Origin of the sequence: Paucimonas lemoignei, from assembly GCF_004342585.1 — a bacterium.
Taxonomy (GTDB): domain Bacteria; phylum Pseudomonadota; class Gammaproteobacteria; order Burkholderiales; family Burkholderiaceae_D; genus Paucimonas; species Paucimonas lemoignei.
Window position 1 is genome coordinate 286,606 of sequence record NZ_SLZQ01000005.1, and the last position, 40,670, is coordinate 327,275.

General features: G+C 58.1%; 42 protein-coding genes and 1 pseudogene (1 of these 43 running past the window's edge). 18 read left to right on the top strand and 25 right to left on the bottom strand.

What is annotated here, in order from left to right; translation table 11 throughout:
* Positions 1-423 carry the 5' portion of a response regulator gene (locus tag EDC30_RS10390; RefSeq protein WP_132258752.1) on the bottom strand. Its footprint begins 237 nt before the window's first position, so 423 of the gene's 660 nt are visible here — the first part of the coding sequence; the start codon lies at positions 421-423; its stop codon lies off the left edge, out of view.
* Positions 424-734: 311 nt separating this feature from the next.
* Here EDC30_RS10390 and EDC30_RS10395 point away from each other — a divergent pair, with 311 nt between their 5' ends.
* The 4 genes from EDC30_RS10395 to EDC30_RS10410 all read left to right on the top strand — a co-directional run bounded on the left by EDC30_RS10395 (position 735) and on the right by EDC30_RS10410 (position 3,643).
* Positions 735-1,478 (top strand): acyl-CoA desaturase, encoded by a 744-nt coding sequence (locus EDC30_RS10395; RefSeq protein WP_243656720.1) that lies wholly within the window; start codon positions 735-737, stop codon positions 1,476-1,478.
* 92 nt (positions 1,479-1,570) lie between these two features.
* Complete coding sequence (locus EDC30_RS10400) at positions 1,571-2,512, top strand: DnaJ C-terminal domain-containing protein (protein WP_132258753.1); 942 nt, start codon at positions 1,571-1,573, stop codon at positions 2,510-2,512.
* Positions 2,509-2,847 carry a chaperone modulator CbpM gene (locus EDC30_RS10405; protein ID WP_243656721.1) on the top strand — a complete coding sequence of 113 codons (339 nt, stop codon included), beginning with the start codon at positions 2,509-2,511 and terminating at the stop codon, positions 2,845-2,847. The genes EDC30_RS10400 and EDC30_RS10405 overlap by 4 nt, the downstream gene beginning before the upstream one ends.
* Positions 2,848-3,043: 196 nt before the next feature.
* Complete coding sequence (locus tag EDC30_RS10410) at positions 3,044-3,643, top strand: HdeD family acid-resistance protein (protein WP_132258755.1); 600 nt, start codon at positions 3,044-3,046, stop codon at positions 3,641-3,643.
* 106 nt (positions 3,644-3,749) lie between these two features.
* Here the strand turns inward: EDC30_RS10410 and EDC30_RS10415 are convergent, their stop codons facing one another.
* Positions 3,750-4,274: a hypothetical protein gene (locus EDC30_RS10415; protein ID WP_132258756.1), complete on the bottom strand. Its 525-nt coding sequence runs from the start codon at positions 4,272-4,274 to the stop codon at positions 3,750-3,752.
* 282 nt (positions 4,275-4,556) lie between these two features.
* Between EDC30_RS10415 and EDC30_RS10420 the strand changes: the two genes are divergently transcribed.
* A complete protein-coding gene (locus EDC30_RS10420) occupies positions 4,557-5,180 on the top strand; it encodes a class I SAM-dependent methyltransferase (RefSeq protein ID WP_132258757.1) in 624 nt (207 codons plus the stop codon).
* 26 nt (positions 5,181-5,206) lie between these two features.
* Positions 5,207-5,428, top strand: coding sequence for a DUF3820 family protein (locus EDC30_RS10425; RefSeq protein ID WP_132258758.1), 222 nt, complete (start codon positions 5,207-5,209; stop codon positions 5,426-5,428).
* A gap of 5 nt (positions 5,429-5,433) precedes the next feature.
* Here EDC30_RS10425 and EDC30_RS10430 read toward each other — a convergent pair whose 3' ends face one another.
* A complete protein-coding gene (locus tag EDC30_RS10430) occupies positions 5,434-5,766 on the bottom strand; it encodes a thioredoxin family protein (protein ID WP_132258759.1) in 333 nt (110 codons plus the stop codon).
* 335 nt (positions 5,767-6,101) lie between these two features.
* Between EDC30_RS10430 and sstT the strand changes: the two genes are divergently transcribed.
* Complete coding sequence (gene sstT / locus EDC30_RS10435; RefSeq protein ID WP_243656722.1) at positions 6,102-7,331, top strand: serine/threonine transporter SstT; 1,230 nt, start codon at positions 6,102-6,104, stop codon at positions 7,329-7,331.
* 22 nt (positions 7,332-7,353) lie between these two features.
* Positions 7,354-7,797 carry a DMT family transporter gene (locus EDC30_RS10440; RefSeq protein ID WP_132258761.1) on the top strand — a complete coding sequence of 148 codons (444 nt, stop codon included), beginning with the start codon at positions 7,354-7,356 and terminating at the stop codon, positions 7,795-7,797.
* Here EDC30_RS10440 and EDC30_RS10445 read toward each other — a convergent pair whose 3' ends face one another.
* The 10 genes from EDC30_RS10445 to EDC30_RS10490 form a co-directional block, all read right to left on the bottom strand.
* Positions 7,798-8,541, bottom strand: coding sequence for a 2OG-Fe dioxygenase family protein (locus EDC30_RS10445; protein ID WP_132258762.1), 744 nt, complete (start codon positions 8,539-8,541; stop codon positions 7,798-7,800). It abuts the gene before it with no gap.
* Positions 8,542-8,574: 33 nt separating this feature from the next.
* Positions 8,575-9,648 (bottom strand): histidinol-phosphate transaminase, encoded by a 1,074-nt coding sequence (hisC, locus tag EDC30_RS10450; RefSeq protein ID WP_132258763.1) that lies wholly within the window; start codon positions 9,646-9,648, stop codon positions 8,575-8,577.
* A 198-nt stretch (positions 9,649-9,846) separates the two neighbouring features.
* Positions 9,847-11,301 (bottom strand): NAD-dependent succinate-semialdehyde dehydrogenase, encoded by a 1,455-nt coding sequence (locus tag EDC30_RS10455; RefSeq protein ID WP_132258764.1) that lies wholly within the window; start codon positions 11,299-11,301, stop codon positions 9,847-9,849.
* Positions 11,302-11,323: 22 nt separating this feature from the next.
* Positions 11,324-12,478: an iron-containing alcohol dehydrogenase gene (locus EDC30_RS10460; protein ID WP_132258765.1), complete on the bottom strand. Its 1,155-nt coding sequence runs from the start codon at positions 12,476-12,478 to the stop codon at positions 11,324-11,326.
* Positions 12,479-12,496: 18 nt separating this feature from the next.
* Complete coding sequence (locus EDC30_RS10465; protein ID WP_132258766.1) at positions 12,497-13,153, bottom strand: ATP-binding cassette domain-containing protein; 657 nt, start codon at positions 13,151-13,153, stop codon at positions 12,497-12,499.
* On the bottom strand, positions 13,150-13,932 hold the full coding sequence (locus tag EDC30_RS10470) for an ABC transporter ATP-binding protein (RefSeq protein WP_132258767.1): 783 nt from the start codon (positions 13,930-13,932) through the stop codon (positions 13,150-13,152). Before EDC30_RS10470 ends, EDC30_RS10465 begins: the two co-directional genes overlap by 4 nt.
* Complete coding sequence (locus tag EDC30_RS10475) at positions 13,929-14,897, bottom strand: branched-chain amino acid ABC transporter permease (protein ID WP_132258768.1); 969 nt, start codon at positions 14,895-14,897, stop codon at positions 13,929-13,931. Before EDC30_RS10475 ends, EDC30_RS10470 begins: the two co-directional genes overlap by 4 nt.
* A 4-nt stretch (positions 14,898-14,901) precedes the next feature.
* Positions 14,902-15,807 (bottom strand): branched-chain amino acid ABC transporter permease, encoded by a 906-nt coding sequence (locus tag EDC30_RS10480; protein ID WP_132258769.1) that lies wholly within the window; start codon positions 15,805-15,807, stop codon positions 14,902-14,904.
* A gap of 103 nt (positions 15,808-15,910) precedes the next feature.
* Positions 15,911-17,230 (bottom strand): ABC transporter substrate-binding protein, encoded by a 1,320-nt coding sequence (locus tag EDC30_RS10485; protein WP_132258770.1) that lies wholly within the window; start codon positions 17,228-17,230, stop codon positions 15,911-15,913.
* A gap of 3 nt (positions 17,231-17,233) precedes the next feature.
* Positions 17,234-18,595, bottom strand: a complete 1,362-nt coding sequence (locus EDC30_RS10490) for an ABC transporter substrate-binding protein (protein WP_132258771.1) — start codon at positions 18,593-18,595, stop codon at positions 17,234-17,236.
* A 423-nt stretch (positions 18,596-19,018) separates the two neighbouring features.
* On the opposite strand from EDC30_RS10490, the gene EDC30_RS10495 reads away from it, so the two are divergent.
* Together EDC30_RS10495 and EDC30_RS10500 are read left to right on the top strand one after the other, a co-directional pair.
* Entirely contained in the window at positions 19,019-20,719 is a 1,701-nt protein-coding gene (locus tag EDC30_RS10495; RefSeq protein ID WP_132258772.1) for a sensor histidine kinase, read from the top strand.
* Complete coding sequence (locus EDC30_RS10500) at positions 20,697-22,097, top strand: sigma-54-dependent transcriptional regulator (RefSeq protein WP_132258773.1); 1,401 nt, start codon at positions 20,697-20,699, stop codon at positions 22,095-22,097. The genes EDC30_RS10495 and EDC30_RS10500 overlap by 23 nt, the downstream gene beginning before the upstream one ends.
* An 80-nt stretch (positions 22,098-22,177) precedes the next feature.
* Here the strand turns inward: EDC30_RS10500 and EDC30_RS10505 are convergent, their stop codons facing one another.
* From EDC30_RS10505 to EDC30_RS10515, 3 genes are read right to left on the bottom strand one after another with little or no spacing between them, the layout of a single operon-like run.
* Positions 22,178-22,762, bottom strand: coding sequence for a putative pterin-binding protein (locus EDC30_RS10505; RefSeq protein ID WP_132258774.1), 585 nt, complete (start codon positions 22,760-22,762; stop codon positions 22,178-22,180).
* A 17-nt stretch (positions 22,763-22,779) separates the two neighbouring features.
* Positions 22,780-23,241, bottom strand: a complete 462-nt coding sequence (locus EDC30_RS10510; RefSeq protein ID WP_132258775.1) for a methyltransferase family protein — start codon at positions 23,239-23,241, stop codon at positions 22,780-22,782.
* Between the two features lie 58 nt (positions 23,242-23,299).
* The gene (locus EDC30_RS10515; RefSeq protein ID WP_132258776.1) at positions 23,300-23,845 is read right to left on the bottom strand and encodes a hypothetical protein; all 546 of its coding nucleotides are present in this window, start codon (positions 23,843-23,845) and stop codon (positions 23,300-23,302) included.
* Positions 23,846-24,172: 327 nt separating this feature from the next.
* Between EDC30_RS10515 and ada the strand changes: the two genes are divergently transcribed.
* Together ada and EDC30_RS10525 are read left to right on the top strand one after the other, a co-directional pair.
* Positions 24,173-25,267, top strand: a complete 1,095-nt coding sequence (ada, locus tag EDC30_RS10520; protein ID WP_132258777.1) for a bifunctional DNA-binding transcriptional regulator/O6-methylguanine-DNA methyltransferase Ada — start codon at positions 24,173-24,175, stop codon at positions 25,265-25,267.
* A 117-nt stretch (positions 25,268-25,384) separates the two neighbouring features.
* Positions 25,385-25,591: a heavy-metal-associated domain-containing protein gene (locus EDC30_RS10525; protein ID WP_132258778.1), complete on the top strand. Its 207-nt coding sequence runs from the start codon at positions 25,385-25,387 to the stop codon at positions 25,589-25,591.
* Positions 25,592-25,668: 77 nt separating this feature from the next.
* Here EDC30_RS10525 and cueR read toward each other — a convergent pair whose 3' ends face one another.
* Together cueR and EDC30_RS10535 are read right to left on the bottom strand one after the other, a co-directional pair.
* A complete protein-coding gene (cueR, locus tag EDC30_RS10530; RefSeq protein ID WP_132258779.1) occupies positions 25,669-26,079 on the bottom strand; it encodes a Cu(I)-responsive transcriptional regulator in 411 nt (136 codons plus the stop codon).
* The gene (locus EDC30_RS10535) at positions 26,076-28,550 is read right to left on the bottom strand and encodes a heavy metal translocating P-type ATPase (protein WP_132258780.1); all 2,475 of its coding nucleotides are present in this window, start codon (positions 28,548-28,550) and stop codon (positions 26,076-26,078) included. Before EDC30_RS10535 ends, cueR begins: the two co-directional genes overlap by 4 nt.
* 175 nt (positions 28,551-28,725) lie before the next feature.
* On the opposite strand from EDC30_RS10535, the gene EDC30_RS10540 reads away from it, so the two are divergent.
* Positions 28,726-31,470 (top strand): calcium-translocating P-type ATPase, PMCA-type, encoded by a 2,745-nt coding sequence (locus tag EDC30_RS10540; protein ID WP_132258781.1) that lies wholly within the window; start codon positions 28,726-28,728, stop codon positions 31,468-31,470.
* Between the two features lie 21 nt (positions 31,471-31,491).
* On the opposite strand, the gene EDC30_RS10545 is transcribed toward EDC30_RS10540, so the two are convergent.
* The 3 genes from EDC30_RS10545 to fdx all read right to left on the bottom strand — a co-directional run bounded on the left by EDC30_RS10545 (position 31,492) and on the right by fdx (position 33,426).
* Positions 31,492-32,451, bottom strand: a complete 960-nt coding sequence (locus EDC30_RS10545; protein ID WP_132258782.1) for a cation diffusion facilitator family transporter — start codon at positions 32,449-32,451, stop codon at positions 31,492-31,494.
* Between the two features lie 70 nt (positions 32,452-32,521).
* Entirely contained in the window at positions 32,522-33,028 is a 507-nt protein-coding gene (locus EDC30_RS10550) for a protein-disulfide reductase DsbD N-terminal domain-containing protein (RefSeq protein ID WP_132258783.1), read from the bottom strand.
* Between the two features lie 59 nt (positions 33,029-33,087).
* Positions 33,088-33,426 (bottom strand): ISC system 2Fe-2S type ferredoxin, encoded by a 339-nt coding sequence (gene fdx, locus EDC30_RS10555; RefSeq protein ID WP_132258784.1) that lies wholly within the window; start codon positions 33,424-33,426, stop codon positions 33,088-33,090.
* A 303-nt stretch (positions 33,427-33,729) separates the two neighbouring features.
* Between fdx and EDC30_RS19995 the strand changes: the two genes are divergently transcribed.
* Complete coding sequence (locus tag EDC30_RS19995) at positions 33,730-34,107, top strand: four-helix bundle copper-binding protein (RefSeq protein ID WP_132258785.1); 378 nt, start codon at positions 33,730-33,732, stop codon at positions 34,105-34,107.
* A gap of 62 nt (positions 34,108-34,169) precedes the next feature.
* On the opposite strand, the gene EDC30_RS10565 is transcribed toward EDC30_RS19995, so the two are convergent.
* A complete protein-coding gene (locus EDC30_RS10565; RefSeq protein WP_132258786.1) occupies positions 34,170-35,579 on the bottom strand; it encodes a multicopper oxidase family protein in 1,410 nt (469 codons plus the stop codon).
* 203 nt (positions 35,580-35,782) lie between these two features.
* Positions 35,783-36,025 carry a helix-turn-helix domain-containing protein gene (locus EDC30_RS10570; protein ID WP_243656723.1) on the bottom strand — a complete coding sequence of 81 codons (243 nt, stop codon included), beginning with the start codon at positions 36,023-36,025 and terminating at the stop codon, positions 35,783-35,785.
* Positions 36,026-36,154: 129 nt separating this feature from the next.
* Between EDC30_RS10570 and EDC30_RS10575 the strand changes: the two genes are divergently transcribed.
* Positions 36,155-36,538, top strand: a complete 384-nt coding sequence (locus tag EDC30_RS10575; RefSeq protein WP_132258787.1) for a hypothetical protein — start codon at positions 36,155-36,157, stop codon at positions 36,536-36,538.
* A gap of 184 nt (positions 36,539-36,722) precedes the next feature.
* Here the strand turns inward: EDC30_RS10575 and EDC30_RS10580 are convergent, their stop codons facing one another.
* Positions 36,723-37,175 carry a 3'-5' exoribonuclease gene (locus tag EDC30_RS10580; RefSeq protein ID WP_132258788.1) on the bottom strand — a complete coding sequence of 151 codons (453 nt, stop codon included), beginning with the start codon at positions 37,173-37,175 and terminating at the stop codon, positions 36,723-36,725.
* Positions 37,172-37,573 carry a hypothetical protein gene (locus EDC30_RS10585; RefSeq protein ID WP_132258789.1) on the bottom strand — a complete coding sequence of 134 codons (402 nt, stop codon included), beginning with the start codon at positions 37,571-37,573 and terminating at the stop codon, positions 37,172-37,174. The genes EDC30_RS10580 and EDC30_RS10585 overlap by 4 nt, the downstream gene beginning before the upstream one ends.
* A gap of 294 nt (positions 37,574-37,867) precedes the next feature.
* Here EDC30_RS10585 and EDC30_RS10590 point away from each other — a divergent pair, with 294 nt between their 5' ends.
* The 3 genes and pseudogenes from EDC30_RS10590 to EDC30_RS10600 all read left to right on the top strand — a co-directional run.
* A complete protein-coding gene (locus EDC30_RS10590) occupies positions 37,868-38,251 on the top strand; it encodes a hypothetical protein (RefSeq protein WP_132258790.1) in 384 nt (127 codons plus the stop codon).
* 71 nt (positions 38,252-38,322) lie between these two features.
* On the top strand, positions 38,323-39,636 hold the full coding sequence (locus tag EDC30_RS10595) for a TolC family protein (protein ID WP_132258791.1): 1,314 nt from the start codon (positions 38,323-38,325) through the stop codon (positions 39,634-39,636).
* Positions 39,637-39,644: 8 nt separating this feature from the next.
* Positions 39,645-40,574: pseudogene (locus EDC30_RS10600) on the top strand (heavy metal-binding domain-containing protein); the annotation flags it as partial.
* Between the last annotated feature and the right edge of the window lie 96 nt (positions 40,575-40,670).

Consider the following 40,670-nt stretch of genomic DNA (forward strand, 5'->3'; position numbering starts at 1 on the left):
TACCTGGCGCGTTTCGCAATTGACGGTGACATCGCCCTTGCGGTACAGCGCTTCGACGCCGCCGCGCGCGCGCCGCACCAGCGCATGCAGGCGTGCCAGCAATTCTTCCAGGTCGAAGGGCTTGAGCATGTAATCGTCGGCGCCGCTATTCAAGCCCAGCACCCGCTGCGCCACCGTATCGCGCGCGGTCAGCACCAGCACCGGCAAATTGTTTTTCCGCGCACGCAAGCCGCGCAGCACATCGATGCCATCCTTTTGCGGCAAGCCCAGGTCGAGCAACATGGCGTCGTAACTGCCGGCTGCCAGTGCCGCTTCGGCGTCGGCGCCGCCGCGCACCCACTCCGCGCTGACACCCTCTCCTTCCAGTGCGATCTGAATATTTTCGCCGATCATGAGATCGTCTTCGACCAGCAATACCTTCATGTGAATCCTTTACAAACTGCCCTTGGCGGGCCATGCATCAGTCGTAGATTGTAGGCGTGTAGGTGCCACGCTGCAAATTTCAAGGAAAGGCGAACTGGAGACACTGGCGCCTGTTAAATAGATGACTTTATCAAAAATAAATTTCTCGTGAGAAATAACATCCTGTTGATTTCGTAATAAGGGGATAAAAGCCATTCTGTTTCTCATATTAAGCAGACAACTCAACGCTTACAGTAGCGCCTGTAAATCAATCCGGGCTGGCCATGGGCCACGCCGGCATTCGCAATAACTACACTACAGGGAGCAATTACATGTACAGCGGATTCATCCAGCTCACGCCGATGGCCAAGTTCCTGATCATTATGGTATCGATGCAGATCAGCTTTATGGCAGTCAGCCTGTATCTGCATCGCGGCCTGACGCATGGCGCAATCAGCTTTCACCCGGTGCTGAGCCATTTCTTCCGCCTGTGGCTGTGGTTGACCACCGCAGGCCTGGTACGGAAGCAATGGGTTGCCGTGCATCGCAAGCACCACGCCAAGTGCGACACCGTCGACGATCCGCACAGCCCGCAAATCCATGGCATCGGCAAGCTGCTGACCCAGGGCACGCTGCTCTATCGCAAAGCCGCACGCTGCAAGGAAGTGGTGCAGATGTATGGCCTGGGCGTGAAGGAAGACTGGATGGACCGCGTGATCTACGCCAAGCATCCGTTCATCGGCGCACCGCTGTTTCTGATCATTGAAATGATGCTGTTCGGCGTATCGACCGGCGCCATGATTTGGATTTTCCAGGTCATCACGGTGCCCTTCTGGGCATCCGGCTTCGTGAATGGCCTGGCCCACTATCTCGGCTATCGCAATAACGTGACCCGCGACGCATCGCGCAACCTCATCCCGCTCGGCATCTTCCTCTGCGGCGAAGAACTGCATAACAATCACCATGCCCGTCCGGGTTCGGCCAAGCTGTCGCAGAAGTGGTGGGAGTTTGATATGGGTTGGGTCGCGATCCGCCTGTTCTCGCTGGTCGGTCTTATCAAAGTCAATCGGATTTGATCAATTAATGAACATGTGACTAGGCGCATTGCCTAAGCGGTCGGTGGTCTTTACTGTAATAGTATTTTCTTTCGCGATGACACAGGGTCTCGATGAAATACAAAGACTATTACCAGGCATTGGGCGTCGACCGCAACGCTTCTACGGACGATATCAAAAAGGCATATCGCAAGCTTGCGCATAAGTATCATCCCGACGTTTCCAAAGAGCCCGAGGCGGAACAGCGATTCAAGGAAGTCGCTGAAGCCTACGCTACGCTGAAAGACCCGGAAAAGCGCCAGGAATACGATCAACTCGGCAAGCGCCCGGCCGGCACGGACTTTTCCCCGCCGCCGCAATGGCAACAGTACTACGGCGCCGGCGCTTCTGCATTCGATGACGTCGACATGTCGGACTTCTTTGGCGCATTCCATTCCGGCGGACGTAGCAGCCCTGGGCGTGGTCGCAGCGCCTCGCCTTTTCCGGGGCAAGACTTTGAAGTCGCCGTCGCCGTTCCCGTTGAAGCCATTTATAGCGGTGGCGAAACGGAAATTTCCGTGGACATACCCGAATATGACGCACACGGTTTGCCCCATCGCGTCCCTCGCACTTTTCGCGTCAAGATTCCCAAGGGCGCAACCGAAGGGCAGCGCCTGCGTCTTGCCGGCAAAGGCGGCCCGGGGCGACATGGCGGCAAACCCGGCGATCTGTATATCGTGCTGGGAATTGCCCAGCATCCCTGGTACCGCGTCAGCGGACGCGACCTTTATCTCGACTTGCCGTTGGCGCCATGGGAAGCGGTCCTCGGCGCCAAGGTAGAGATCCCTACGCCCGGCGGCAAGATAGAACTCAACATCAAGCCCGGCACCACTGCCGGCCAGCGCTTGCGCATCCCCGGCCGCGGCTTGCCATCTTCCTCGGGCAATGGGGATTTCTTTGCCGTTGTACGTATCGAAGTGCCTAAACAGGCTGGGAAACGCGAGCAGGAATTGTATGAAGCACTCGCAGCCGCTTCCAGCTTCAACCCTCGTAGGCACTTCGACGGCGGAGGATGATGATGGTCAACGTTGCAGATTGGCTATGGCTGAACGACGAAGGTTTCTGTTCAGCCCAGCACCTGCTGGAATATTCAGGCCTGGCAGCAGACGAACTCGATGACTTGGTGGAAAACGGCGTCATTACGCCGATTGATAAAACTTCGCGCCCCCAGTCATTCCAATTACATTACATTTCCGTCGCAAGACTCGCGCGCCGCTTGCGCGACGATTTCGAATTGGACCGGCGCGGCATCACCCTGGCCATGACGCTGATTAACCGCATTAACGAACTCGAATCTGAGCGCAACAGATTGCGCGCTCGCCTTATCCACAACAGAGCGAATTACGGCTAAGAAGTTTTCCAGAATACACAAGGGACTTGCCTGGCAGCTGCCCCTTGTTTTATTTCTGCCCTTCATTAAAACGATCCGCTACCACTCTTACTGCTCCTGAAATTTCGTCTTTCTTGACGACAGACAGGGCGCATTGCTTTGACAGTCCGACACTATCAAATTTCAAGTGCAATTCTCGCGATAAGGAAATAGGCAAATGAATGACACACTATTGCGATCCTGGTGGGTGGCTGCCCTGCGTGGCGTCATTGCGATTCTGTTTGGCGCCGTTACCTTGTACTGGCCTCAATTAACCTTGCTGGTGCTTGTGTCGCTGTTTGCCGGCTTTGCCATATTCAGCGGCGTAGTTTCCGTGGCGGGCGCCATCAAGAATCATACGCACGATGATCACTGGTGGCTTTTCCTGATTATTGGCCTGGTCGGCATCGGCGCAGGCGCCATCGCCATCATCCATCCCGCCATCACCGCCGTGGTATTGACCATGCTAATCGGCGCCAATGCCTTGGTGACCGGCATCCTCGACATTGTCGCGGCCATTCGCTTGCGCCGTGAAATTCGCGGCGAATGGCTGCTGGTCTTGAGCGGCATGGCTGCCGTCGTCTTTGGCATCCTCGTGTTTCTTTATCCTGTCAGCGGCATCGTGGCGATCATCGGCCTGGTCAGTGCCTATGCATTTATTACTGGAATCCTGTTGATCGCGGCGGCATTCCGCTTGCGTGCGCTCAGCAAATCGACTCGTCGCGAACGCCGCACCACGCCGGACCGGCGCTTGTCGGTAAGGCAGGCTCATCCATGACGTATACGTTTAGCACCTGAAGCAGAATTCCTGAGCAAAAAATAGCGGCGCCTCAACAGTCATATTGAGGCGCCGCTTGTTTCATGTGGCTTCAATGCACGATCAATTAAGCGCGGAAGTAAACGCGTGCCCTGCCCTTGCCTTCATCCTGCACCTTGCCTGCCTTGAGCATCTGGTTGACAGCCGCAACCAGGCGCGAGCGCAACTGACGATTTTCTTCCGCCGTTGGCTTGAATGGCAGTTGTGAAGCGGCGGCGTTCAGCAAATCCGTCATGGATTGCCTTTGTTCGGTAATCAAGTTCGGGAAGAAATCGCCACCGGTCGACGGCATGCGGGTCTCGCCGCGGCCTTTGCGGCCTGCGCGCTTGCCAGTCTTTTTGGCAGCGCCGGCGCTGGTAGCGGCACTGGCGCGGCTAGCGGCCGCTTTTCCGGGTTTGCGGCCACGACGGGATTTTTTCTGTTGGGTGACTTCTTCCAGGTCCAGATCGGCATCGTCTTCATCACCGATCGCATCCAGCTGATCGATCGCCGCAGTCAGCGCTTCGACACGCGCCTGATAATAAGCGAGCCCGGATTGCACGTGCGCAAGCTCCGCGCTCAGGGAAGATTTAGCAGTACTGATGTTTGACATTGCGCCTCCTGGAATACAGTTAATATGAATGTGTAGCCAACTCATTCTATTGGCGTCAGTAATTTGTGGATTTGCTTTGACTCATAAATGCAATATAAATTCATACAAATAACAGCACTCATACTGAGCTTGAGTACTGTGATGCGGACTTTTTGAATCAATTCATGCAATGCAGCGCCAATACAATTGGCATGCACGCTGTATTAGCAAATTAAAATATTCCTCAACCCGTGTATTAAGTCGCACACATATCAAAGCGACAATGATAGAGGCGTCGACCGCATGAATCAGGATTCATACAACAGTATTGCTACTCAATGGGATGCCGCAAGGACTGCATTCTTCGGCAGAGAGCGCGAATATCTCGATACGTTCTTGGCAGACCTTCCCGAGACTTTCCTCATTCTTGACGCCGGCTGCGGCACAGGAAGACCGATGGCGGAATATGTCATTTCACGCGGATATAAACTGGAAGGAATCGACCAGTCGTCAGAGTTGCTTGCAGTAGCCAGGAAAAGATTTCCGACATGCGCCTGGTCACTTGCGAAGCTGGAAGATTATCCTTTTACCGGCCAATACGGCGGCATCATTTGCTGGGATGCCTTGTTTCATATCGAACGCGGCTATCATGAAAGTATTTTGCAGCGCATGGCGACAAGCCTTGTTCCGGGCGGCAGGCTGATGTTAACGGTTGGCGGATCAGACCATCCGCCGTTTATTGATTGTATGTTTGGCCGCGAGTTTTTCTATGATTCATTCCCACCTCATACAGTCGAGCAAATGATCACGACACTCGGCCTGGAGATACTGCTTGCCGAATTCATGAATTTGCCGACCGATGGACGAGACAAGGGACGCTACGCCATCGTCGCCGCGAAACCATCACTGTCATGTAGCCAGTCTTAACTACCCAGACCTATACCGACTTCACCATGCAGCAAGAGGATCTACAACACCTGGTCAGCTGGACTATGCCATTCGGGAAATACAAAGGCCGCTTGCTGGCGGATTTGCCCGGACATTATTTAGGCTGGTTTGCAAGAGAAGGTTTTCCGCCGGGGCAGATCGGCGCTTTGCTCGCGCTGATGTATGAACTCGATCACAATAACTTGCGGCACTTGCTCGATCCATTGCGCCAGCCACGACGTTCCTGACAATGTTAAGCAGGCTTATCTATCTGCGACAGCGCCTGGCGAATGGAGTCGGCATCGTCAGGACGAACCAGGCGCGCGACTTCTCGGCCGCCATCAAGAAAAATCAGCGTCGGCCATAACTTGACGGCATAGGAGCGGCCCAGCCTGCGGCCCTTGCCATCTTCGATCTTGATATGACGGACTTGCGGGTGCTGCGCCATCGCCGCGGCCAACGGCCCTTGCGCCGCCTGGCAGAAACCGCACCAAGGGGCGCCGAATTCAACCAGCGTCGGGCCCGCAAGTCCATCGACTTCTTCGCGTGTCGGCTCGATGGCCGCAAATGTTGTATTCATTGCCATGGTGGAGGCTCCTCGCTTGGATAATGAAGTGGCATGTCAATTGCGCATCATCATTCGGATATCTACATTTCATTGAGACGGCAAGGCATGGCTTGCCGTTATCGCTATGATATTCTCGTTTATGCCATCGCGTATGCCGCAGCAGTTCGCTGACAAGAGGAAATGCAGAGGCGCAGGGAATTGAGGTAGCATGCTGCCTGCATAGCGATCCGGTCGTACGCTCTTCATCCTTTCGACAAGGAGACGCGACGCGCCAAAGCCGCACATTGACAGGCGCTTGCATTGTTCACCTCTCAGAATTCACTCATTCATATTTTCTTACCATGCCAGCCACAATGAATTCCCTCCTGCGCAAGATCCGCGACACCAGCCTGGTTGCGCAAATCATGATTGGCTTGCTTGCCGGGATATTGATGGCCTTGCTTGCTCCCGACGCGGCTCCGGTGGCCAATTTTTTCGGCAAGGTATTTGTACAGGCTTTGAAATCCGCCGCGCCGATTTTGGTGTTTGTATTAGTCCTGGCGTCAATCGCCAGTCACAAGCCGGGGCAGCAAACACATGTCCGGCCTATCTTGCTGCTGTATGCGCTCGGCACGCTGGCTGCCGCGCTTGTCGCCGTGGTGGCAAGTTTCATGTTTCCCTCCGAGCTGGTGCTGACAGCGACTAGCCAGGATGTCTCGCCCCCGCAAAATATCATTGAAGTGTTGCAAGGGCTGGCGCTGAGTGCCGTCGATAACCCTGTCAATGCAATCGGCAATGCCAATTACATCGGCATTCTTGCCTGGGCTATCGCGATCGGCTATGCCATGCGACATGTAAATACGCACACCAAGGTCATGCTGGAGGAATTTGCCAACGCCGTTTCCAATGTCGTCGCCACCCTGATCCGCTTTGCTCCCCTGGGCATTTTCGGGCTGGTGGGCTCGACGCTGGTAAGTTCAGGTTTCGGCGCACTGCAAGGTTACCTGCATTTACTGATGGTGCTGGTGGGATGCATGCTGCTGGTGGCGCTGGTACTCAACCCGCTCATCGTTTACTGGAAGATTCGCCGCAATCCCTATCCTTTGGTATTGACCTGCCTGCGCGAGAGTGCCATTACTGCATTTTTCACACGCAGTTCCGCTGCCAATATTCCTGTCAACATGCGCTTGGCCGAGCGTCTTGGCTTGCATGAAGATACTTACTCGATTTCCATTCCGCTGGGCGCCACCGTTAACATGGCAGGCGCGGCGATCACGATTACCGTACTGACCCTCGCTGCAGTCCATACACTGGGCATCCCAGTGGATATTCCGACGGCCTTGCTATTAAGCGTGGTCGCCTCCGTTGCGGCCGCCGGCGTGTCAGGCGTGGCTGGAGGATCGCTCTTGCTGATACCGCTGGCGTGCAGCCTGTTCGGCATATCGGGCGAATTGTCGATACAGGTCGTGGGAGTGGGCTTTATTATCGGCGTGGTGCAGGATTCGGTTGAAACCGCCCTCAATTCCTCCACCGATGTCTTGTTTACCGCCGCAGCCTGCATTGCCGAGGGCGATGTGGAACCATCGGCAGAAATTCAAGTGTAAGTTTCAATTCCGGAGACAATCAATGACGTATCTGTATGCCTTGCTCGCGCTTGTCGCGGGCGCTTGCCTGCCGGTTCAGGTCGGCGTCAACAATACCCTGCGCGCCGGCATCGGTACGCCGATTCTGGCGGCGCTGATTTCCTTCCTGGTGGGTTCCATCGCCCTGTTCGTGTATGCGCTGGTGATGCGCAGCCCGGTGCCCGCTGCCGGCACGTTGGCTGCCTTGCCTTCGTGGAGCTGGCTGGGTGGTTTGTTCGGCGCCTTCTATGTGGCGGTGTCGATTATCGCCGCCCCGAAACTGGGTGCCGCCAACCTAGTGGGGATCACGGTTGCCGCACAACTGGTGACGTCGCTAGCGCTGGACCATTACGGCGCCGTCGGCTTTGCCCAGCACAGCATCAACCTGTGGCGCATTGTCGGCGCGCTGATGCTGGCGGGCGGCGCGATACTTATCCTGAAAAACTGACTAGGCTTTTTCCTGGAAGCCCTTGGCGCGGAAAGTCAGCACCAGGGTATCGCGGTAGCCCGGCGCATCGCCGGTTGGCTGCACCGGCGTCGTCTCGTGCACGACACGTTCGTCATCCAGCAGCAGTAACGTCCAGGGTTCGCTCAAGGTAAAGCGCTGGCCGAAAGGGCCGGCAGCATCGAATACCCGGCTCTCGCCACCTTTGATATTGGCACGGCCGACAAACAGGATCGCCACGAAATCGACGCCATCGCGGTGCGCCCCTTCCGGGGTGGGCCGGCCGATACCATCGGTGGTATCGATACGGAATTGATGCGACTCGACGTACCAGGGTTGCGCGCCTTTGATTGAAGAAAAAAGACTGCCCAGGGCCGACAACAGCCTGGGCCAGACCGGCAAGGCCACGGTAGCAGGCTCCATCGGTTCAAACATGCGCAGCATGCCGCCATGCAGGGCGTTGTACTCGACCGGTTGCCAATGCCCGCGGTGCGGCACCTGTTTGACTTCATCCTCTTGCACGATGAAACTGGAATGCCGCCGGCGCCGGTAGCGCCCGTTATCCTTCAGAAAACGGTCAGGCGGCAAGTTATCCCAGTCCGCCCGCATCGCCTGCAGTTCGTCCGGCGAAGTATGGGCTAAGGCCGCCAGCGATTCAGGACTTAACACCGCATACCCCTGCGTTCGCAATGCGTCGGCGAGCTGCGAGGGAGGAGTAAACGGTGGAGCAAGTTCGGATGCTGGCATGGTATCGACTCTAATTCATTACGACGCGGCTTATCAGGCGGCCGGCGCCGCCGCCAAAATTTCACGCAGCGCCGTCACCAGCGTGGCGCATTCGGCATCGGTGCCGACCGTGATGCGCAGGTACTGGTCGATACGCGGCTGCTTGAAATGACGCACGATGACAGCGCGCTCGCGCAAGCCTTGCGCGAGTTTCAACGCATCCTGCTGCAGATGACGGGCAAAGATGAAATTCGCCTGCGATGGCAAGACTTCGAATCCCAATTCACCCAATTGCGCCGCCAGCTTGTCGCGGCTGGCCATGATGGCCTGGCGGGTTTGCTGAAAATAAGCCTCATCCCGGAAAGCCGCAATCGCGCCGACTTGCGCCAGGCGGTCCAGCGGATAGGAATTGAAACTGTTCTTGACGCGGTCGAGCGCTTCGATCAGATCCGGATGGCCGATGGCAAAGCCGACCCGCAAGCCAGCCAGCGAGCGCGATTTCGACAGCGTTTGCACCACCAGCAGGTTCGGATAGCGCTTGGTGAGCGGAATCGCCGATTCGCCGCCAAAGTCGATATAGGCTTCATCCACCACCACCACGGCATCGGGATGATCGATCAGCAGTTGTTCCACGGTCGCGGCCGGCATGCCGATGCCGGTAGGCGCGTTCGGATTGGGGAAGATAATGCCGCCGCATGGCTGGCGATAATCTTCGGGCCGGATTTCCATCGTAGCCGAGAGCGGCACCTTGACGAAATCGACGCCATACAAGCCGCAATAGACGGGATAAAAGCTATACGTCACATCCGGAAACAGCACCGGCGCCTCATGCTGGAGCAAGGCCTGGAACACGAACGCCAGGACTTCGTCGGAACCATTGCCGACGAAGATTTCATTGCGCGCCACGCCGTGGTATTCGGCCAGCGTATCTTTCAATGCATCGGCATTTGGATCCGGGTACAGGCGCAGGCTGTCGCCGACGGCGTCGCGCACCGCAGTCAGCACAGCCGGCGATGGCCCGTACGGGTTTTCATTGGTATTCAGCTTGACCAGGTTTTGCAGCTTGGGCTGCTCGCCCGGCACGTAAGGCGTCAATCCCTGTACGACAGGGCTCCAGAATCGGCTCATTCTTGTCAATCGGCTATTGGATGATTTGTCATGGGGTCGGCAACAACGTCCACCATTATAAGCCTTATGCCGCCAGACACGACTGCGCGCCCCCTTCATTCGCTGGCGTGGAATCGCCGAAATAAAACCCCGGGCCAGCCGCAAGGGCCGGACCGGGGTTTCATCAAAGACGCTTGCTATTGTCTTGCTAACGCAGGCTTAGATACCGCCCATGCACATGTATTTGATCGACAGGTATTCGTCGATACCGTAGTGCGAACCTTCGCGGCCGATACCCGATTCCTTGACGCCGCCAAACGGCGCGACCTCATTGGAAATCAAGCCTTCGTTGATGCCGACCATGCCGTATTCGAGCTGTTCCGCTACGCGCCAGACGCGGCCGATATCGCGCGAATAGAAATAGGCAGCCAGGCCATAACGGGTATTGTTTGCCAATGCCACGGCTTCCTCGTCGGTCTTGAAGCGGAACAGCGGCGCGACCGGGCCGAAGATTTCTTCCTGGGCGACTGCCATCTCCGACGTCACACCGGTCAGCACGGTCGGCGCATAGAAATTGCCGCCAAGCGCATGCTGCGCACCGCCGATCACGGCCTTGGCGCCCTTGCCAACGGCGTCGGCAACCAGACCGTCGACCTTGGTCACTGCCGCCTGGTTGATCAGCGGGCCGATCACCGTGCCGTTTTCGAGGCCATCGCCCACTGTCATTTCGGCGACCGCTATTGCCAGCTTTTCGGCGAACTCGTCATACACGCCGTCCTGCACGATGAAGCGGTTGACGCAGACGCAAGTCTGACCGGCGTTGCGGTATTTCGAGGCGATCGCGCCCTTCACTGCTGCATCGATATCGGCATCGTTGAAGACGATGAACGGCGCATTGCCGCCCAGCTCCAGCGACACGCGCTTGACGGTATCGGCGCACTGCGCCATCAGGCGCTTGCCGACCGGGGTCGAACCGGTGAAGCTCAGCTTGCGCACGGTCGGGTTGGCGGTCAGTTCGCCGCCGACAGCAGCCGGACGGGCGGTGGTGACGATGTTCAGCACGCCCGCGGGAATACCGGCGCGGGCACCGAGCTCGGCTACGGCCAGTGCCGACAGCGGCGTGGCTTCGGCCGGCTTGACCACCATGGTGCAACCGGCAGCTAGGGCAGGCGCGGCCTTGCGAGTGATCATCGCGATCGGGAAGTTCCAAGGAGTGATGGCCGCGCACACGCCGACCGGCTGCTTGACCGCGATGATGCGCTTGTCGCCGGCAGGCGACGGGATCACGTCGCCATAGGTGCGCTTGCCTTCTTCACCAAACCATTCGATGAAGGAAGCGCCATAGGCAACTTCGCCGCGCGCTTCCGCCAGCGGCTTGCCCTGCTCGATCGTCATGATGCGCGCCAGGTCTTCCTGGTTGGCCATGAGCAGTTCGAACCACTTGCGCAGGATGACGGCGCGCTCCTTGGCGGTCTTGGCACGCCAGGCCGGCAATGCCGCGTCGGCAGCGGCGATGGCACGCTTGGTTTCCGCCGCGCCCATGTCGGGCACATGGGCGATGACTTCACCGTTGGCGGGATTGCGGATGGCATTCTTGCCGCCTTCGTCGGCATCGACCCAGCTGCCGTCGATATAGGCCTGTTGTTTCAACAGGCTGGAATCCTTGAGTTGCATGATTTTGCTGATCCTCAGGTTATTAATAGACCGAACGGTAAATGGCCAGCGCATCGTCGTAGGTGACTTCGCGCGGGTTATTGACCAGCAGGCGCTGCACGTTCATGGCATCTTTCGCCAGCATTTCCAGGTCGCTTTCCGGCACGCCGTTGCCCTTCAGATCCTGCTTGAACGGCATGTCGGCCACCATGGCGCTGATCGCTTCGATGAAGGCATCGGTCGCTTCCAGGTCGTTGGCGAAATTTTGCCCTGGCAGGATGGCGCGGGCCAGTTCGGCATACGCCGGCGCCGCGGCTTCCCGGTTGAACTTCAGCACGGGCACCAGCACCAGCGCATTGGTCAAGCCATGCGGCAGGTGATAGTGGCCGCCAAGCGGGTAAGCCAGCGCGTGCACGGCCGCCACCGGGGAATTGGCGAAGGCCATGCCGGCAAACAGCGAACCCAGCAGCATCGCTTCACGCGCATCGGCATTCTTGCCGTCCTTGATCACGGTGCGGATATTGTTGAACAACAGGGTCAGCGCGCGCACCGCCAGAGAATCCGACAGCGGGTTCTTCTTGTGACGGCTGGTGTACGACTCGATGGCGTGCACCATCGCATCCACGCCGGTCATGGCGGTGATGTGCGGCGGCAGGCCCAGCGTCAACAGGCTGTCGAGCAGCGCCACGTCCGGGTACAGATAGGACGACACGACGCCCTTCTTCTCATTGGTCGGCGTAGTCAGGATCGAGATCGCCGTGACTTCCGAACCGGTGCCGGCGGTGGTCGGCACCTGGATCAGCGGCAGGCGCGGACCCTTGGCCAGGTTGACGCCATAGATTTCGGGCAGCGGTTGCGGCGACTTCACCAGCAAGGCGACCAGCTTGGCGGTGTCCATCGAGCTGCCGCCGCCGAAGCCGACCACGCCATCGACGCCGGCGTTACGCGCCAGCTCCACGGCTGCCAGCACGCTGGCTTCCGGCGGATCGGCCTGGACGTCGGAAAACACGGTGGCCTTGATGCCGGCGGCTTGCAGGCTTTCCAGCGCGCCTTTCAGCATGCCGGAGTCGTGCAGGAACTTGTCCGTGACGAAGAACATGTTGGTGACGCCCAACTGCTTGGCCAGTTCGCCGATGCGGTTGGCGGCGCCCTGTTCACAAAAGATTTTCGGCGCGGTTTCAAAAACAAACTGAGACATGGTATTACTCCTCTTGGCTTAGCCGGCGGTGACCACGCCGCGTTCAATGCGGAACACGCGGTCCACCAGGTCGGCGGAATGAGTATCGTCGGACTCGGACAAAATAATCGACATGCCGGTGCTGCGCAAGGTGGCGATCACTTCCGTCAGGCGGCGCGACAACACCGGCGCCACGCCTTCGAACGGTTCGTCCAGCAGCAGCAAGGTGCGGCCCGGCATCAGCGCACGCGCCAGCGCCACCAGCTTCTGCTGGCCGCCCGACAATTGCAGGGCGCGGCGGTCGCGGAACTCCTTAACCTCGGGCATCAGGCTATAGATCCATTGCAGGCGTTCGGCAGAATCCTTGATGCCGTTGGCCCAGGATGGCAGCAGCACGTTTTCCTCCACGGTCAGCGACGGAATCAGGCGACGGTCTTCCGGCAGATAGCTGATGCCGCGCGTGGCACGACCATGCGAGGCGACATTGACGAGGTTCTCGCCATTGACTTCAAGCTTTTTTGCGTCGACCGGCATCAGTCCCATGATAGAACGAATCAGCGTGGTCTTGCCGGCGCCGTTACGGCCGATCAAACCAACCATCGCACCCTTGGGCACTTCCATGTTGACATTGCGCAGAATAGGAATGCGGTCGATGGCGACGTTCAGGTCTTGAATCGAGAGCAGGGACTGGCTCATGCTTTTTTTCCTTCCAGGATTTCAGAGGGAGCGATGTGGTGACCGATCACCAGCTCCTGCACCTTTTCATTGCCCAGCACAGCCGCCGGCACGCCGTCGGCGATGATTTCGCCGCTGTAGAATGCCAGGATGCGCGAGACGTAACGGGCGACGATATCCATGTCGTGCTCGACGAAAAGCACGGTGGTGCCGTGATGCTTCACCGCCGCCATCACGGTATCCATCAGCGGGAATTTTTCCTCGACGCTGACGCCGGAAGTCGGCTCGTCCAGCAATAGCATACGCGGATTGCTGACCAGCGCCATGGCGATATCGATCAGCTTGCGCGCGCCTTGTGGAATGGCGCTGACCAGCGAATGGGCCAGATGGGCGACGCCGAACTCGTCGAGAATTTCCAGCGCGCGCTTGCGGCGTGCCGGCGTATCGTAAGCCTTCATGAAAGACGGGCGCGGGCTTTCCGCCGACACCAGCGCCACCAGCACATTGTCCAGCACGGTCAGCTGCGGAAACAGCTGCGCCACCTGGAACGAGCGGGCCATGCCCATGCGGGTGATTTCGCGCGAGGCGCGGCCGACGATGGGCTGGCCTTCGAACAGGATCTTGCCGTCCGAAGGCGGCAGGTAGCCGGTCACCATGTTGATGAAAGTGGTCTTGCCGGCGCCGTTGGAGCCGATCACGCCGACCACTTCGCCCTTGTTGATGCGCACATTGATGTTGCGCGCGGCGACCACGGCGCCGAAGGTGCGCTGCAGGTCGATGGTTTCGAGAATGGCACTCATGCGTTCACCTTGGCAGTATTGCTAACGGGAGTTTCCGTGGTTTGCTTGCGGCGCTTGCTGACCAGGCTCCACAAGCCTTTTGGCAGGAAGATGATCAGGATCAGCAGCACGGCGCCCAGCGTCAATTGCCAGGTATGCGGGGATTCCTGGATGGCGAAGGTGCGCACGGCGGCAAACACGATGGCGGCGACGAACGGCGCCGCGACATGGCCGGTGCCGCCGAGGATCGCGATGAACACGAATTCGCCGGAAGTCGTCCACACTGCCATGTCCGGGTCGATGTGACCGGTCGCCAATGCCGTCAAACCGCCGCCCAGCGCGGAAATACCTGCGGCGAAGATGTAGTTGGCGTAGATGGCGCTGCGCGGCGAAATGCCGAGATATTCAACACGCACTTCGTTTTCGCGGACCGCTTCGGCGATCAGGCCCAGGCCCGATTTCAGCAGACGATGGAAGGCGATTGCCGCCACCGCGCTGACTGCCACGGTCAGCAGGAAGATCACGCCCTTGGCGGATTCCGGCGACGGCTCCCAGCCGAGGTAGGTTGGCAGCGAAACGTTGAAGCCATCGGTCGAACCGAGCGCCGACGACTTGACCAGCACGCCGAACAGCACCATCGACAGCGCCATGGTCAGCATGGCGAAGAAGATGTCGCGGTAACGCGCCAGCAGCAAGCCGCAGATGGCGGCAAAGCCTGCCGAGACTACCACGCCGATTCCCAGCAAGACAAAGGCATCGCGCACGCCGAGGTGTTGCATCGCCATGCCGGCTGCGTAGCCGCCGAGAGCGTAAAACAGCGCCTGGCCGAAGGTGACCAGGCCCATGCGCATCTGCACCACGACGCCCAGCACCACCAATGCCTTGGCAAAGGCCAGCGTGAGCAAAAAGCTCAGCCAGTCCGGCGCCACAAAGCCGCCGACCGCGATAACGACGGCTGCGGCCAATAATGAAAGTTCAGTACGCATGATGTTAGATTTTCCTTGCAAGAATCTGTCCGAACAGGCCTTGCGGACGCACCGCCAGAACCAGGAACATGACGCCGTAGATCACGAACAGCTCGATTTCCGGCGCGAGATGGACGGCGAACGAGCGGGTCAGGCCGACCAGCAAGGCGCCGACCGCGGCGCCGCCGATGCTGCCCAGGCCGCCGACCACGACCACCGCAAAAGCCAGCACGATGACTTCGATGCCGATACCCGGCGTGACCGAAATCGCCGGCGCGGTCAATGCGCCAGCCAGCGCGCCCAGGATCGAGCCGATGACGAAGGTGACGGCGAACATGACGTTGACATTGACGCCCATGGCCATGGCGACTTCGCGATCGTGGATCACGGCGCGCAACAGGCGGCCCTTGTTGGTGCGATTGAGCGCATACCAGGCGATCAGACCGACGATGATCGACACGACCACCAGCGACAGATCATAGTTGGCGAAGCTCAGCGCATCGCCGATCTCACTCTGTCCGAGCAGGCGGTATGGCTGATAGGCGAAATACGGATCGACACCCCACAGCAGTTTGGTGACATCTTCGAGAATGAGCAGCAAGGCATAGGTGACGATGACCATCAGGGTTTCATCGCGGCCGCGCATGAAGCGCAACAAGCCCTGCTCCAGGACCACGCCGACCACCAGGCCGGCAACGAGCGCGCAGCCGAGCAGCAGCGCATAGCTCCAGTAAGGTGACGAATCGCCGTCGCCATTGAAGTACCAGCCCACCAGCGAGGCGGCGCTGTAGGCGCCGATGGCATAGAAGCTGCCGTGCGCCATGTTCAGGATGCGCATCACGCCGTAGATGACGGTCAGGCCCGCGGCGACGAGAAACAGCCAGGATGCATAGATCATCCCGTCTATGAGGATTGCGAATAGGGTATTCATAGTAGTCCGTAGATAAGCGGGCGCGCCCGCCGGAATCCGCGTTGGGCGGATGAACCGGCGGGCGCGCTAGCGCCGCCAAAAAACTAGCGGCTAGGGTGCTGCATTACTTGCACTTGGCGCCAGGCATGCCAGCCTTGATCCAGTCTGCGGCGGTGGTGCCGTCAGGCGGCATCAGGCATTCAGCGGCATAGGTCTTGACGTTGGTGATGGTGCCCTTCTTGGCCTTCTTGTCGTACAGGTATTCACCGTACGACACGCCCTGGACAGCCTGGTGGCCGCCGGCGGCGGACATCTTCACGGTGCCGCTCGGCGCTTCGAAGGTCAGGCCCTTCAGACCCTGGATCACGTTATCCGAAGTCGGCATGGCGTTTGCCTTGGCAGTCTTCTCGGCGGCAGCCTTCACAGCCAGGATGGCTTGCGTCATCTTGTAGGCCGGATAGGATGGCAATTCCTTGAACTGCGTTGTGAAGTTCGGGCGGAACCAGTCGTTCAGCGCATTCTTCGGAGCGAACTGGCCGTACGGGCCGCGCGCGCCGATGATCATGCCGTTGGGGATCTTGTCCTTGAAGTCTTCCACGCCGGTGTCGCCGCAGGTCAAGGCAACCGGGCTCTTGTCGAACAGGCCGCGTGCGGAACCTTGCAGCATGAAGGCTTCCATGTCGCCGCCCCAGAAGCTGGAGTGGATCAGGTCGGCTTTGGCGACGGACAGCGCGGATATTTCAGCGCCGTACTGGCCTTGCATCACTTTCGGCCACTGCTCGGAGACGACCTTGATTTCAGGCTTGAGTGCCTTCATCGTCAGGATGAAGTCGTTCCAGGAATCCTGACCGAAGGAATAGTTTTGCTGGATGCTGGCGACGGTCTTGATGTTCGGACGGGTTTCGGTGATGTAGCGAGCCAGCGCGACATTGTCGACCACGGCGTCAAGGCCGGCGCGGAAGGAGTACTTCGGCGACTTGACGGTTTCGAACAGACGCGAGGTGCCGCAATCGAAGAACACGGTCGGCATCTTCAGTTCTTCAGCAACCGGAGCGATCGCCAGGCAGTCGCCGGACGAGATGTAACCGATCACGGCGTCGACTTTCTGACGCTGCACCAGGTTACGGAATTCTTCGACTTGCTTGGTGGCGCCACCGTTTTCATCGATGATGACGGTTTCGATTTCCATGCCGTTGATACCCTTCTTGTTGTAAGGGGCCGGCAGTTTGCCAGCGTTCAAGGCTTCGATGGTCATCTTGGCAGCATTGGCGGCCGGCACGCCGAACGGGCCAGCGGCGCTGCCCGACAGGAACGTGACGATACCGATACGGAACTTGCCGTTTTCAGCTGCGTGGGCTGCCGGCGCGAATGCGGTCGAAATGGCGACGGACAATGCGGCGACGGCCAGACCGGCCTTGCGTACGGATGGGCGCTGAACGCTCATGAACTACTCCTCTTTTCTTGGTGGTTGAACTACGGGTGATGCTTGCCGGGCGCGAGCCCGGCGTTCTTGAATCAGTTCGGCCGGCGGACGCAATGCCTCGGCCGGATAAACGGTCCAGTTGGACAGCATGACTTGCGCCGGCGGGAAGGCGCCGCTCGGCACCACTTCACCGATCGCTTGCGCCTGCATGACCTGGTGTGTCAGAGGATCGATATACGAACTGAAACCATCCGGATCTTCCGGCAAGCTCAGGCGCAGGTTTTCGAATGTGGAGATCAACTTGTCGGTGCTGGCATGCTTGCCAGCCTTGGCCAGCGCGTGGCCGATCGCCATGATGCCGCTGTAGGCGCCTTCCGCCGTATAGGTCGGATAACGGCCTTCGAGCTTGTGGAAGTCGGCAACGAATTTACGGTTGCGCGCCGTGTCGGGCCAGTTGTTATGGTGACGCGAGGAGAGGATGAGGCCGCTGGGCGCATGCCGGCCGAGCGACTCCAGCACATCGTAGCTGCCGCCGGTATCAAAATTAGCGATCAGCATCTTGGTATTCAAGCCGCTGGAAATCGCCTGCTTGAGAAAGCTGACGAAATCGCCGCCCCACAAGCCGATCACGGCGATATCGGCTTTCGTGTTGGCCAGCTCTTCAATATAGGCGGAGTAATCCGGCTCGTACAGCCTGGGCCAGTACTCGCCGGCGACCTGATAACGCACGCCGAGGCGGTCCAGGTTGCTCTTAAGGTCACGCCATGAAACATGGCCGTAGTCATAGTCCGGGCCGAGGTAAACCAGGCGCTTCCATTTATTCTTTTTCTGCAGGTCGGCCAGATAGCGCGCCCCTGCCGCCATCGAGGTGAAGGTATCGTTGGAAAGCCGGAAGTAATAGCGGTTGAATTCTTCGATCGTCAGGCGCGACGAAGCATGGTCGGTGCCGATGAACAGCACGCCACGTTCCCGCGCCATGCGGTTGACTGCCTGCGCCACGCCGGAACTGATCACGCCGCACAGGAAACGCACCTTGTCGCGTTCGACATAGTCGGTCGCGATGCGCTGGGCGAACGAGGCTTTGGAGCGGTCATCCTCGATGATGACCCGGAGTTTCGGCGCCGGCTTATGGCCCGACTGCGCTTGCAAGTCAGCCAATGCCAGCTTGATGCCGCCGATACTGTCACGACCATACAGTCCGGCACGCCCGGTCAGCGGAAACATGCAACCGACGGTCGCTTCCGCTTCTTGCGCAGTGGCGCCGAGTTCGATGCGCGCATGCGCTTCTTCCGGCGCGGCCAGCACGCCGGCGGCAACGATCAGCAGAACCGCGCAATTGCGGATCAGGCTATCGAAGCGACGAATGGCACGGGTTGATCTGAGCATGAGTAATCTCCTTGGCAAATAAGCATTTCAGCTTTGATCTTGTCATTATTCGGATAAAGCATGACGCATCGCTGCCCATTTGCCCGCCGCTGTATTCGCAAGCGGCGTGCCAGGGCTGTGCAAAATGGAAAAATAGTCTGAATGACATGAAAATCCTGCATGCACTATCCAAATTGACATCAAAAATAGATAAAGCGACCAAACCATGAGCGCATGAGCGAGCGATGAGCGCTCATTTTGATTGACGGCATGAGCGGAAATCGCTCAGAATTTCGGCTCGTAATCTCTTTCTTCTTATCTGCCTATTCCAGCCTGCCAAAGTTTCAACGATCTGACCTATAGCTTCAGCAAGGCACACTCCTTGCCTGCCTTCAAAGAAGTCCGCATTCCTGCTCGCACATCGCCGTGGTAGCCACAAGCCTGATGGCCATTAAAAAAAGTATCATCCGTCGTTACCTGATCTGGTCGCTGCTGGCTTCGGCAGTGCCGGTCATCTGGGTCGGCCTGCTGTATGACCGCTTTGCCGAATCAGCTTTCCAGACTGTCATCAACGACAAACTGGCGGTGCAGCTCACGGCCACTTCCAGCCGCCTGTCCGCCTTTCTCGACGCGCGCCGCTATCAGATCGAGACACTGGCCAACTTCCCCGGCATTAATCAGTTCGCCGCCACGCAGTCGGGCGCCGCGTCGCAACAGGTCGGCGCGCTGCTGCAGGTCGAATCCGATTTGCCGGATTTATTCGGCATCCTGTTCTTTTCCAGCGATGAAAAACTGCAGCAAGTGATTCCGGGCCAGGCGGCATCCGGCCCGCCCTATTGGAGCGACACCAAGTTTCAGATCACGGGCCTGCCGCGCATGCAGGTTGGGGAAACCGATTTGATCGGGCCGGCGCCCCCCCAGGATGGCGAGGCGGGCTGGCTGCTATTGCGCCACCCGCTGCGCGAACCGCAGGCGGGCGGCCATTCGTCCGGCCATGTCGCCCTGCATGTGCGCCTGGCCTCGCTGACGGAATTGATGGGCAACGACACCGCCGGCGGCACCTTGAAGCCGATCCTGAAGACGCCGGCCGGTTACTTCAACAGCGTCGGCTTGCCGGTCAAGCCTGCCGGCAAACTGGTTCCCGGGCCGGAAATCGTGCCAGGATGGCAACCGATGCTGCAAGTCGATGCCTCGGCGCTGGCGGCGCCGTTCGACCGCATGCGCCGTGCCCTGTTCATCGCCGTGGTGGTCGGGGCGATCCTGATCGTCCTGCTGTTTTACCGGATGTCGATCAGCCTGCGCCAGCGCGTCAGGGAATTGCTGACCGGCGCGCAAGCCATTTCCACAGGGCGGCTGGAATACCGTATCGCCGACAGCGGGCAAGACGAGATCGCCACTGTCTCGCGCGCCTTCGATGCCATGGCGGCCAACCTGGAGATGCACCTTGCGCGCATCGTGAAGATGGAAAAGATGGCCGTGCTGGGCGAATTCGCCACGCTCATCGCGCACGAGGTGCGCAACCCGCTGGCGGCGGTCAAAACCAGCGTGCAGGCATTGGCGCGTCGTGAAAAGGATCCGCGCCGCCTGCAACTGCTGGACGATATGGAAAGCGAAATCGACCGCCTGGCCCGCGTGGTCAGCCAGTTGCTGGATTTCGGCCGGCCACGTCCAGCACAGGTGAGCGATGTGGCGGTGCGCGAAGTATTTCGCCGCATTACCCTGCTGCTCGGGCCGCAAGGCCAGGCGCGCGGCGTCTCGCTATCGGCGCAGGGCGACAGCGACCTGGTGCTACGCGCCGACTTCGATCATGTCGTCCAAGTCCTGATGAACCTGGTGATTAATGCCATCCAGGCATGCGACCAGGGCGGCGCCGTTGTATTGCGCGCTTCGCGTGTCAATGACATGGCGGCGCTCGAAGTCAGCGACACCGGCCATGGCATTCCCGCCGGCTTGCTGCCGCGCGTGACCGATCCGTTTTACAGCACCAAGACCAAGGGCATGGGACTGGGCTTGAGCATTTCACGCCAGCTGACCGAAATGAATGGCGGCCGGCTCGATATCCAAAGCAAACCGGGCAGCGGCACCTCGGTGAGCGTCTATTTTCCACTGAATGAAAACCAAGATGGCCAGCATACTGATCATTGACGACGAATCCAACCTGGTGCGCTCGCTTACCTTCGCGCTGGAAGACGAAGGCCATACGGTGCATGGCGCCGGCACCGCCGCCGATGGCTTGAGCGCCGCGGCCCGCGTCCAGCCCGACCTGATCCTGCTCGACCTCAAGCTGCCCGACATGTCGGGCCTGGATGTGCTGGAGGCGCTCAAGGCGCAGCAAACGGCGGCGCAGATCATCATGATTTCCGCGCATGGCGACACTCGCTCCGCGGTCAAGGCCGTCAAGCTGGGCGCTGCCGATTACATCACCAAGCCATTCGACCTGGATGACTTGTCGATGACCATCCGCGCCACGCTGGAGCGCAGGCAAATGGCCGATGAACTGGCATTCCATCGCGGCGAAACGCTGCGGGAATCAGGCTTGCTTGGCAATAGCGGCGCCATCCGCGAGCTGGTGGGAACGGTTGAACGTGTCGCCACCAGCAATGCGATGCGCATTCTCGTACTGGGCGAATCCGGAACCGGCAAGGCACTGGTGGCGCGCGCCATCCATTCCGCGAGCCCGCGCGCGAGTGCTCCCTTCATCGAAATCAACTGCGCCTCGCTGCCGGAGCAATTGATCGAAGCGGAACTATTCGGCGCTGAAAAAGGCGCTTACACCGGCGCGCACCAGCGCCGCGTCGGCCTGGTGGCGCTGGCAGACAAGGGCACGCTGTTCCTTGATGAAATCGGCGAACTGCCCTTGCCATTGCAAGCCAAGCTGCTGCACTTCCTGGAAAATGGCCAGTACCGCCCGATCGGCAGCGGTCGGACCCAGACTGCCGACGTGCGCGTGGTGGCGGCGACCAATCGCGATCTTGCCGCGGCGGTTGTGGAAGCCAGCTTTCGCGAAGACCTCTACTTCCGCCTGAACGTCATTCAACTGAATATTCCGCCGCTGCGCGAACGTGATGACGATGTGCTCGCGCTCATCGAACATTTTTCCCGTGAATTCGCGCGGGAAGAGCGCACCAGGCCCATTACCTTTTCCGACGAAGCAAAACAAGCCTTGCTTGCCTACCGCTGGCCGGGCAATGTCAGGGAACTGAAGAACCTGATCGAGCGTTTCACCATCCTCTACCCCGGCGGCAAAGTCGATGTTTCGGCATTGCCGAGAGAGTTGGTCAGTCACGACGATATGCAACTCATCAAGCCGGTGTCGGTGCAGCTTCCGGGCAGCCCGAACATCGAAGATGCCTTGGCCAGCACCGAACGCGAATTGATGCTGAACGCCTTGCGCGAAGCCGGCGGACACAAGGGGCAGGCAGCCGAGCGCCTGGGTATTTCCCGCCACGCATTCAAGCGCCGCTTGCAAAGACTCGGCATTATGAAGCCGACGGAAACCCTGGTCGATGACGCGGCGGCGTAAAACGCCCTTGGCTTAATTGATTCCGTCTCGCCGGAAAGGTGAAAGGGGGGCGTGACGCAGGCCTGCCAGCAAATTCCTGATTACGCTGCCTGCACTTCGATGTGATACAAGGCCCAGGGGCATTGTCCAAAGCGCTGGTTGAGCGGCATCGCAGCCAACTCGGCGAAGCGGTCGGCGTCATATAGAGCCCACAATGGGCCAAGGCCGCCCAGCGGCATGGGTTGCCCATCCAAATGGGTCGCCACGATGAAGCCATACTTGCGCATGTCGGCAATCGATAGATAGACGGCATAGCCATCCACGGCGCGCAGCAGCAGCCTGGATGAATCCGCAAGTCGTGCACCTGCCGCCGCGAGTACATCAGCCAACAATGGCCCGCTTAGCGCATGCGCCTTGGCATCGTACTCCAGGGTCGGCCGGATCGTTACCGACGGCAGCGCTGACAATACAGCAAAGTCGAATGCATAAGCCTTGTCGAACTTGATTTTCTGCTTGGCCATCATCTGGTCCAGTGCCGGGTCGAGCGGGCCACGATTGCTACGGCTAATGGCGCCGGTCACTGTCAGCAATGCCGGGCCACGCGCCGCTTTTTTCGAAGCATGAACTGGCACGGCAGTTGCCGCTGCAGCGAAGGCAGATCCGGCGATAAATTTGCGTCGGTCCATGTGGCTCCAGTTGTGAATTAAATCCAGCGCCGTACGCGAGAGGCGTAATCCACGTAGGCCTGGCCAAACTTCTCACGCAAGATGCGCTCTTCCGGAATGATTTGAAAGCGGGTCAGGTAGGCGACGAATACGGGCAACACTACAAACGCAAGAGGATGCGAAAGGTAAAGGCCATACCCCGTCAATACCAGCAGCAATCCCAGGTACATGGGATTGCGGGTAAAGCGGTACGCGCCGCCCTGCACGATCGACGACGTGCCAGAGGGCTTGAGCGGGTTGATGGTCGTGCGGGCACGATAAAACGCCAGCACGCCAGTAAAATCGAGCACGATGCCAATCAGCACAACGGCTACGCCTATCGCTGTACTGCCCGGCCAATCCCAGCGCCATGCAGGCAGCATCTGGGAAATGGCATACATCAGCGCTCCGCATGCCAGTGTCACGATTGGTGGAGGGATGGTTAATTCAAGCTTGCGCATGTGTAATCGCTGAAATCGCTAGCCGATTCGTGCCGGCATGCCTGCCAAAACGCTACGGTCATTCGGCGCTCGAAGATTCTGGCTCCTCAACCGAGGCAGAACCGGGCTCTCTTGATTGCGCGGGCGAACCGCGCTTCAACCAGAGTGCCAAGTCCTTCCCCAGGACACTGGCCACGCGATCAAGAATTGCACATGTGCCCACCATGCCACCGAAGACGCCACCTCGGGATGAGCGCGTTAGCACGGTGGAGTTCAGAACGGCGCCTTCTTTTTTTACTTCTGCCCTCACACTCATTGATTTCGGACCACTCCATCCGCCGCCGCCAAAACCATATGCCGAAAGAATAGTAAGTTCAATGACTTTATTGGTGCCGGCTTGCTCCAGTGAGGGAATGGATTCCACAGTAAAGCCATCCTTATTCAGGCTGGACATCGCATAATTTTCCATCAGCATTTCAAGCGCACATTCGCTTCTGACTTTAGCTGTAATTGGCGCAGATGGATCTGTCTTTACCGGCAGCTTCAGAAAAAAACGCTCGTTGGCAGCACTTGAAATTGGCGTCGCGAGAGCGACCAGGTAAAGCAAAACGGTGAAGTATTTCATTCGCTGATTATGAATAGTTGCTGATGTTGTAAACAGCCTGGTGCCTTGGTATCTTGTTGTCATGTAGCGGCGGCGACCTCTTCATCGGTGAATGCGGCAGTTAAGTGCCGGCAAATGGAGCCCATCACGACAACTTCACCAGACTACACCAAGCTGTTTTCATTTAAACAACGATTATAGCAATCCGAGATCACGCGTCGCCAAATTTTTCAGCAGGATGCCGTTCTTGCCGGATGTGTCGCCGCCCCTAATCAAGGGGATTTAAAAGCAAGCTTCGGAGTGTGTCCCTTCTCGTCCCTTGTTACACTCGCGCTATTGGATTCTCACATGAAGGAGCCACCGGTGAATGCCACTGAAAAACCCGCGATAAATGCGGCAACGACGCTCGACGATCCGCGCTGGGCCGCCGTGGCAGCGCGGGATGCCTCGGCTGACGGCAGCTTCTTTTACGCTGTTAAGACGACTGGCGTGTATTGCCGCCCATCTTGCGCATCACGGCTGGCGCGCCTTGAGCATGTCAGTTTTTTCGATAGCTGCGATGCTGCCGAAGCGGCGGGTTTTCGCCCATGCCGGCGCTGCAAGCCGGATCAGATGTCGTTGGCCGCACTTCACGCCGCCAAAGTCACCGAAGCCTGCCGCATGATTGAACAATCCGTACACTTGCCTACCCTTGCCGAGCTGGCGCAACTTGCGGGATTAAGCCACTATCATTTCCATCGCCTTTTCAAACAAATCACCGGCCTGACGCCACGACAGTATGCACAGGCCCATCGTACGCGCCGCGTACATGATGCGCTGACACAGAGCGAATCCGTTACCGCCGCTGTTTATCAGGCCGGCTTCAATGCCAGCAGCCGCTTTTATGAAAAGTCGGATGCCGTACTCGGTATGACGCCAAGCGCCTATCGTGCCGGCGGAATCGGAACGGCAATCCGCTTTGCGATCGGACAGTGTTCGCTCGGCGCGATTCTAGTCGCCCAGAGTCCGAGAGGCATTTGCGCCATCCTGCTGGGTGACGATCCGGAAGAATTGCTGCGCGATTTGCAAGACCGTTTTCCGCGCGCGGAGTTTATTGGCGGCGATGCGAACTACGAAAAAGTAGTGGCGACCGTGGTGGGCTTTGTCGAAGCACCGGGCATTGGCCTTGACTTGCCGCTGGATATACGCGGAACGGCTTTTCAGCAGCGCGTCTGGGAAGCGCTGCGCACGATTCCGGCTGGCGCCACCGCGACGTACACTGAGATTGCCAGGCGCATCGGCGCGCCGGATGCGGTGCGGGCGGTTGCCGGTGCTTGTGCCGCGAACCCGCTGGCGGTCGCCATTCCTTGCCATCGGGTGGTGCGCCTCGATGGCAGTCTGTCAGGCTACCGTTGGGGTATCGCACGCAAGTGCGCCTTGCTGGAGCGGGAAGCAGAACAATAACCGCTGCTTATTACGGAAGTGGCTGCCTATCGCGGATGTACTACTGATGCCGCTTGACCTTCCCACCATGGGAAGCGTTACAGTATCACTACTGAATCACCCATCAAGGAGTTTGCCATGTATGAATTGCAAGTAGAAGGCATGAGCTGCGGCCATTGCGTCGGCGCCGTCACCCGTTCGGTCAAGGAAGTGGACGAGGCCGCCAAGGTGGAAGTCGACCTGGCGACGCAAAGAGTCAAGGTGGAATCCAGCGCGGCACTGGCCGACATTGCCGCCGCCGTGGAAGAAGCCGGTTACCCGGTCAAGAACAGTTCCGCCGCATAAGACTGTATCCATCTTCGCCGACATAATAAGAAAGGGCAGCCCCGCGAGGCAGCCCTTTTTCATTTCAATCTCACACGTCAGTGGCAATGCGTGTTTTCATCCGCTTCCGCCAAACCCTGCAGAATCGGGCAATCCGGGCGATTGTCACCGCTGCAGGCATGCGCGAGGTGACTCAGAGTATCGCGCATCTCCGTCAATTCATCGATACGCTTTTGCAGTTCGGCCACATGCGCCTGCGCGATCGCTTTGACATCGGCGCTGGCTCGCCCGGAATCCTGCCACAGCGACAGCAATTCACGGATCTGGTCAAGCGAAAACCCGAGCGTGCGCGCCCGCTTGATGAAGCGCAGGTTGTGCAAATCCTTGTCGCCATACGTCCGATAGTTGGAATCGGTGCGCTTGCTTGGCGCGAGCAAATGGATGCTTTCGTAATACCGGATCATTTTGGCGGACACGCCGGTGGCGGCCGCTGCTTCGCCTATGTTCATGCTGCATCCTTTTCCAAACGAGCTTGCCTGAAGGGTGATTTCGTGTTGTCCTGTGGCGCGCGCCGGGATGCCGGTTTCCAGCGCCGCAAGAGCAAGGCATTGCTGATCACCGATACCGAACTGAATGCCATCGCCGCCCCAGCCACCACCGGGTTCAGCATCCCCAATGCCGCCAGCGGAATGCCGACCAGATTATAGATAAATGCCCAGAACAGGTTCTGGCGGATCTTGCTATAGGTGCGGCGAGAAATATCGATTGCATCCGCGACCAGTGCCGGGTCGCCGCGCATGAGCGTCACGCCGGCGGCATGCATGGCGACATCGGTGCCGGTGCCCATGGCGATACCGACGTCGGCTGCCGCCAGCGCCGGCGCATCATTGATGCCGTCGCCGACCATAGCGACGATACATCCCGCTTTTTTCAATTCGCCGACTTTGCTTGCCTTATCTTCAGGAAGCACTTCCGCCACAATCTGGTGAATGCCGAGCGCCTGCCCCACCGCATTGGCGCTGCCGCGATTGTCGCCTGTCAGCAGCACCGTCTCGACACCCAGCGCATGCAGCTTTTGCATGCCTTCTTTCGCTCCCGCCTTGATCTGGTCGCCAAAGGCCAGCAAGCCCAGCAAGCGAATTTCCGGTCCGACGCTGGCGAGCCAGGAAACCGTGCGCCCGGAATTTTCCAGTGCATTTTCCTGCGATTGCAATGGCGTCAGGTCAGCTCCCAATTCCTGCATCAGCCGCGTGCTGCCCAGGCGAAGATCCATGCCATTCACCGTCGCAGCCAAACCTCGCCCCGGCAAGGCTTTCATTTCTGCTGCCGGCAATATCGCCACGCCTTCGGCCGCGGCGCGCTCGACGACAGCGCGCGCCAGCGGATGTTCGCTCCCGTTTTGAATCGCCGCAGCCAGTTGCAGCAATTCTCTTGCCTCGATACCCAGCGGCGCCAACTCCACCAGCGCAGGCTTGCCGACGGTCAGCGTGCCGGTCTTGTCGAACACGACCGTGCTGACGCTATGCGCGACTTCCAGCGCTTCGGCATCCTTGATCAGGATGCCGTGACGGGCGCTGATGCCGGTGCCGGCCATGATCGCCGCAGGCGTGGCCAAGCCCAATGCACAGGGACAGGCGATCACCAGCACGGCGACGGCATTGATGATGGCGGTTTCACTACCGGCGCCAGCCAGCCACCAGCCGACAAACGTCAGCAAGGCAATCATCAGCACGACCGGAACGAAAACGGCGCTGACCTTATCCACCAGGCGCTGGATCGGCGCCTTGGCTGCCTGCGCGCTTTCCACCAGGCGGATGATGCGCGCCAATGCCGTTTCGGCGCCGACCGCGCCAGTCCGTACCAGCAGCAAGCCATCGCCATTGATGGCGCCGCCGGTCACCTTGTCATTGACATGCTTAGGCACCGGCAAGCTTTCGCCGGTCAGCAGCGATTCATCCGCATGACTGGCGCCCTCTTCCACCACGCCATCGACGGGAATGCGCTCGCCCGGGCGCACCACCACGAGGTCGCCCACCTGCACTTGCGCCAATGGGATATCTCTGTCCTCGCCATCGCGCCGCACGCGCGCCGAAGCAGGCCGCAAATCCTGCAGCGCGCGGATTGCCGCAGCGGTCTGGCGCTTGGCGCGCGCTTCCAGCCATTTGCCCAGCAAGACCAGCGTGATGACAACGGCTGACGCTTCGAAATACAAGTGCGGCATGTCAGATCCGTCATGTCGCAGCAATTGATACACGCTCAAGCCATAGGCAGCGCTGGTGCCCAGAGCGACCAGCAAATCCATATTGCCCGCCCCAGCCTTTACCGCTTTCCAGCCTGCGCGATAAAAGCGCGCCCCCAGCCAGAATTGCACCGGCGTTGCCAATAGCCATTGCAGCCATCCTGGCAGCATGACATGCGCGCCACCCAGTTCCAGCAGCATCGGCACGACCAGCGGCAGCGACAATACTGCCGCCGCTATCACGGCCAAGCCGCCATGCCCCTGTTTTGCCGCAGGTGCCGCATCCTGTTCCTGCACGAGTCCGGCGTGATAACCAGCCTTCTCTACAGCCCGCAGCAAGGCATCCTTGGGCGTGCCGCGAACAACACTGACGCGGGCGGTTTCCGTTGCCAGGTTGACTGTGGCCTCCGTCACCCCGGGCACTTTTTTCAAGGTCTTTTCCACCCTCGCCACGCATGAGGCGCACGTCATGCCTTCGATCGACAAATCAACGCTTTCTTCGCCGATGGCATAACCCGCCTTTTCGATGGCTGCCTTCACCTCGGCCAAAGGTGTCGACGGCGCCATCGTTACCATCGCGGTTTCGGTGGCCAGATTGACGCTCGCGCCGCTCACGCCGGGCACCTTGGCCAGCGCCTTTTCGACACGCGCCACACACGAGGCGCAGGTCATGCCATCTATGCCAATGGGCACTTCTTGCGTCGCCGGCGCTCCGGTCTTCAATGGCAGTGTTGCACTCATAAGCTCACCCTACGTTCACGGGAAATTCTATCGATATCAGCATTATCTTCCTTCCCACGATGGGAAGGTCAAGTGCCGCCCACTTTCGCTTAATTGCAGGAAAGACACCGGAAATAGCGCTTGGCATTTGGCATCCCACTGCTAACATGATGCAAGATCGGCCACATTTTTTCTCATGCCAGACATCAGCACTCTTTCCAAGTCCGCTCATCTGGAGCAGGACGTGCGATGGCATACGCTGCGTGCCAGTGAAGCGCTGCGCCGCCTGCAAGCGGATGCGGAAAACGGTCTGTCGCATGCCATTGCCGACGACCGCATCACGCGCCATGGGCTCAACCAGCTGGCGCAACAACCTCCGCCTTCACGGTGGAAGATTTTTTTCAGCCAGTTCAAGAGCGTCCTCATCATTATCCTATTTGGCGCGGCGCTCCTGGCTACCGCTATCGGCAATGTCAAAGATGCGATCGTGATCCTGGCGGTGGTCGTGTTCAACGCCGTGGTCGGCTTCTACCAGGAGTTTCGCGCGGAAGCCAGCCTGGCGGCGCTGAAGAAAATGCTGCCGGCCAGAACCCGCGTGCGCCGGGACAGCGCCGTGCAAGAGATCGCCGCCACCAGGCTGGTCCCTGGAGATATCGTGTTGCTGGAAGCCGGTGACCGTGTGCCCGCCGACGGCAGGCTGATAGAAGCCTTTCATCTGGCGGCCGACGAATCGGCGCTAACAGGCGAATCCCAGCCGGTGGAAAAAAATGTCGCAGCATTGCCCCATCGAGATTCGTCGCTGGGCGATCGCCACAACATGCTGTACATGAACACCATGGTCACCCGTGGCCGGGCCGAATTGCTGGTGACGGCGACCGGCATGTCCACGGAAATGGGGCGCATTTCCGAACAGCTGGCGCAAGCCCCGGAGCACGCCAGCCCGCTACAATTGCAACTCGATCAGCTGGGAAAACGCCTCGGCGCGCTGGCGCTGGTACTGGTCGGCATGCTGGTCTTCTTGCAGCTGCTGCGCGGCGCCAGGCTTGATCACGTCATCATGGATGCCATCGCCTTGTCAGTGGCTGCCATCCCGGAAGGCTTGCCGGTCGTGGTCACTGTCGCGCTGGCCATCGGCATGCATAAAATGGCCAGGCAACGCGCCATCGTCAAGCGCCTGTCAGGCGTCGAAACCCTTGGCTGCACCACCGTCATCTGTTCCGACAAGACCGGGACGCTAACCATGAACAAGATGACCGCGCGGGCGATATTCCATGCCGGCCAGCGCTTTAGCGTCACTGGCGAAGGCTACGACGAGCATGGGGAAATCCTCGTGGCCGACAGCAGTCAGACCGCCTATCGCCAGGAAGATCTCGCGCTCCTGCTGACTACCGCAGCGGCATGCAACGATACCCGCATCGAAGATGGTAGGGTGATCGGCGACCCAACCGAAGGCGCCTTGCTGGTCATGGCCAGCAAAGGCGGCATCGACCCAGGCCGGCTCAGGGATCGCCTGCCCCGCATGGCTGAAATCCCCTTCGACTCCGCCCATAAGTTCATGGCGACATTCCATACGCGCGACACAAGCACAAGCGGCTTTTTCAAAGGCGCCCCTGACGTGCTGCTCGGACGCTGCAGCCGCATGCTGAAAAACGGTGAAGCCATTCCGCTGGACGAGACGCTTATCGAGGAAATCAAGGCCGCCTACCGCGAGATGGCGGCGGATGGCTTGCGCGTCATTCTCCTGGCCATGCGCGAATTTCCCAGGGAAGCGATCACGCCTGAAACCGACCTGAAAAGCTGCGCCGGGGATCTAACCTTCCTGGGCCTGGTGGGTCTGCAAGACCCGCCCCGCCCGGAAGCGCGCGAGGCCATTGCCTGCTGCCGCATGGCCGGGATCGAGGTCAAGATGATCACGGGCGACCACAAGGATACGGCGCAAGCCATTGCGCATGCGCTCGGCCTGGAAGGCAAGGCGATCGCCGGCGCAGAACTCGATGCGCTCGATGCCGCGCAACTGGCCGACCGCATCGACCGCATTGCCGTGTTCGCGCGCGTCAGTCCGCAGCACAAGGTCAGGATCGTGCAGGCATTGAAGGCGCGCGGTCACGTGGTGGCCATGACCGGCGATGGCGTCAATGACGCGCCGGCGCTGAAGAACGCCGATATCGGCGTGGCCATGGGCATGGGCGGCACTGCCGTCACGCGCGAAGCCGCCAGCATGGTGCTGACGGATGACAATTTCACCACGATCGTCAGCGCCGTCCACAATGGCCGCGCGCTGTACGACAATATCGTGAAATTCGTGCGCTTCCAGCTGGCGACTACCATCGGCGCCATCCTGACGCTCTTTTTCGCGCCCCTCGCCGGTTTGCCGGAACCTTTCAATCCTTTGCAGGTGTTATGGGTGGCGATGATCATGGATGGGCCGCCGGCCATCGCGCTCGCCCTCGATGCGGCGCGCCCGGGCCTGATGCAGGAGCCGCCGCGCAGCCGCAACGCCTCGGTCCTGTCGATGCCGCGACTGGCGCGAATTTTGTTATTCGGCATCACCATGATGGTCGGCACCCTGACTGTGCTGCGTATCGGCGTGGAAAGCGGCGACCAGACCAAGGCATTGACGCTGGCCTTCACGACCTTCGTGCTGTTCCAGTTCTTTAATGTGTTCAACGCGCGCGTAGAGAATGGCAGCGCCTTCAACCGCAATTTTTTCCGCAACCGCATGCTGTGGCTGTCTTTGATAGCGGTCGTCCTACTGCAAGTGGTCGTGGTGCACTGGGCGCCGGCGCAAGCCTTGTTCGGCACCGCGGCGCTCAGCCTCTCGCACTGGGCGCTGGCTGCGGGAGTCGCCAGCAGCGTGCTGCTGCTGGACGAGGCACGCAAGTTGCTGGGACGCGTTACAGACAGGCAGCAGGCCAGCCGGCGCATCCCACACGTCCCTTAACCCCGGCAACAGGATCAGTGATCAATGATGGTGATGATGTGAATGATCATGCACGCTGTCGCATTCGCTGTCTTGCTGGCCGTGGCCGATGACGCACATTTCGCCCTCCAGTTCCACGTCGACGGTCACATGCTGGAAGGTATGTTCATCCAGCAGTGAGCGCACATGGCTCTTGGCATCGATCATTTCTTCGCGGGTAGCGTCGGCCTGCATGACCAGGTGCGTCGTCAGCACATGGATTTCGCCATCCACTGACCAGCTATGCGTATCGTGCATCGACAGCACCTTCGGATGCTTGAGCACCTCGTCTTCGAAAAGCTCGACATCGAAGGAAGCCGGGACCTTTTGAATAATGACCTCGAAGACCTGGCGCAGGTTGCGCACGACATTCCAGATGATAAAGATGGAAATGCCGATGGAGAGCAGCGGATCGATGACCGGCAGGTCCCAGATCGCCATGACGACGGCGCCGACCAGCACGGCAATCCAGCCCAGCATGTCTTCGATCAGGTGCCAGGTGACCACCTTTTCGGTAAGTGACGAACCGCTTTTGACACGCAACACTGCCGCGCCGTTAAACAGCACGCCAAGCACCGCCAGCGCGATCATGCCCGGTGCATTCACCGGTTCCGGCGCCAACAATCGCTGGAAGGAATTCCACAGCACGAAGCACAGGCCGACGACCAGCACGACGCCGGTAATCAAGCCGCCGATCAAGGCATAGCGGCGATAGCCATACGTATCCTTGGGCGTTCTGCCGCGCTGCGACAAGCGCTGGAAGTACCAGGCCGTTGCCAGCGACATCGAGTCGCCCAGATCGTGAACCGCATCGCTCAGGATGGCGACACTGTTGGTCCAGATGCCGCCGATGATCTCGATGACGGTAAAGGCAAGATTCAGGAAGAATGCGACCTTGAGATTGCCCGTGCTGCCATGGTCGTGATGATGGCCGTGGTGGTGATGGTGGTGGTTGCCGCTCATGTCGTCAATTCGTAGTTGCCCGCAACAAGGACCGGATTGTAGCCCGAACGGCAGCGTCCCGCCTCAATACTCAGGGCAAGACCAGCTTGATCGTCTTTTCAATCGGCGGGTAGCAAACCCCCAGCTTTTCATGGCAGCCCTGGTATCCCGCGACCAGGGTGGCATTCCTGGCTTGCGGCGTGCGTTCGAGCACGATTTCAGCCAGCACGGGCTCCTTGTAGATTTCCGTCTTGCCAAAGGTCGGGTCCTGTTTGATTTCGCCGGCCGGCAGCTTGACCGACTTGATCGTCACCCCCGGCGCATCCTTCAGCGCAAAGCGAATCCGCTCCCTGTACATGTAATAGCCGCTTGCCGGCGTCAGCACGGCCTGCACGGCATGCGCTCCCTTGACTGTCGTCTTGATCGTGAAGGCCTTGTCCGGTTCCAGCAAATCGTCTTCCTTGGGCCCCGAGGAAAACAGGCTGCCCAATCCCTTCGATGCATTGGGACTGCTCGATTGCTGGGCATGCGCCGTAGTTGTGGCGGACAACGCGGCAAGAGCCAGCAACGATGCGGCAATCAGCGATGGCTTCAACATTTACATACTCCTTGCATGAAAATCGGCGGCTTTTGCGCTCGCCTTATACGATGGGCCGGTCAGCCATTTTCCCGGACCTGGTTGATCGAGTATCGGGGAATCTCCACTTCGAGGTCAACGTCGGTGACGATCGCCTGGCAGGATAGCCGTGAATTCGGCTGCAATCCCCAGGCCCGGTCCAGCATGTCTTCCTCTTTCTCTTCCGGCGGGTTGAGTGAATTGAACCCCTGCGTAATGTACACATGGCACGTCGTACAGGCGCCAACTTTCCCACAGGCGTGATCGACCTCGACGCCATGTTCAAGCAACGCGTCACACACGCTGATCTTTTCCGGGACTTCAAACGAAGCCCCTTCCGGAACGAATTCCGGATGCGGCAATACAGTGATCTTGGGCATTCTAACCTCTACTTTTCTTGCAGACAGGATGACTTTTACATTAACAGTATTGCTATCTTAACGCCTCTGCACTCCAAAGACCTGCCATGACTCGCGCCGAGCATGCCAAAACAAAGTCGATTTCTCACACAGGCGGCAAACAGATCGAACTTGACTTGGCCACCGCATCTAAAACTTATCTGGTCATGCATTTTTACCTGCATGCAGGTATGACACCTCAGCTTGTGATCAGGTCGCAATCCAGTTGACGTCACGCCTCATTGTGACATCCCCGTATTGAAGTACATACATCAGGAGAAGACGATGGCTCATCAACAATTTCAATCCTGCATAGAAGCCTGCAACGACTGTGCAAGCGCATGTGACCACTGTGCCGTTTCTTGCCTACAGGAAGACGATCCCAAGCCCATGGCGAGATGCATCGCGCTCGACATGGATTGCGCGCAAATCTGCCGGCTGGCGGCGGCGTACATGGCCCGAGGCAGCGACATGGCCAGTCTCATTTGCCAGGCCTGCGCGGAAATTTGCGAAGCTTGCGCTGACGAGTGCGCAAAACACCAAATGGCGCATTGCCAGGAATGCGCGCAAGCCTGCCGCCGCTGCGCCGAAGAATGCCGGCGCATGAGTTCGGGCATGCCTGCACCTCAGCAGGGAATCGGAGCCACAGCCACGGCACATTAAGCCAGTGCGGGATCGGCAAGGATTCATGATGTGCCCTTTCGTCCCATGAATCCTTGTCTCGTTCAGTGATGTCCCTCGTGACCGCCTGGCCTCAGCTTTTTCGGCACAACTTTTGGTAAGGTATCAGCCGGCTTTCCGACCGGTTCCATGAGTTTGCCGCCAGCCGAGTGATTGCGCGCAGGCTCCGGCGCCATCCCCTTCCATTCGTAGGCAACGGTGCCCGCCGGGTGCCGGTACCAGCCCGGGTCCGTGTAATCGCCCCGCTTTTGATCACGCCGCACCTTCACCACCGTGAACATGCCGCCCATGTCGACGCCGCCGAATGGCCCCTGCCCTGTCATCATCGGCAGGGTATTGTCGGGAAGCGGCATTGCCATCTGGCCCATATCGCCCATGCCGCGCTCGCCCATGACCATGTAGTCCGGCACCAGCCTGCTGATTTTTTCGGCAATGCCGCGATGGTCCACGCCGATCATGGTGGGCACGTTGTGCCCCATGGCGTTCATGGTGTGGTGCGACTTGTGGCAATGGAAGGCCCAGTCGCCCGGTTCGGTGGCATCGAATTCGATGGCGCGCATCTGCCCGACGCCGACATCGACCGTGACTTCCGGCCAGCGCGAAGCCGGCCTGGTCCAGCCGCCATCCGTGCCGGTCACCTCGAACTCGTGGCCGTGCAAGTGAATGGGATGGTTCGTCATCGTCAGGTTACCCATGCGGATACGCACGCGGTCGCCTTGCCGCACTACCATCGGATCGATGCCGGGGAACACCCGGCTATTAAAGCCGAACAGGTTAAATTCGAGCATGGTATTCACCTTGGGCGTATAGCTGCCCGGCTCGATATCGAAGTTATTCAGCAAGAACACGAAGTCGCGCTCCACCTTCATGAAATCCGGATTCTTCGGGTGCGTGACCCAGAATCCCATCATACCCATCGCCACCTGCACCATTTCATCGCCGTGCGGGTGATACATGAAGGTGCCCGGGCGCTTGGCGATGAATTCATACACGAATGTCTTGCCCGGCGGGATAAGCGGCTGCGTCAAGCCGCCCACGCCATCCATGCCATTGGGCAGGCGCTGGCCATGCCAGTGCACGCTGGTGTGTTCCGGCAGCTTATTGGTGACAAAGATGCGCACACGGTCGCCTTCCACCACTTCGATGGTCGGTCCCGGCGACTGACCGTTGTAACCCCACAGGTTGGCTTTCATGCCGGGCGCGATTTCGCACACCACCGGCTCGGCCACCAGGTGGAATTCCTTGACGCCGTTATTCATGCGCCATGGCAGCGTCCAGCCATTCAGCGTCACCACCGGGTTGTAAGGCCGGCCGTTAGGCGGCATCAGCGGCGCTTGCGTGGCGGCCTTGTCCATCAATGGCGCTTCGGGCAGCGTCGCGGCGCCGGCACGGCTGACCAGCCCTGCGCCGACCAGGGCGGCGGCGCCCGTGAAGAAATCTCTGCGTGAAACCAAATAATCAGTTCAGTGGTTACAGTAACTCGCCCATAAGTTACTGAATTTCAAAGAAAATTTCTTAGTTACACTTTCTCTTGTTTTTTAAAGATTCAATGAGCTTAGTTACCAAAGTGCATTGCAAAAATGCAACAAACCATAGTAGGGTATTTAAAGCTTGTTGAGCGCTAACCACTGTAAATCAACAGCTAAAAGCGCGACCACTAAGTTGTAGGCTCACTTATTTCGTCCTCGACTAGAGTAATGAGCTTACTAGCTTTAATTCCTAGTACATTTGCCAACTTGAAGATAGTCGTGATTGTGGGCTGCCGCTCACCAAGCTCAAGCATCGAAATGTAGTTTCGTTGTAGGCCAGCCTCTAATCCTAGTTTTTCTTGTGACAGCCCGGCGATAAGCCTTTGACGACGAAGGACTCGTCCGAAAGTAATTACAAACGCATTGCTCAAGATTCCTCCTATAGTTGGAGGAATTTCTCAGTTGAGCTATTATTTGTCTTCACACTATAGTTGGAATTCAGTACCCTCCCGAGTCATTAGACGGATTAACTGGGCTGCAAGAAATCAGAAGCGAGAAATATGAGAAGAACCCGTACCGTTCCAAGAACGGATTTAAACAAGCTCTCTAGTGAGGTTCTATCGCGCGGGTGCGAAGCAGCTCTGCCACAAAATCTACCGGACAGATGGCTTCGCCTTTTAGGTCGCGACGTCGTTGAAGCGCGAAAGGCGTTCCTGGAAGAGAATGAAGAGCAAGATGGACCTGAGATCGACATTTCGGGCCCATTACTAATTGTTGTAGCGCTTTTATCTAAAAAAAATAGAAAAACTTCGCTTGTAGACGAATTCTCAACTGATGAGTTAATGGCTAGCCTAGATTCTTACGGCAGAGCAATTCAAGAAGAAATTGTTGGCCGGCAAACAGGTGTCTTTTTACGGCAGTACACAGTCGAAAACGTCGTATGACTATGCCTTATGCTGATTCTATCCGTCCAATAATCTTGCGTTCGATATGACGCGCTGGAGAAGCCGATTGTTTTGAGCTTATCAAAAATCACATCGGAGTCGAGTTGGGGAAGCTACCGGCCATAGCTTCCATGGAGCGTTTAATCTATGTACATCGAGAAACAGCTAGACACCAATATCATTATTACGGCCTGTATGCATAGCGGTTTGCTCGCGCGTCGTACAGTGCGTGATGTTTTGGCAATCTTTCAGTTTTGTGGAAGTGGTACAGCATCAGCTCGTTAATCTGCTTGGCCACATTCTTGACGTGGCACCACGGAGGCACACGGCAATCCAGTACATCGCAAAACAGATCCCAATCGGTTTGGTAATCAACACAGATAAAAACTTCTTCACCATCGCGACGGACCATCTCAAGCCACTTAATGATTTCCAGGTGAAGCTGATCTTTGGTGAAAAACGAGTTCGGTATCTGGCCTAGCAGCGGCAGAACCGCTTCACGCACGAATGGTGTGCAAGCTTTGTCCGGGTAAGGCACTTCAGCATAAAATTCTTCGCCATACTCGGAAGCTATGCCCAAGCTGATCAACTGTGGATCGAGTAAATCAGTGAACTCGGTATCGAGAAAGACGTTCAAGGCTTGTATTCGAATTTGAGGCTGCGCGCAAATTCGGCTGGGATAAAAAACAAATCTTCTTGCGTTTTGCGGCCGGCCCTAACATCCGCCCGGTCCAGTTCCTTCAATTTTTCTTTGGCCGCCTTTAGATACACGTCATTTTCAATGACGTTATCTATAAAAAAATTGTCAGGGTCTTTTTCGATGGTAGCAGTCGCGTCTCTCACAGCCTGTCTAAGTCGTTCCAAGTGTGTATCGCCAACGATGTCACGAGCAACTTCAACGGCTTCGCGTATGTGCTGACGCTGTTTCTCTGTGAGTTTGTCCAGCCCCAGCTTTTCAGGGGCAAATGCGGATTTAATGAGCTCGTCTAGCTCTTCGTCTGTCGGATCAGTATTCGATGCAAGCGGATCACGCATACAAACCTCGTTAAATTTGCTTGTCTTTTAACAGCATAACTCAATTTCAACCCCTCAACGTGAGCACGACCAACGATATTCATAATGTAAATTCTGCGAGCAAACTAAACTCGACTAAATTTCCTTCCGAGATGTGCTTGCAATGCATGGTTCCTTGCATGGAATGCAAAGCAGTACCCCGCTTGCGCTCTAAAGCTGTACTTAGGACCATCATTAAAATTCAGCCTAGAAATTAGCAAAAAAAGGGGTAGAATATTTAAGGGATACACTTTGTATGCATGCGAAGAATACTGAATGCGCTACTTCTTTTCATCGATTAGTCGGCTGATAGCCAGCGTGCTAATCATGACGGTTCTGACGTCAGGAATCGCCATGGCTGCATATATCTGCCCACAACTTGAAAAGACTCCAAAGCTTGAAATGGTGTCCGATGTACCCTGCTCAGAAATGGACGAGGAAAAACCTGTCCAATGTGCAGAACGGCAGGCTGGAGATAAAAAGGCATTAGAGCAGCTCGCCTCGGCGCCAAGCCTTACACCACTAACCATTTCCTCCGTAATGCCGGCTCCTGCGCCGGTTGTTCCTTCTTCCTCTTCCCCCCACGGCTTGCAGGCTGACTTTGCCTCAGACGCAGCAAGCGACCCGCCTTACCTACGTACGCAGCGACTGCGCATTTGACCTGATCCTCTGTTGTTTCGCCGTCCAGCTTATCGCTGAGGATTGCGTTCGTCTCAACCAGAGGAGGTCCCATGTTTACGTGTATTAACGTGCAACCGATTATCAACAATCGGTCGCGTCGCCTATGCCAGCTGGGCGTGCTGTTTGCGCTGGCATTCACCTGGAATTTCGTTCATGCCCAGGCTACTGGGCTGACATTAAACGAGGCACTGCGGCTTTCGCTGCAGCGTGCGCCGTTGACCCAAGCTGCCGAAGCGTCGGTAAGAGCCAGCCGTGAGGCAGCCGCCCGGTCCGACCAATTACCTGACCCCATGCTTAAAGCGGGTATTGAAAATGTACCTACAAGCGGCCCTGACCGCTTCAGCACCACGCGTGACTTTATGACGATGCGTCGAATCGGCATTGAACAGCAATGGGTCTCTTCCGATAAACGCGCTGCTCGTGCAGAGCGGGCACAAAAGGCAGTAGCCGTTGAGGAAGGTGGCTACTTAGAAAATGTTGCCAAAGTACGGGAAGAAACTGCCAAAGCTTGGCTCAATGTTCTTTATAGTCAGCGCACGCTGGCACTCCTCAAAACGATGGAAAAGGTCACAGCCGACGACGTGACGGCGGTTAAGGCCGCGCATCGAGGAGCCAAAGGAACCGCCTCCGAAGTCGTGCAAGCACAGCTAGCTTATGTACAGGCGCAAGATGCAAGACAAAAAGCGGAACAGGAATTGGCAAATGCGCGCATTCTGCTGACGCGGTGGACCGCTATTCCAGTTGAAGGTGTTGCGGATGATTCGCCATCACTGGTTTCACATCAGAGCCACCTCCCTCCGGAGGAATTAGAAAAAATCCACCCAATGGTTATCAGTGCGCGTCGGGCGATAGACCTTGCAGACGCAGACACCACCGTGGCGACACGGGAGCGCCGACCCGACTGGACCGTTGAGGCGACTTACAACCAACGTAAAAACAATCCCGATATGGTTTCCTTTGGCGTAAGCATTCCGCTTACGGTGAACCGTGCGCAGAGGCAGGACCGCGACATCGCGGAAAAATCTGCCATGGGTACGAAAGCGCGAATGCAGTACGACGACGTGGTTCGAGAGGTACAAGCCGAAATCCAGAGCCTCACGACTAGTTTGGCCATCCTGAAGGAGCGACTGGCACGATTCAATACACAATTATTGCCCCCAGCGACCTCGCAGGTTGAGTTGGCAACGGCTGCTTACCGCTCAGGGGGCGGTAGCTTGAGCGAAGTTTTCAATGCCAGGAAGATGCTTCTGGAAAAGCAGATGCAAGTAATTGAGATGGAAAAAGAGGCCGCCTTAACTTGGGCGAAGCTGGAATATCACCTGGTTCCGCGTGACTTGGTAGTGGCAGGGAGGGCAGAACAATGAGCTCGACAATGAAATCAAAATCCTTACTTAAAATCGTCGCCTTGACACTAGCCGGTGCTGGATTGGCATTCGGAGGTTACTGGGTTGGAGTCAACAAACATAGCGGAACAGCTCCCACTACGGCTTCGCCAACTTCAGCTGCATCCAACGACAAAATTGACCCCAAAACCGGTCGTAAGGTCTTGTATTGGCATGACCCAATGGTGCCAAGCCAAAAATTTGATAAGCCTGGCAAATCGCCCTTCATGGATATGCCGCTGGTACCCGTGTACGCCGATGAAGGCTCGTCTGAAGGGGGCGTAAAGGTTAATCCAACCCTTCAGCAGAATTTAGGTATTCGATTTGCAACCGTACGGCGCGAAAAGACCCGGGATGTCTTCGAGGTCGTTGGCACGACACAGTTCGATGAAAGTGCCGCCGAAGTTGTGCAAAGCCGGGTTACAGGGTATATCGACCGCCTCCACGCCAGAGCTCCAATGCAGCGCGTAAAACGCGGTGAGCCTGTGGCCTCTCTCTTTGTTCCGGAGTGGATTGGCCCCCAAGAAGAGTACCTGGCACTTAAACGCAGTGGAAATAGTGAACTCGTCGCAGCCGCTCGGCAGAGAATGCGGGCATTGTCCATCCCCGATGGACTCGTCGCTCAGGCAGACCGTACTGGACAGGCTCAGAAGCATTTGACTTTGACTTCCCCGGTTACTGGAGTCATTACTGAGCTGGCGGTACGTGATGGCGCCATGGTGTCGCCTGGTATGACGGTTGCCAAGGTGGCTGGCCTCAATAAGGTGTGGCTCATCGGAGAGGTGCCTGAGCTTCTTGCCAATTCCGTACGACCCGGAATGACTGTAGAAGCCAATTTCGCAGGCGACCCTAACCGCAAATACACAGGCAAGGTTCGTGAGATTCTGCCGGGAGTGAATGCGGCAACCCGGACTGTCCAGGTGACCTGCTACCCAATTTAGTCCGGAATGGACATGGAATCTGCGGTTAAAAAACTATCTGCAAACTGGTCTGGGGCCAAGTAGCCCAGCGAGCTA

What these genes read in the sequence shown, in the direction of transcription:
- EDC30_RS19995 (WP_132258785.1), top strand. Translation starts at nt 33,730, where the DNA reads ATGGCTCATCAACAATTTCAATCCTGCATAGAAGCCTGCAACGACTGT.
- fdx (WP_132258784.1), bottom strand. Translation starts at nt 33,426, where the DNA reads ATGCCCAAGATCACTGTATTGCCGCATCCGGAATTCGTTCCGGAAGGG.
- EDC30_RS10465 (WP_132258766.1), bottom strand. Translation starts at nt 13,153, where the DNA reads ATGAGCCAGTCCCTGCTCTCGATTCAAGACCTGAACGTCGCCATCGAC.
- ada (WP_132258777.1), top strand. Translation starts at nt 24,173, where the DNA reads ATGAAGGAGCCACCGGTGAATGCCACTGAAAAACCCGCGATAAATGCG.
- EDC30_RS10395 (WP_243656720.1), top strand. Translation starts at nt 735, where the DNA reads ATGTACAGCGGATTCATCCAGCTCACGCCGATGGCCAAGTTCCTGATC.
- EDC30_RS10440 (WP_132258761.1), top strand. Translation starts at nt 7,354, where the DNA reads ATGACGTATCTGTATGCCTTGCTCGCGCTTGTCGCGGGCGCTTGCCTG.
- EDC30_RS10420 (WP_132258757.1), top strand. Translation starts at nt 4,557, where the DNA reads ATGAATCAGGATTCATACAACAGTATTGCTACTCAATGGGATGCCGCA.
- EDC30_RS10550 (WP_132258783.1), bottom strand. Translation starts at nt 33,028, where the DNA reads ATGTTGAAGCCATCGCTGATTGCCGCATCGTTGCTGGCTCTTGCCGCG.
- EDC30_RS10430 (WP_132258759.1), bottom strand. Translation starts at nt 5,766, where the DNA reads ATGGCAATGAATACAACATTTGCGGCCATCGAGCCGACACGCGAAGAA.
- EDC30_RS10480 (WP_132258769.1), bottom strand. Translation starts at nt 15,807, where the DNA reads ATGAATACCCTATTCGCAATCCTCATAGACGGGATGATCTATGCATCC.
- EDC30_RS10595 (WP_132258791.1), top strand. Translation starts at nt 38,323, where the DNA reads ATGTTTACGTGTATTAACGTGCAACCGATTATCAACAATCGGTCGCGT.
- EDC30_RS10510 (WP_132258775.1), bottom strand. Translation starts at nt 23,241, where the DNA reads ATGCGCAAGCTTGAATTAACCATCCCTCCACCAATCGTGACACTGGCA.
- EDC30_RS10410 (WP_132258755.1), top strand. Translation starts at nt 3,044, where the DNA reads ATGAATGACACACTATTGCGATCCTGGTGGGTGGCTGCCCTGCGTGGC.
- EDC30_RS10490 (WP_132258771.1), bottom strand. Translation starts at nt 18,595, where the DNA reads ATGCTCAGATCAACCCGTGCCATTCGTCGCTTCGATAGCCTGATCCGC.
- EDC30_RS10455 (WP_132258764.1), bottom strand. Translation starts at nt 11,301, where the DNA reads ATGCAACTCAAGGATTCCAGCCTGTTGAAACAACAGGCCTATATCGAC.
- EDC30_RS10470 (WP_132258767.1), bottom strand. Translation starts at nt 13,932, where the DNA reads ATGAGTGCCATTCTCGAAACCATCGACCTGCAGCGCACCTTCGGCGCC.
- EDC30_RS10405 (WP_243656721.1), top strand. Translation starts at nt 2,509, where the DNA reads ATGATGATGGTCAACGTTGCAGATTGGCTATGGCTGAACGACGAAGGT.
- EDC30_RS10505 (WP_132258774.1), bottom strand. Translation starts at nt 22,762, where the DNA reads ATGGACCGACGCAAATTTATCGCCGGATCTGCCTTCGCTGCAGCGGCA.
- EDC30_RS10475 (WP_132258768.1), bottom strand. Translation starts at nt 14,897, where the DNA reads ATGCGTACTGAACTTTCATTATTGGCCGCAGCCGTCGTTATCGCGGTC.
- EDC30_RS10545 (WP_132258782.1), bottom strand. Translation starts at nt 32,451, where the DNA reads ATGAGCGGCAACCACCACCATCACCACCACGGCCATCATCACGACCAT.
- hisC (WP_132258763.1), bottom strand. Translation starts at nt 9,648, where the DNA reads ATGAGCCGATTCTGGAGCCCTGTCGTACAGGGATTGACGCCTTACGTG.
- EDC30_RS10585 (WP_132258789.1), bottom strand. Translation starts at nt 37,573, where the DNA reads ATGCGTGATCCGCTTGCATCGAATACTGATCCGACAGACGAAGAGCTA.
- sstT (WP_243656722.1), top strand. Translation starts at nt 6,102, where the DNA reads ATGAATTCCCTCCTGCGCAAGATCCGCGACACCAGCCTGGTTGCGCAA.
- EDC30_RS10515 (WP_132258776.1), bottom strand. Translation starts at nt 23,845, where the DNA reads ATGAAATACTTCACCGTTTTGCTTTACCTGGTCGCTCTCGCGACGCCA.
- EDC30_RS10575 (WP_132258787.1), top strand. Translation starts at nt 36,155, where the DNA reads ATGAGAAGAACCCGTACCGTTCCAAGAACGGATTTAAACAAGCTCTCT.
- EDC30_RS10525 (WP_132258778.1), top strand. Translation starts at nt 25,385, where the DNA reads ATGTATGAATTGCAAGTAGAAGGCATGAGCTGCGGCCATTGCGTCGGC.
- EDC30_RS10415 (WP_132258756.1), bottom strand. Translation starts at nt 4,274, where the DNA reads ATGTCAAACATCAGTACTGCTAAATCTTCCCTGAGCGCGGAGCTTGCG.
- EDC30_RS10590 (WP_132258790.1), top strand. Translation starts at nt 37,868, where the DNA reads ATGCGCTACTTCTTTTCATCGATTAGTCGGCTGATAGCCAGCGTGCTA.
- EDC30_RS10495 (WP_132258772.1), top strand. Translation starts at nt 19,019, where the DNA reads ATGGCCATTAAAAAAAGTATCATCCGTCGTTACCTGATCTGGTCGCTG.
- EDC30_RS10400 (WP_132258753.1), top strand. Translation starts at nt 1,571, where the DNA reads ATGAAATACAAAGACTATTACCAGGCATTGGGCGTCGACCGCAACGCT.
- EDC30_RS10460 (WP_132258765.1), bottom strand. Translation starts at nt 12,478, where the DNA reads ATGTCTCAGTTTGTTTTTGAAACCGCGCCGAAAATCTTTTGTGAACAG.
- EDC30_RS10425 (WP_132258758.1), top strand. Translation starts at nt 5,207, where the DNA reads ATGCAGCAAGAGGATCTACAACACCTGGTCAGCTGGACTATGCCATTC.
- EDC30_RS10500 (WP_132258773.1), top strand. Translation starts at nt 20,697, where the DNA reads ATGGCCAGCATACTGATCATTGACGACGAATCCAACCTGGTGCGCTCG.
- EDC30_RS10445 (WP_132258762.1), bottom strand. Translation starts at nt 8,541, where the DNA reads ATGCCAGCATCCGAACTTGCTCCACCGTTTACTCCTCCCTCGCAGCTC.
- cueR (WP_132258779.1), bottom strand. Translation starts at nt 26,079, where the DNA reads ATGAACATAGGCGAAGCAGCGGCCGCCACCGGCGTGTCCGCCAAAATG.
- EDC30_RS10540 (WP_132258781.1), top strand. Translation starts at nt 28,726, where the DNA reads ATGCCAGACATCAGCACTCTTTCCAAGTCCGCTCATCTGGAGCAGGAC.
- EDC30_RS10535 (WP_132258780.1), bottom strand. Translation starts at nt 28,550, where the DNA reads ATGAGTGCAACACTGCCATTGAAGACCGGAGCGCCGGCGACGCAAGAA.
- EDC30_RS10485 (WP_132258770.1), bottom strand. Translation starts at nt 17,230, where the DNA reads ATGAGCGTTCAGCGCCCATCCGTACGCAAGGCCGGTCTGGCCGTCGCC.